Here is a 55,191-nt window from a genome sequence, read left to right as displayed (position 1 = left end):
GGGCAAGGTGCATGTGAGGCTGCCGCACCTGCGCGAGGAGCTGCTCAACCAGCTGCCGGCCGCGCATGGCGGTGTGGTCATGACCTTGCTGGATTCGGTCATGTCGCGCGCCGCCGGCGAGCTGCCGGGCGCACCTTCGCAGACTGCCGTGACGGTGGAGATGTCCAGCCGCTTTCACCGCCCGGCCCGCGGCCCGCTGCTGGCCGAAGGGTGGGTGGTGCATGCCACGCGCAGCCTGTGCAGCTGCGCGGGCCAGCTGATCGACGAACAGGGCCAGGTGGTGGCCACGGCCAGCGGCACCTTCAAGTACTGGCTGGCGCCGGTGACCTGGAAGTCCATCGAGTGAGTTTCGAGTAAAAGTGGCGCTGGCGCTGGCGCTGGCGCTTGTGCAGCAAGTGCCAGCAGCTATTTCTTCAATCGCATCATTTCAGTTCCAGCCGCCCCTGCGCGTCGGCCACCAGCAGCTCCACCAGCTCCTGGGCAAAGCTGGGCAGGGCCTCCAGGCTGCGCACGCAGATCTGCATCTCGCGCACCGACCAGGCGTCCGACAGCGGCACGATGGCGATGTCCATGCTGTGCGCGTGGCGGCTGGCGGCCGACTCGGGCAGCACGCCCACACCCACGCCGGCCTCGATCATGCGGCACGCTGTCTCGAAGTTGCTGACCTGGATGCGCAGCTTGATCGGGCGGTGCAGCTGGTCGCTGGCCTGGCGCAAGAAGGCGTGGATGGCACTGGATTCGTGCAGCCCCACATAGTCCATATCCAGCGTGTCGGCAAAGTCGATCTGCATCTCGCCGTCCAGCGCATGGCCCTTGGGCACCACCAGCACCAGCCGGTCGCAGCGGTAGGGCAGGGTTTCCAGGTTCTCGGTGCGCACCAGCCCGGCAACGATGCCGATGTCGGTCTGCCCCTCGGTCACTGCGCGCACGATGTCGTGCGACAGGCGCTCGCGCAGGTCGATGTTCACGTCCGGATTGCGGCGCAGGTAGTGGCGCAGCACGGGCGGCAGGAACTCGCCCAGCGAGGTGGTGTTGGCAAACACGCGCACATGGCCCTTGATGCCGCGCACGTACTCCTGCATGTCGCCGCGCAGGTGCTCGATCTGGCCCAGCACCATGCGCGCATGGGTCACGAAGGCCTGGCCCGGCGGGGTCAGCGTCACGCCCTGGCTGGTGCGGTACAGCAGCTTGGTGCCGATGCTTTCTTCCAGGTTCTTGATGCGCGTACTGGCCGCGGGCAGGGAGATGAAAGAGAGTTCCGCGCCGCGCGTCATGCTGTTGGCGTCGGCGATGTGCACCATCAGGCGCAGGTCTACAAGATCGAAATGCATGGCCATGCGCGCATTGTAGAGAGACGGGTGCCGCACCCCGGTACGTCGGCCCAGCCCTGCACAGACACAAACGCCGCCTTCAGCAAAAGCAAAGCCGCCGCGCGCGCCACCGCTCTAGGATGGCAACCTTGCCTGCCAGGTGCAGGCCACACTACAGGCACCACCGAAAGACGCCATGGCCACCACCCCCTCCGCCACCACCCCTGCCTCCCCTGCCCCGCACAGTGCGGCGGCGCAACGCGTGGGGGCCCTGGGCCACCTGCGCGTACTCGACCTCTCGCGCGTGCTTGCCGGTCCCTGGTGCACCCAGAACCTGGCCGACATGGGCGCCGACGTGATCAAGATCGAAAAGCCCGGCGAGGGCGACGACACGCGCCACTGGGGCCCGCCCTTTTTTGCCGACGCGGCCGGAGCCCCCACCGACAACGCCTGCTACTTCGCCGCCTGCAACCGCAACAAGCGCTCGGTCACCGTGGACATGGCCACCCCCGAGGGCCAGGAGCTCATCCGCGAACTGGCCTGCCAGAGCGACGTGCTGGTGGAAAACTTCAAGACCGGCGGCCTGGCGCGCTACGGCCTGGACTACGCCAGCCTGTCGGCGCTGAACCCGCGCCTGATCTACTGCTCGGTCACGGGCTTTGGCCAGACCGGTCCCTATGCATCGCGCGCGGGCTACGACATGCTGGTGCAGGCCATGAGCGGGCTCATGAGCATCACCGGCCACGCCGACGCCGAGCCCGGCGGTGGCCCGCTGCGCGTGGGGGTGGCCGTGATCGACCTGTTCACCGGCATGTACGCCACCAGCGCCATCCTCAGCGCCCTGGAAGCGCGCCACCACACGGGCCGCGGCCAGCACATCGACATGGCCCTGCTGGACGTGGCCATGGCCATCCTGGCCAACCAGGGCACGGGCTACCTCAACTCCGGCAGCGTGCCCCAGCGCCAGGGCAACACCCACCCCAGCGTCGTGCCCTACCAGGATTTCCCCACGCAGGACGGCAACGTGCTGCTGGCCATCGGCAACGACGGGCAGTTCGCACGCTTTTGCGCCGCCGCCGGCGTGGACTGGGCGCAGGATGCGCGCTTCACCACCAACGCCGGCCGCGTCAAGCACCGCGACACCCTCATCCCCATGATGAGCGCACTCACGCGCACGCGGCCCATGGCCGAATGGGTGCGCCTGCTGGAAGACAAGGCCGTGCCCTGCGGCCCCATCAACCACATCGGCCAGGCCTTTGACGACCCCCAGGTGCAATTCCGGGGCCTGCGCGTGGAGCAGGAGCGCTACCCCGGCGCCCAGCCACCAGCGGGCGAGCACGTCAACCGCGTGGTGACCACAGCCAGCCCGATGCGCCTGTCCGACACACCGCCCACCCTGCGCCATGCACCACCGGCCCTGGGCCAGCACACCGAACAGGTATTGCGCGAACGCCTGGGCGTGGACGCCCAGCGCATGGCCGCCCTGCGCGCCAAGGGCGTGGTCTAAGAGCCACCCCAGCGGCAGGGCTGCGGCATCACTCGACCCGGTTCCACTCCAGCGCACGGCTGCGCCAGTGCTCTTCGATGGTCTGGGTGAAATCGGCGCGCACCAGCTTGGCGCGCTGCTCCAGCCAGTCGGCGTTTTCGCGCCGGATCACGATGCCTTCGAGGTTGCCCTGGCGGAACTGGCTGTGCGTTGCGTGCACCCGTTCGCGCAGCTGGTCGAGGTCCACCGGCCCGGCGTACAGACGCGGTACCGTCATGAAACCCATGCGGGCCGCCCATTCGTTGCGCCGCGTGGTGCTCCAGAACCGGCCGGTGCTGCGGTCGTACACGTCGAACAGCAGCCACCAGTCAGGCAGCGTGGCGTAGTCGAGCGAGTGGCGGGCGGCGCACCATTCGCCAAACGCCACCAGGTCGGTGCCCAGCGCGTCGAACAGCTTGTCTTCGTGCGCAGCCAGCCAGGGGCCCAGCCGGGCAAATTGCCCATGGAAGGGCTGCGGCAGATACTGGCCACGGTTCTGCGCGCGCAGCACGCCGTCGGGCGACACCGAAAAGCCCAGGTTGGCACCGTCGAGCTTTTCTTCCAGCACCACCTCGCCGGCCAGCAGCTCGTGCGCCTCGTCGGGCGAAAGCACCTTGTCATCGCGCGGCGCGCCGGTGGCCAGCCACGCGATGTGCGGGGTGTGGGGAAATCGGAAGAAATCAGTCATATCGTGCCTTTTCTCCATGCTTGGTGTGCCAACGCGCCACCAGCCAGTCGTGCAACAAATTCTCGACCTCCAGGCCCACCGTCCGCAGTGCCTTCTGGCAGTCGAGCCAGTCGGTATCGCTGGCATTGGTGAGCTGGCAGGCGCTGCCCAGCGCGAGCGCGGCCAGTGCCGCGGCCACCATCTTGCGGTCGGCCAGGTCGGTCACGGCGCTGGCCAGCGCGGGGGGCAGCACGGCATTGCCATCGGCATCGGGCTGCAGATCCACCCACACCACCTCGTTGTGGTCGATCTTGTGCATCATCACCAGCCAGCCATAGTCCTGCTCGGAGAGCTTGTGCCCGTATTCGCCGCACACCTGCCAGCCGGCATCGAGCACGGCGTGGCGCGTGGGGTCGGCCTCGAAGGCCTCCAGCCAGTCGAACACGCGCTGGCGCAGCGCGGCGTCGTCCACCGGCGTCCCCTCGGCACGAAAAGGTGAACCCGCATCGGCCGCGCTGGCCACGATGAGCACATTGGTGTCCACCAGCCGCGAGGCGGGCAGGGTCTGCGGGCCGCAAGCCTCAGCCACCGGCCGCTTCCCGCATGCGCTGCGCCCGGGCACGCGCCTGCTCGCGCGCCTCGCCCATGGCGTCGCCAAAAAAACGTGGCGGCCAGTTGCGCACCGTGCCGAATTCATCCACTTCCAGCGGCACCAGCACGGCGTTGGCGCCCTGCCGCTCCACGAACAGCATCTGGCAGTGGACGGTGGTGGTCTGGCGGCGTGCCAGCAGCGTCTGCATGCGGCGAAACAGGTGCTCGGAATGCGTTTCCACCAGAAACTGCACCTGGCGCTGCTGGCTGACTTCAGCAAACAGCTCGGCCAGTACCGCCTGGGCCAGCGGGTGCACGTGGATCTCGGGCTCTTCGAGCAGCACCGTGCTGCCCGGCGGCACGCAATAGGCCACCGTCAGCACGGGCAGCACCTGGGCCACGCCCACACCGACATCGCGCAGGTTGGCGGCCACGCCGTCCTTGTGCACCAGCAGCTCGTAGCGGCTGGACCGCCCCAGCTGGCGCACCTCGATGCGGTCGGCCAGGCCCATGCGCTGCAGCCAGCCGGACACGCTGCGCAGCACCGTGCCCTGGCCTGCGCCGGGGTGCAGGGCATCGGCCAGCAGGGCATCGATGGCACGCTGGCCGTCTGCGCCCACGGAACCCACCGCCGCCTTGCTCCAGGCCTGATCGCGCGGCGGACGCTGGCGCAGCGGGCCCAGGTAGACGATGGCTTCCAGCTCGCGGCGCAGGGCCAGGCTCAGGTCCTGCAGATGGGCGCCATCGGGGCCCAGCAGGGCAATGGCTTCGGCCGAGAACGCCATCGAGCGCTCGGGCGCCAGCTGCGGTCCCTTGCCACGTGGCCGGGACTCGTCATCCACCCACACCGCATAGGCGCCGCGCTCGCGGCGCACGGCCCGGAACTGCCGCGCCACGGTGGACAGCGACAGCGCCTGCACCACCACGGCGCCGCTGGCCGTTTGGCCGTAGCTGCAGGCGAAGCGGCCGTGGCGCACCCGCTCGCCCTCGGGGCGCTCGAATTCCAGCACGATCTCGAACTGGCGCGGTGCAGCGCCATGCGCCAGCACGGCATCGAAGTCGCCCAGGCTGACCAGATCGTTGGCTTCGTCGCCGCCCAGGTTCAGGTGCAGCGTGCGATCGGGCGCGGCGGCGGTCTGCTTGAGCAGCAGCAGGCTTTGCAGCAGGGTGGACTTGCCCGACGAGTTGCTGCCCAGCAGCATGGTGACCGGCGCCAGCCGCACGCTGCCACTGTCGCGCCAGGCCTTGAGGTTCTTGAGCTGCAGGTGCTTGATCATGTGCGTCGTTCGCCGCCCCAGGCGCGGTCGGTGGCGGGCTGCGGGCGGGCCACCCACGCCCCGCCACTCAGGCGGGCTCTCGGTAGAAAAGTTGCCGCGTCTTCACCGGCGCCACCGCCTGGGCAATGGCACCAATGTGGTCGGGCGTGGTGCCGCAGCAGCCGCCCACGATATTCACCAGCCCTTCGGCTGCAAACTCGTGCACCAGCCGGCTGGTGATCTCGGGCGTCTCGTCAAAACCGGTGTCGCTCATGGGGTTGGGCAGGCCGGCGTTGGGGTAGCAGCTGATGAAGGTGTCCTCGGCCACGCGGTTCAGCTCCTGGATATAGGGGCGCATCAGCGTGGCGCCCAGGGCGCAGTTGAGGCCGATGGCCAGCGGGCGCGCATGGCGCACGCTGTGCCAGAAGGCCGTCACGGTCTGGCCCGACAGGATGCGGCCCGAGGCATCGGTGACGGTGCCGCTGATGATCAGGGGCAGGCGCTCGCCGCTCTTCTCGAAATACTCGTCGATGGCGAACAGTGCGGCCTTGGCATTGAGGGTGTCAAAAATCGTCTCGACCAGCAGCACGTCGGCGCCGCCCTCGACCAGGGCCTCGACCTGTTCGTAGTAGGCGGCACGCAGCTGCTCGAAATCGACGTTGCGCGCGCCGGGGTCGTTCACATCGGGGCTGATGCTGGCCGTCTTGGGCGTGGGGCCCAGGGCGCCGACCACGAAGCGCGGCTTGTCGGGTGTCGAATACTTGTCGCAGGCCGCGCGGGCCAGCTGGGCCGAGCGCAGGTTCATCTCGCGCGCCAGGTGGGCCATCTTGTAGTCCTCCTGCGCTATGGTGGTTGCACCAAAAGTGTTGGTCTCGATCAGGTCGGCCCCGGCGGCAAGATACCGCTCGTGGATGTCGCGGATCACGTCGGGCCGCGTGAGCGACAGCAGTTCGTTGTTGCCCTTCACGTCGCGCGGAAAGTCCTTGAAGCGCTCGCCCGCACCATCGGGGCCCGTGTAGCCCTCGCCCCGATACTGCGCCTCGCCCAGCCTGAAACGCTGGATCATGGTGCCCATGGCACCGTCGAGGATGACGATGCGTTGGGCGAGGATGTCGGGGAGCTCAGCGGCGCGGGTGTAGTGAAGGGCTTGCATGGGGCCATTGTAGGAAAGACGCCCTGCACGCTCGCCCGGCCGGGTAGTGGCCCGGTCTCACGCCGCCTTGCGCGCAAATCCCAGCACCGCCTCCAGCATGCGCCGCAGGTGCGGCTGCACCTGCTCGGCCAGCGCGGGCAGGTAGTCAAACGGCAACGCCTCCTGCATGTAGCTGCATTGGGTCATTTCCAGCTGGACGGCATGCACCCCCTGCCCCGGCTGGCCGTAGTGGCGCGTGATGTATCCGCCCTGGAATCGGCCATTGAGCACGGCGGTGTACCCCGTGGCGGCCTTGGCGATGGCCAGGAGCTCCTGCGCCAGTGCGGTGTCGCAGCTTGCGCCGTTGGCGGTGCCCAGGTTCAGGTCCGGCAACTTGCCCTCGAAGAAGCGCGGCAGCACCGAGCGGATCGAGTGCGCATCCCACAGCATGGCCACACCGTGCCGGGCACGGATGCGGTCGAGTTCGGCGCGCAACTGCGCGTGGTAGGGTGCCCAGACGGCATCGCGGCGCGCCGCGATCTCCGCCGGCCCCGGCACATCCCCCTGGGCATAGATGGGGGTGTCGTCGAAGGTGTCGATGGGGCACAGCCCCGTCACGCTCTGGCCCGGGTACAGGCTTGCCCCGTCGGGCGGGCGGTTCAGGTCCACCACGTAGCGCGAATGGGTGGCCACCAGGATCGATGCCCCCATGTCGCGGGCAAACGCATACAGGCGGTCCATGTGCCAGTCGGTGTCGGGCACCTGGCGGGCCTCGTCGGTGAAGCGGGCGGCCAGGGCGGGCGGCACATAGGTGCCGGCATGGGGCATGGAGATGAGCAGCGGCTGTGTGCCCTGGTGAAAGACGAATGGCGGGTGGGTGGTGTCGGTCATGGCGGATTCCGTCAAGGGGTGGAAGTGGGTTGGGCTGCCTGCATCAATCCGGCGCAATGGTGGCAGAGCGCGCAGCCACAAAGGCCTGCGCGGCCGTCTCGTGCAGCGCATGGCGGCCTTGGGATACGCGGCACACGCCCGCCACCCACAGGCTGTCGATGGCCGAGGTGCGGTGGCTGCCAAACACATGGGCCGAGAGCATGCTGTGCGGCGGCAGGTCGCACAGCGCCACATGGCGCGCATCGAGCACCACCATGTCGGCCTGCTGGCCCACCGCCAGGCCGGCGATGGCGCGCCCGGCGGCCTGCGCCCCTCCCTGCACGGCCTGCAAGGTCATGGCGGCAGCCACCTCGGCCTGTGCGGTGCTGGCCAGCACGTTGCGCTGGTGGCGTTGCAGGCGCTGGCTGTATTCGAGCATCAGCAATTCTTCGGCCGCATTCACGCAGGCGTGGCTGTCCGAGCCCACACCCCAGCGGCCACCGTGCTGCAGCCACAGCGGCATGTCGAAGATGCCGTCACCCAGGTTGGCCTCGGTGGTGGGGCAGATGCCGGCCACGGCGCCGCTGCGGGCAGCGTCCGCGTATTCGGCAGGCGTCATGTGCGTGGCATGCACCAGGCACCAGCGCGCATCCACGGGGGCGTGCTGAAGCAGCCATTGCACGGGGCGCTGGCCACTCCAGGCGATGCAATCCTCCACCTCCTGCGTCTGCTCCGCTATGTGAATGTGGATGGGAGCCTGCGGATTCAGGGCGGTGAGGCCCCGCACGGCAGCCGCCAGGCTGTCGGGGGGCACGGCGCGCAGGGAATGCGGCGCCAGGCCCAGAGCGGCGTTTTGCGCCTGCGTGGCGGGCGCCAGACGCTCTAGCAATGAGAGCATATTGTCCGTGCTGCGAATGAACCGGGCCTGGTCCTGGCGGGGCGGCCTGCCGCCAAACCCGCTGGTCTGGTAGAGCACCGGCAGCAAGGTGATGCCCATGCCCGCATTGCGCGCGGCGCGCAGCAGCGCCAGTGACAGCGTGGCGTCGTCGGCGTAGGGCATGCCACCCTGGTCGTGGTGCACATAGTGGAACTCGCACACTGCCGTGTAGCCCGCCTCCAGCATCTCCACATACAGCCAGGTGGCGATGGCTTCCAGCGATTCCGGCGTGATGCGTGCGGCAAAGCGGTACATCAGGTTGCGCCAGCTCCAGAAGCTGTCCTGGCTTTCTGCACGGTATTCGGTCAAGCCCGCAAAAGCGCGCTGGAAGGCATGCGAATGCAGGTTGGGCATGCCGGGCAGCAGCGGCCCTTTCGCCACGGGCACCCCCGCTGGCGCCACCGCGTCGGCCGCCACGCCCATGATGCGCCCGTCCCCGTTCCATTGCACGAGCACGTTGCGCGCCCATCCGGTGGGCAGCAAGGCGTGGGCCGCGAAGAGGCTGCGGCCTGTCAATTCGTGATCAAGCGCCATGGCGGGCTCCTTGTGCGGCGCAGATTCCCATGCCATCGTTCGCCACGCGGCCCTGGCGCACGATGGTGGCCGCGGGCTTGTGACCAAACCAGTAGGCCAGTTCAGCCGCTTCAGCCACGGGCCACAGCACGAAATTGGCAGGCCGGCCTGCGGCGATGAGGCCGAGCGAGTCCTGCAGGCCCAGCGCACGCGCGGCGTGGGTGGTGATGCCCGCCAGCGCCTCGGGCACCGTCAGGCGGAACAGCGTGCAGGCCATGTTGGCCATGAGCAGCAGACTGAGCGCAGGCGATGTGCCGGGGTTGTGGTCGGTGGAGACAGCCATGGGCACGCCCGCTGCGCGAAGTCGCGCAATGGGCGGCAGCTGCGTGTCGCGCAGCGTGTAGTAGGCGCCAGGCAGCAGCACCGCCACGGTGCCAGCGGCCTGCATGGCGTCGATACCGGCCTGCGACAAATGCTCGATGTGGTCGCACGACAAGGCGCCATAGCGCGCGGCCAGCGCCGAGCCGCCCATGTTCGAGATCTGCTCGGCGTGCAGCTTGACGGGGAGACCGAGTTGCTGCGCCGCGCGAAAGACCTGCTCGGTCTCGGCCAGCGTGAAGGCGATGCGCTCGCAGAACACATCGACCGCATCGACCAAGCCTTCGGCTGCCAGCGCGGGCAGCATTTCCTGGCACACCAGATCGATGTAGTCCTGGCTGCGGCCCGCGTATTCGGGTGGCAGCGCATGCGCGCCCAGGAAGGTGGTGCGCACCGTCACGCCGAAGGTTTCGCCCAGGCGGCGGGCCACGCGCAACTGCTTGCGCTCGTGCTCCAGCGCCAGGCCGTAGCCGGACTTGATCTCGATGGCGCACACGCCTTCATCGAGCAGCGCCTGCAGGCGTGGGGCGGCCAGGGCATACAAGGTGTCTTCACTCGCCGTGCGCGTGGCGTTCACGCTGGAGACAATGCCGCCGCCCGCCTGGGCGATCTCTTCGTAGCTGGCGCCGGCCAGCCGCATGGCAAATTCATTCGCACGCTGGCCGCCATAGACCAGGTGCGTGTGGCAGTCCACCAGGCCCGGCGTGGCAAGCGCGCCGCCGCCATCGCGCTGCGGCAGCGCGGCATGGGCGGCGGGCACGGCGCCCGTGGGGCCAACCCAGCGCAGCATGCCGCCTTGCACCACGACGGCGGCAAGTTCCCCCGCCGGCAAAGCCACATCGGGCACGGCGAGCCCGGGCACCAGGCGCAGGTTGCGCCACACGCCATCGGCGGAAGAAGTGGGAGACATCATGCACACTCCGAAAAACTATGATTTTGATAGCTTCTAACGCTTTATGGATAAGCTATAGAAGCATTTTTATTGTATTGATCAGCGATTCAGACGGGCACCAGCAACACCTGCAACAGCACACTGTCGCCGGCGCTGGACTCGGGCTCGGCACTCCAGCCGCGGCCCTCGTCCGCCCACCACAGACCCGCATCCGGCGCCAGCACCACGGCCTGCCCGCTGCTTGCCGCCAGGGGCGCCATGGCCCAGCGGCCCTGCACCGCCAACAGCAGACCGGCAGGTCGGGCCGGCAGAACCGCAGGGCTTCTCAGCACCTGCACCGCGCCCTGCCAGCGGCCCCGGCGCGTCATCAGGTTGAAGTCCTGCGACGTGCCGCCCAGCAGATCGCAGTCCATGCCGCCCTCGCCCGCAAAGGCAAAGGGCTGCAGCGGCTGGTCCAGACGGTGGTCGATGCCGGCGTCTGGCTGGCGCAGGTGCACGCCATCGCCCGTCAGCAAGGTGATGACCCGGTCCACCCCGGGAAAGCGCGAGAACGGGCCGCTCTGCGCAATCGTGGCCACGCTGACCCGCCAGTCGAAATGCTCCATGTCGGCGCCGGGTGGCCAGCAGGCCAGTTCGCGTGTGGCGCCGCCGCCGTTCTTCCACGGTGTGCAGGGCGTGGTGGCCAGGTCAAAACGCTGCATGGCCTGCGTTGTCACTTGACCATCGGCAGCTTCAGCCCCTGCTTTCTGGCTGTCTGCACGGCCAGTTCGTAGCCCGCGTCGGCATGGCGCATGACGCCGCTGCCGCAGTCGTTGACCAGCACGCGCGCCAGCCGCTCCCTCGCAGCATCCGTGCCGTCGGCCACGATGACCATACCCGAGTGCTGCGAATAGCCCATGCCCACGCCGCCGCCGTGGTGCAGGCTGACCCAGGTGGCGCCCCCCGCCGTATTGAGCAGGGCGTTGAGCAGCGGCCAGTCGCTCACGGCGTCGGTGCCGTCCTTCATGGCTTCCGTCTCGCGGTTGGGGCTGGCGACCGAGCCGGTGTCGAGGTGGTCGCGGCCGATGACGATGGGGGCCTTCAGCTCCCCGTTTTTCACCATTTCGTTGAAGGCCAGGCCGGCCTTGTCGCGTTCGCCCAGGCCCAGCCAGCAGATGCGCGCTGGCAGGCCCTGGAAAGCGATGCGCTCACGCGCCATGTCGAGCCAGCGGTGCAGCGGCTTGTCGTTGGGGAACAGTTCCTTGAGCTTGGCGTCGGTCTTGTAGATATCTTCCGGATCGCCCGAGAGCGCCACCCAGCGGAACGGCCCCTTGCCTTCGCAGAACAGCGGGCGGATGTAGGCGGGCACGAAACCGGGAAAGTCGAAGGCATTCGCCACGCCCTGGTCAAAGGCCACCTGGCGGATGTTGTTGCCGTAGTCCACCGTCGGGATGCCCATGGCCTGGAAGTCCAGCATGGCCTGCACGTGCACGGCGCAGGATTTGGCCGCGGCCTCGGTCAGCGCGGCGTGCTGCGCGGGATCTTTTTGCGCGGCCTTCCACTGCGCCACGCTCCAGCCCGAGGGCAGGTAACCGTTGATGAGATCGTGCGCGGAGGTCTGGTCGGTCACCAGATCGGGGCGGATGGCGCCCGCCCTGGCGCGGCGCACCAGCTCGGGAACGATGTCGGCCGCATTGCCCAGCAGCGCGATGGAAATGGCCTCCTTGGCCGCCGTGTGCTGCGCGATGAGTTCGAGCGCGTGGTCGATGTCGCGGGCCTGCTTGTCCACATAGCGGGTGCGCAGGCGGAAGTCGATGCTGGACTGCTGGCACTCGATGTTGAGCGAGCAGGCGCCAGCCAGCGTGGCGGCCAGCGGCTGCGCCCCCCCCATGCCGCCCAGACCGGCGGTGAGAATCCACTTGCCTGCCAGGCTGTTGTTGTAGTGCTGGCGGCCGGCCTCGACAAAGGTCTCGAACGTGCCCTGCACGATGCCCTGGCTGCCGATGTAGATCCAGCTGCCGGCCGTCATCTGGCCGTACATGAACAGGCCCTTGCGGTCGAGTTCGTTGAAGTGTTCCCAGTTGGCCCACTTGGGCACCAGGTTGGAGTTGGCAATCAGCACGCGCGGCGCGTTTTCATGCGTCTTGAAAACGCCCACCGGCTTGCCCGACTGCACCAGCAGGGTTTCGTCGCTGTTCAGGTCCTTGAGCGAGGCCAGGATCTGGTCGAAGCATTCCCAGTTGCGGGCGGCGCGGCCAATGCCGCCGTAGACGACCAGGTTCTGGGGATCTTCCGCCACTTCGGCGTCCAGGTTGTTCTGGATCATGCGATAGGCCGCTTCGGTCAGCCAATTCTTGCAATGCAGCTGGGTGCCGCGCGGCGCGCGGATGACACGGCTGGCATCAAAGCGGGGGTCGGTGGACACAAATTTTTCGGGGGCGTTCATGGCGAGCTCCATAAAAGGTGGGGTGGATCGGGTGAAAATGTCAGTGGAAAAAAGATCGGCGATCAAGCGGTACGCGGTAGGCCCAGCAAGGTCGCATCAGCAGGTGTCGTGGATGTCTTGGTGCCTGGCGCTTCGGCGGCCTCGTCGGATGGGAGGATCATCCCGGCCGGAACTTTCATCGTCTTCTTCGCCAACGGGTAGTACACCAGCGCGGTAAGGAGCAAGCTCACGATCCAGGAAATATCGGCACCGCCCAGCATCTTGGTGAAAGGGCCGGTGTACATCTTCTGGGCCAGGAACGGAATCTGAACGACGATGCCGAACACGTAGCAGCCCAGGGCGATCCAGTTGTAGCTGCCGTAGCGGCCTTGGCTGTCGTACAGCGCCGGGATGTCCACCCGTTCCTTGGAGACCAGGTAGTAGTCCACCAGGTTGACCGCGCTCCATGGCACGAACACGGCCAGCAGCAGCAGCAGCACGAAGTTCTTGAAATTGTTCAGGAAGTCCGCACTGGCCGCCAGCGCGATGGCCATCGACACGGCGACGAAGCCGACGATGAACAGCACGCGCGCCAGCGGCGAAATCCGCGTCCTGCGGTTGAAGGCGCTGACGGTGGTCAGCATCGACATGAAGCCGCCATAGGCGTTCAGGCAGTTGACCGTCAGCTTGCCCATCACGATCACCAGGTAGATCACCACCGCGGCACCCGGGCCGGCCAAACCGCCCATGAAACCCACTTGATTCTTCAGGAACGCGGCGCCCGACACCGCAGCCACCAGCACGCCGAAAGTCATCGCGATCTGCGCGCCCAGGGCTGTGCCGAGGAAGGTCGTCCAGAACGTCGAGGCAGCGGGGGTGTGGGACGGCAGGTAGCGCGAATAGTCGGCGACATAGGGCGCAAATGTCAGCTGCCAGCCTGCCGACAGCGAGATCGCCAGCAAGAGCGTCGGCACGCTGAATGCCGTGTGTCCGAACGCAGCGCTCACGTCGTACTGGCGAAACAGCTGGTACGCCAGAAACAGCCAGCCGAAGATGCCCACGATGCTGGCGATCTTGCCCAACTGGTGGATCAGGCGATAGCCAGCCGTCGCGACGATGGCCGTCAGACTGCCGAAGGCAACGATGCCGAACGCCGGCGCAGTCACGCCGAACATGCTGTTGATCGCCTGGCCCGACAGCACCGTGCCGGTGGCGGCAAACCCGAGGTACATCACGATGACCAGGATCAGCGGCAGCGCCGCGCCCTTGACGCCGAACTGCACCCGGCTCGAAATCATCTGCGGCAACCCCATGCGCGGGCCCTGGGCCGAGTGCAGAGCCATGACTGCGCCACCAAGGAGGTTGCCGATCAGCAGGCCAATGATGGCCGTCATCGCGTCCACACCGAAGATGATGGCCAGCGCGCCATCCACGACGGCGGTGATCTGCAGGTTGGCGCCGAACCACAAGGTGAACTGGCTGCGCGGGGAACCGTGGCGCTCGCGCTCGGGAACCATGTCGATGGTCCGGGTTTCGACGCCACTCACCGGTGCGTGGGGCGGGACGCTCATGGCATTCATGACGAGCTCCTGAAAGTACGTAGTACGTAGGCTGGAAGATGAAGGGCTCAGGCGTGGCTGGGCAGGCAGCGCAGGAGCGGTGCGGGCCAGGCCGACTGCTGCGCCCATTCGCGCATGGACTCGATGTCAGGGGCCAGGTAGCGGTCCTGCTCCAGATAGGCCACGCGCTGGCGGATGGCGGCGAACTGGTCTTCGATGAGGGGTGAGGATTTCAGCCAGCCGCCGGGCCGCCCCAAGGCTGGCTGCACCCCCTCGGGGGGCAGCGAGGACACGCCAGTGCCGAGCGTGGGGGCCACAGGCCTCCGGTCGAACTCCATGCCCTGCGCAGCGGCCATGGCCTCGATGCCGACCATCACCGCCGCATTGCGCACCATGTCGGCCAGGCGGCGTGCGCCGTAGGTGGCCATGGAGACATGGTCTTCCTGGTTGGCCGATGTCGGCAGACTGGTCACGCTGCTGGGGTTGGCCAGGCACTGGTTTTCGGCGGCCAGGGCGGCGGCGGTGACCTGCGCAATCATGAAGCCCGAGTTCACGCCGCTGTCGCGGATCAGGAAGGCGGGCAGGCCCGAGAGGCCGGGGTCCAGCAGCAGCGACAGGCGGCGCTCGGAGATGGCGCCGATCTCTGCCACGGCCAGCGCGATGATGTCCGCCGCAAAGGCCACCGGCTCGGCATGGAAGTTGCCACCAGAGATCACATCGCCATTGCTGAACACCAGCGGGTTGTCCGACGCGGCATTCGCCTCGGTGGCGAGCACGCGCGCAGCGTGGTGCAGGTTGTCCAGGCACGCCCCCATCACCTGCGGCACGCAGCGGATGGAGTACGGGTCCTGCACCCGGCCGCAGTGCGGGTGCGAGGTGTCGATGGCGCTGCCGTCGAGCAGCGCGCGCACGGCAGCCGCCACGGCGATCTGCCCGGCCTGGCCGCGCGCCTCGTGGATGCGCGCATCGAAGGGCTTGACCGAGCCCTTGATGGCTTCGAGGGACAGGCAGCCCGCCACCAGCGCGGCGGCCAACACGCTCTCGGCGCCGAACAGCCCGGCCAGCGCGAGCGAGGTAGACACCTGCGTACCGTTGAGCAGCGCCAGTCCTTCCTTGGGGCCCAGCACGAACGGTTGCAAACCGATGGAGCGCATGGCATCTACCCCCGGCACCACGCTGCCGTTGACCTTGGCCTGCCCTTCCCCGATCAGCACGCAGGCCAGGTGCGCGAGCGGTGCCAGGTCGCCCGATGCGCCCACCGATCCCTTGGCCGGAATCACGGGCAACACGTTGGCATTGGCCATGGCCAGGAGCGCGTCCACGATCTCGGGCCGGATACCCGAGTGCCCGCGCGCCAGGCTGATGGCCTTGGTCGCGAGGATGAGGCGCACCACATCGTCCGGCAATGCATCGCCCGTGCCGACGCTGTGCGATAGCACCAGGTTGCGCTGCAGCTCGGCCAGGCGCTCGTGGGCGATCTTGGTGCTGGCCAGCTTGCCAAAACCGGTGTTGATGCCATAGACCACCTGGTCTTCATCGACGATGCGCTGCACCGTGGCTTGCGATGCCCGCATGCCTGCGCCTGCCGCCGGATCGAGGATCAACGGCAGGGGTGCGGCATGGATGCGGCGCAGCTCGGCCAGCGTGACATTGCCAGGACGCAGGGTCAGTGGGGACAGGGTGGTGGTAGACATGGAATGATCCTGTATAGACAAGTAACCGTGAGCGCAATGCGAAGAGGGTGGAGAGAGGGCTTCAGCCCTGGAGCGGGTTGCCGTCGGTACGGAACCGGCTGCCCAGCCGGTAACGCGAGGCGGGGTGCAGGCAACGAACCACGGTGATGGGCACGCCCCGCGACCAGGTGCGCCGCGTGAGCAGCAGACAGGGCTCGGCCACGTTCATCTCCAGCAGCGCCGCCTGCTCTGGCGTGGGCATGACGGCATCGACCACATGCTCGATCTGGTCGAAGGGGACATTGCGCACCAGGTATTCGGAGGGCTGCTGCTGCGAGAAATCCTGCCGGGTGAATTGCGGCACCTGGCCGGGATGGACATAACGGTCTTCCAGCTGTACCGGCAGGCCGTCCTCGCGGTGGATGCACAGCGAATGAAAGACCGACTCTCCCGTGCGCAGGTCCAGCGCAGCGGCCACCTCCAGGCTGGCCGAAATGCGCTCGACCGAAAGCAGGTCGCAACGGTAGTCGTGCCCGCGCTGGCGGATCTCGGTCGCCAGGTTGGCGATCTGCAGCAGCGTGGACTGGGGTTTGTCTTCGGCCACGAAGCTGCCCACCCCGGCCACCCGCACGATGCGGCCCTGCTCGACCAGTTCGCGCAGGGCGCGGTTCACCGTCATGCGGGAGACGCCGAACTGGGTCACCAGATCGTTTTCGGAAGGCAGCCGGTCACCGGCGCGCCAGACACCTTCCTGGATCTTGCGCGAGATGTGGTCTTTGATCTGCTCGTACAGCGCCATGGCCTGTGCGGGCGCGGGCGCAGGCGCGCTGCGGGCCGGATGCGCGGCATGGTGAGGACGGCGAACGGTAGGTTGGGTCATGGCGGGCAACGTTGCAGGCGGTTCAATGCAGATCGGCGGCCAGCGACTCGGCCCGGATCTCTTCGGTCAAACGGGCTTTGAGATCCATGAACTCGGGGCTGGTCTTGATCGTGTAATGGCGCGGGTGCGGCAGGTCTACCGCCAGCTCGGTCTTGATGCGGCCGGGCCGGGCACTGAACACCGCCACGCGGTTGGCCATGAAGATGGCTTCATCGATGTCGTGCGTGACGAACATCACCGTCTTGCGCTCGGCCTCCCAGATGCCCAGCAGCAACTCCTGCATGAGTACGCGGGTCTGGTTGTCGAGCGCGCCAAAGGGCTCGTCCATGAGCAGAATCTTGGGGTCGTTGGCCAGCGCGCGGGCAATCGCCGTGCGCTGCTGCATGCCACCCGAGAGCTGCTTGGGAAAATGCTGCTCGAAGCCGCGCAGGCCCACCTTGCTGATGAAGTAGTCGCTGCGCTCTTTTTGCTGCGCGGCACCCATGCCGCGCTCGCGCAGGCCGAAGCGGATGTTCTGCTCGATGGTGAGCCAGGGAAACAGCGTGTAGCTCTGGAACACCATGCCGCGGTCGGCGCCAGGGCCCTCGACCGGCCGTCCGTCGAGCACCACCTGTCCGGTGGTCGGAAAGTCCAGGCCGGCCACGATGCGCAGCATCGTCGATTTGCCGCAGCCCGAGGGGCCCAGAATGGTGACGAAGTCGTTTTCGCGCACCTCGAAATCCACGGGCAGCAAAGCCTGCGTGGCCTGGCCGCGGGTCGAAGTGAAGGTGCGCGAGACGCCGCGGATCGACAGTTGGTTCAGTGCGCTCATTACAGGTTGCTCCAGGCGAACAGGCGGCGGTTGAGCGTCTTGAACGCCAGATCCGAGATCAGGCCGATGATGCCGATGATGATGATGCCGAAGATGATCTGCCCGGTATTGAGCAGGGCCTGGCTGTCCATGATCATGTGGCCGATGCCCGAGGCAGAGCCGATCAGCTCGGCCACGATGACGTAGGTCCAGGCCCAGCCCAGCACCAGGCGCAGCGTTTCGGCAATGCCCGGCGCGGCGCCGGGAATGAGCACGCGGCGCACGATGCCGCTGCTGCCGGCCCCCAGGGTGTAGGCCGCCTCGACCAGGTCACGCCGGGCGCCCCCCACGGTGACTGCCACCATCAGCACGATCTGGAACACCGAGCCAATGAAGATGACCAGGAGTTTTTGCGTCTCGCCAATGCCGGCCCACAGGATCAGGAGCGGGATGAAGGCCGACGCAGGCAAGTAGCGGCAAAAGGAAATGAAGGGCTCGAAGAACGCCTCCACCGGCTTGTAGGCGCCCATGGCAATGCCCAGCGGTACCGCGATGGCCGTGGCCAGCAAGAAGCCCCCCATCACGCGCCACACCGTCATGCCGATGTCGTGCAGGAAGTTGTACTCGGTGAACAGCAACCAGCCTTCCTGCACCATGGTGACCGGGCTGGCGAGGAAGGTGGGCGAGACCCAACCGCCCAGCGTGAACCCGGCCCACACCAGCACGAACAGGACGAAGAAGCCCATGCCGAGCAGGGATTGCAGGCGCGGACTGATGGGGTCCAGCGGCTTGATGGAACGCTTGCGCCGGACGACCGGCACCGACGCCATACCGCGCACCGGCGTGGAAACAGAATGGGTTTGCATGGCGGAATAGCTCCGGCTTACTTGATGAAACTGGCGTCGAAGGTGGCGTTGAGGTCAGCCGGCGCCTTGCGGATCACCCCGGCCTCCAGCAGGATGGGCACCGAGTCCTTCATGAACTGCATGAGCTCTCCCGCAAAGAATTTCTGGTTGGCCGCCTTGTCCTGCCAGCGCAGGAAACCCGCCGACTTGGCAAACTGCTCGCCGCTTTGCTTGACGGCGGCGCCCATGATTTCATGCGCCTTGGCCGGGTCCGCCTTGATCAGTTCCACCGCCTCGAAATACGAGTTGGTCAGCGCCTGCGCGGCCTGCGGGTTGGCCTTGAGCCAGGTGGGCGCGCAGCCCACGGTGTCCATCACCATGGGGTAGCCCAGCGTGGTGGCCAGGATTTTGCCGGCCTGGGGGTTGGCACGCACGGTGGACAGGTAGGGCTCGTAGGTCATGGCGCCATCGTTCTGGCCCGCAATGAAGGCCTGCGCTGCGGGCTGCGGCTCCAGCGAGACCAGCTTCACGTCCTTGATGGTCATGCCGTTCTTGTTGAGCATCCAGGCCAGGCCGAAATAGGGCGCCGTGCCAGGGGCAGAGACGCCGATCGTCTTGCCCTTGAGTTCGGCAAAACCCTTGATGTCGTTGCGCACGGCCAGGCCATCGGCGCCGTAGGACTTGTCCATCTGGAAAATCTGCACGATGGGAACGCCATTGGCATTCCAGGCGACATGCGTTTCGACCGTGGTGGCGGCGCACTGGATGGCTTCGGACGCCAGGGCCAGGTGACGGTCTTTCTGCGGAATCATGCGCAGATCCACTTCCAGACCGTTTTTCTTGAAGATGCCGGCCTTGTCGGCCAGTGTCAGCGGCGCAAAACCGGTCCAGCCCGACATGCCCAGCGTGATCCGGGTCTGTGCGCTGGCCGGAACCGCCATGGCTGCGATGACGGCGCCGACTGCGAGCAGTGCGGCATTCTTGATGAGTGACTGGGCCATTGGTGACTCCTTTGCAGTGTGAAGCGTCAAAGTGGGATTGGCGGCATCCACCCAGCCGCCCTAAGCCATTGCATTGTGCAATCTTGCCCATACCTGTATATACAGGTGAAACCCTAATACGCCCACACCCCTGTGCAGGGTCAGTTCTGCACGCCGGCCCTGCGCGTCAGATCATCGGCCTGCGGGGCAAACACCGCCTGCACGGCCCGCGCAAAGGGTTGCGCCAGAGCCGCCGGTGACGCACCGCTGTCGGGATAGGCCAGCACCACCGACTGCACCGCCAGACGCCCCCGCAGCCTGCGGCAGGCGACGCGCTTGCCGTCATGGCTGCGGTCGCTCACCGGGCGCGTGGTCAGCAGGGACACGCCCAGCCCATTGGCGACCAGGCCGCGCACCGTCTCCAGCGAAGGGGACTCGCAGACGATGCGGGGCGTGACACCCGCACTGCGAAACAGCGACAAAAAATACTCCCGGCTGTGCGGCAGGTTGATCAGCACCAGGGGCTCGCGCGCCAACTCGCTCAGGCGCAGGCTGCTGGCTGCCGCCAGCGGGTGCCCCCAGGGCAGCAGGGCGTAGGGCACCAGGTCCACCACTGGCTCGAGTCGCACGCCGCTGCGGGCCAGGCCCAGGTCGTACAGCAGGGCGACATCCAGCGCCCCGCGCGCCAGCATGCGCATCAGGTTCTCGGTGTCGTCTTCGTGGAATTGCACCTCGATGGCCGGGTGCGCTGCCCGCAGGTGCGCCAGGATGACAGGCAGCCAGCGCGGGGCCAATGTGCTCAGGCACCCCACACGCAACAGCCCCGCGAGCGCACCCGAGCGCGGCCCGGCCAGGGCGCGCGCCTGCTCCAGCAGGGCCTGTGCTGCGCGGTGGCGCGCCACGCCGGCGGCCGTGAGCTCCATGCCCCGCGCATGCAGACGCACGAACAGCACTTCGCCCCAGAGCACCTCCAGATCGGCAATGGCCTTGGAGACGGAAGGCTGGGACACACCCAGTGCCTGTGCGGCCCGCGCCGCACCGCCGTGGTGGGCCGCGGCCGCAAAGTATTCCAGCTGGCGCAGATTTATTTGCATCATTTTTATTGATCCAATTTATCAAAAAACAATTCTTTCTTGTAATTCAATTGTGCGCCACCATGCAGTTTTGCACCGCGTTGGAGCCCACACATGACCCCCGCAACACTGCCGCTCGACGGCATCCGCATTCTTGATTTCACCCGTGTGCTCGCTGGCCCGCTTTCGACCGCCTTGCTCGCAGACCTGGGCGCCGAAGTCATCAAGATCGAGCCGCCCCAGGGCGACGACTACCGCGCCATTGGCCCCATGCAGAACGGCGAAAGCGCGCTGTTCACTGTCATGAACCGCAACAAGAAAAGCGTGGTGCTGGACCTCAAATCCCCCGAGGCGGTGGCGCTGGTGCATTCCATGGCGGCGCAGGCCGATGTGGTGGTGGAGAACTTTCGCCCCGGCGTGGCTGAGCGGCTGGGCATTGGCGCGGCCAGCCTGCAGGCACTGAACCCCAGGCTGGTGGTGGTCAGCGTCTCGGGCTTTGGCCAGACCGGGCCGCTGGCGCACCGGCCCGCCTACGACATCATCGTGCAGGCCATGAGCGGCCTGATGGAGGCCACGGGCGAGCCCGATGGCGCCCCCACGCTGGTAGGCGAGGCCGTGTCCGACGTGGTGGCCGGGCTGTTTGCCTCATGGGCCACGCTGGCGGCACTGCTGCAGGCACAGCGCACCGGCCAGGGCCAGCATGTGGATGTGGCCATGTTCGACACCACGCTGAGTTTTCTGGCCACCTCGATGGCGCGCTACCTGTTCACCGGCAAACCGGCGCGGCGCGTGGGCAACCGCCACCCGCTCTCGGCGCCCTTTGGCGTATACCGCGCGCAGGACGGCCACTTTGCCCTGGCCGTGCTCAACAAGAAGCTGTTCGACGCGCTGGCCTGCGCCATGGCGCAGCCCGCGCTGGCCAGCGATCCGCGCTTTGCCACCGACGAATCGCGCTCGGCCGCGGAGCCTGCGTTGCGGGAAGCGATTGAAGCCTGGGCGGGCACCCTGCCCGTGGCGCAGGTGGTGGCCCTGCTCGATAGCGCCGGTGTGCCTGCAGCCCCCATCTGGAACATTGCGCAGGCGCTGGAGTCGCCGCAGGCCGTGGCACGCGAACTGTTGCGCCCGGTGCACGACGAGCGTCTGCCCGGCCTGCGCCTGCCCACCCAACCGGTGCGCTTTGGCGCCGCCGCACCCAACCGGGCCGAGCGCGCGCCGGCACTGGGCGAACACACGGACGCGCTGCTCATGGCCCTGGCCGGCTGCAGCATGGAAAAACTGGCCGAACTGCGCGCTACAGGCGTGTTCGGCCCCACCCACTGAAAACCCTCCAGGAGACATCACATGACCGAACGCATGGGCATCACCACAGAAGACCGCGCACTGGCCGACGCCGTGGCCCGCTACGCCGCCGAAGCACTGGCGCCCCAGGCGCAGGCGCTGGACGAACAGGCGCTGTGCGCCACCTGCCATGTTCCGGGCCTGTCCGCGCTGGGCGTGATGGGAATGAACATTCCCGAGCAGTTCGGCGGCCCCGGGGTGACCCCCACGGCCATGCTGCTGTCGCTGGTCGAAATATCCCGCGCCTGCGCAGCAACGTCATCGATGATCGGCGCGCACTACCTGGGCACCGATGCGGTGCTGATCGGTGGCGACGACGCGCAGCGCGCGCGCTGGCTGCCGCGCTGCGCCAGCGGCGAATGGCTGGCTGGTTTTGCTTTGACCGAGCCGCGCGGCGGCTCCCACCCGGCCGAATTGAGCACGCGCGCCGTGCGCACCACCACCGCCCAGGGCGAGGTGTACCGCATCGATGGCGTCAAACACTTCATTTCCAACGCGGGCAAGGCGCAGTTTCTGGTGGTGTTTGCCAAGACCGACCCGGCAGCCGGGGCGCGTGGCGTGAGTGCCTTCATCGTGCCCACCAGCACGCCGGGCGTGCACGTCTCGTCGCCCGAAAAACTCATGGGTATCCGTGGCGGCCACGCCTTTGAGGTGTCGTTCGACGCGGTCGATGTGCCGCTGGACCACCGCCTGGGCGCCGAGGGCACCGGCTTCAAGACCGCCATGAAGGTGCTGGACAACAGCCGGCTCGACGTGGCGGCCACCTCCCTGGGCATTGCCGAGGCGGCGCTGGACGCGGCCGTGCAATGGGCCAAAACACGCCAGATCGGCGGCGAGCCGCTATCGGGCAAACAAGGCATCCAATGGATGCTGGCCGACATGAAGCTGCGCCTGGAAGCCGCCTGGGGCCTGACCTTGCAGGCCCTGGCGCTGCGCGAGGCGGGGCAGCCGTTCACGCTGCAATCGGCCATGTGCAAGCTCTACGCCTCGGAAATGGTGGCTTTCGTGACCGATGCAGCCCTGCAGATCCACGGCGGCTACGGCTTTACGCGGGACATGCCGCTGGAACGCTATGTGCGCGATGCACGCATCCTGCGCATCTACGAAGGCTCGTCGGAGATCCAGCGCAACATCATTGCGCGCACCGTGCTGGACTGACCCGGCTGCCGTGCTTCACTGGGCGCTCGGCAGCAGCCCGTTGTCGCCCTTCATGCGTGCAAACAAGGATTGCGCCGCCCGCAGAGTTTCCTGGCGCACGGATTCATCCACTGTCGGAAGCTCGACGCCATCCATCCCATCCACAAACATGGGGCCACCCACGTCGTCGTAGCTGGAGCCATCCCCGTGAATGGCCCGGTAGTCACCTTGGGTGAGGTCCTTACCCAGCAACCTGGCGTAGTGAAACCAGGTCCATACCTTGACAGGATCGCCTGCCTGCCACGACTCCATGAGCTCTCGCATGGCCCGCATGTCGCCACGCTCGGCCGCCAATGCCAACCAGGCGGGCGCCCATTCATAGCGGCCTACGCGTTGCGCGAGGTCGGCAATCCACAAAGGGTCGGCACGAACCTGCGGCGCCTGAAGGTCAAAGAAGCGATCATCGCCATACCGGTCTGCCAGCAGCAGCAACGCATCGTGCTGGCCCAATGCGGCGGCGGCGTTGAAGTGGTCGCGGGCGGTACTACTGCGCGTGGCCAGGTCACGCGATGCCGCAGCGCGCCGCTGGACGCGCTCTGCATAGTCCTCGGCCCATTCCAGTTCGACGCCCGTCAGCACCTCGCCCTTTTGCTGGCGCTCGTACCCATACAAGCCAGCCCGCGAATCGGGCAGATCGTCCATGTCTGCGTCTTCCTCAGCGTCGTCTCCGCCCTGGTGCCCAGCATCCACGCGGGCTCCACGCTCGACCAGAAGACCCAGCGCCAGGTGGGCGCGCCCCTCGCCCTGCCCGGCTGCCTTTTGCAAGGCTTGGCACACGAAGGGGCTGTCCAGGCGTAAGGATTCCGGATCTTCTGGCCAGGCGTCGGGATCGTCGTCCAGCGCTGCGTAAAGTGACTCGTAGTACGCATCGTCGCGCGGTGTTTCACGGTAAAGCTCTCGGCTGCCCGAAAGCAGGGCCCCGAGGATGTCTTCCCATGGCACCAGGCCCAGCGCCTTCGCTGCCATATCCGCGCACAAGGCCTGCGCCAGGGGCTCGCAGCGCTCACGGGCCACGCCGAGGGTCTCGGCCCGCGCAGCACAAGGCCCAGGATGCAAGGCACCGTAGTGCGCCAGTAGCGGCTGTGACGGCAGAGGGCACAGCAGGCCATGGGCCTTCAAGGTGGCATGGGAGCCAAGCCCCAGCGCAGCGGCCATCAGTTCGTAGACGTGAGACCGCTTGACGACGGCATTGTCGGCGCCCGCAATCGCTTGGAGGTGGGTTTGCGCCTGGCGCGCAAACGAAGTGATGTTGTTCATGTGAAACCTTTCTTCAGCGAGCGCGCAACGCCGGGAAAGTGCACACGTTTAAACACCGGCGGCGCACTCTATGAATAGAGGCCGCATGAAATGAATGGAGAGCAAGAAAACGGCCTTTTTTTGCTCATGTGCAAGCAGGGTGGGCACCGGGCGGGATTGTAAGCCGGTGATTGGCACTGCCTATGCGATTGACATGATCATGTTGCTCCAACATACTAGACAGACTAGTCTGATAAAAAAGGACCCATCATGCATGCTTGGCAGCTACAAGACGCCAAAAGCCGCTTCAGTGAACTGGTGGAATGCGCACTGAACCAAGGTCCCCAGTTGGTCACCCGGCGCGGCAGCGACGCCGTGGTGCTATTGGCAGCGCCCGAGTACCGACGGCTGGCAGGCGAAGATGCGCTGGTTTCCCTGCTGTTGAAGGCGCCACGCGGCGAGCCGCTGGACACGACGCGGTCAGCCGAACCCATCCGCACGTTGGCCCTGGAGTGACCTGGCGTGAAATACCTGCTGGACACTTGCCTGCTGTCAGAATTGGTGCGGCCCGCTCCCCATCCCGCAGTGCTGGACTGGATGGGCGCGCGCGCATCTGCCGACCTTTTTGTCTCGGCCCTGACCTTGGCCGAACTGGAGCGGGGCATCGTTCGCCTGCCGCCTTCTCGCCGGCAAAGCGAGCTGGCCCATTGGCTGACAGGGGTGCAGGCGGGGTTTGGTCAACGGGCTCTGGCTTTCACGCGCGACACAGCGGGGTACTGGGCGCGCCTTTGCGCGCAGACCGAGGCGGCGGGCAAGCCCATGGCAGCCTTTGATTCGCTGATCGCAGCGACAGCACTGGAACATGGCCTGGCCGTGGTCACGCGCAACGTGAGCGACTTCGTCAGCGCGCCCGTGGTGCTGGTCAATCCCTGGGAGACGGTGCTCGGCGCACAATAGCCGCTTTGCTTCCGCGCAGGTTCTACCCCGCAGTTTCAGGCAAAAATTGGCCTCCAGCGCTTGATGGAAAAGCGCTATCAGCTATCAAATTCAGAGCTCCCGTTGTCCCTCCGTCCGTCCCTTTCCGCCTCGCCCGCCCACACCGTCCTGCACGACGTCTTTGGCTACGAACAATTTCGCGGTCCCCAGCAGGCCATCGTCGAGCATGTGATCGCCGGCAGCGACGCGCTGGTGCTCATGCCCACGGGTGGCGGCAAGAGCCTGTGCTACCAGGTGCCAGCCATCGTGCGCCAGCAGCAGGGGCGTGGGGTGACCATCGTCGTCTCGCCACTGATCGCGCTGATGCACGACCAGGTGGGCGCGCTGCACGAGGCGGGGGTTTCTGCCGCATTTCTCAACTCCACACTGAGTTTTGACGAGGCGCAGGACGTGGAGCTGCGCCTGCAGACCGGCGACATCACGCTGCTGTATGCCGCGCCCGAGCGGCTGAACACGCCGCGTTTCCTCGGCCTGCTCGACAGCCTGTACCAGGGCGGCCACCTCAGCCTGTTTGCCATCGACGAAGCGCATTGCGTCAGCCAATGGGGCCACGACTTCCGCCCCGAATACCGCGCGCTCACCGTGCTGCACGAGCGCTATGCAGGCGTGCCGCGCATTGCGCTCACGGCCACGGCCGACGACCTGACGCGCGCCGACATCATCGAGCGGCTGCAGCTGGAAGACGCGCGGCTGTTCATCAGCAGCTTTGACCGGCCCAACATCCGCTACACCATCGTCGAGAAGAAGGACGCGACCACGCAGCTGCTGCGCTTCATCGAACGCGAACATGCGGGCGAGGCCGGCGTGGTGTACTGCCAGTCGCGCAAGCGCGTGGAAGAACTGGCCGCCACGCTGAGCGACGCGGGCCTCACCGCCCTGCCCTACCACGCGGGGCTGGACACCAAGGTGCGCCAGAAGAACCAGGACCGTTTCCTGCGCGAGGAAGGCATCGTGATGGTGGCCACCATTGCCTTTGGCATGGGCATCGACAAGCCGGATGTGCGCTTTGTGGCCCACGTGGACATGCCCAAGAACATCGAGGGCTACTACCAGGAGACCGGCCGCGCGGGCCGCGACGGCCTGAACGCCGATGCCTGGATGGCCTATGGCCTGCAGGACGTGGTGAACCAGCGCCGCATGATCGACGAGAGCCCGGCGGGCGAGGAGTTCAAGCAGGCGCTGCGCGGCAAGCTCGACGCCCTGCTGGCGCTGGCCGAGGCCACCGACTGCCGGCGCGTGCGGCTGCTGGCGTACTTTGGCGAAGCATCCACACCCTGTGGCAACTGCGACAACTGCATCAGCCCCCCTGCCGTGTGGGACGGCACGGACGCGGCACGCAAGCTGCTGTCCACCATCTACCGCGTGCAGCAGGCCAGCGGCCTGAGCTTCGGCACCGGCCACATCATGGACATCGTGCGTGGCAAGGACACGGAGAAGATCCAGCAGTTCGGCCACGACAAGCTCTCGACCTTTGGCGTGGGAAAGGACTATTCCGAAGCACAGCTGCGCGGTGTGCTGCGCCAACTGCTGGCCACCGGTGCCGTTGGCCTGCACAAAGTCATGCTGGAGAGCGGCCACAGCTTCGACACCCTGGGCCTTACCGAAGGCTCGCGCGCCGTGCTCAAGGGCGAGGTGCCGGTGCAGCTGCGCGAATCGGTGTCATCGACCCCTGCCAAACGCAGCCGCAAAGGCAGCGCCCCGCCCGCCGCGGCCGCCAACCTGGGGCCGGATGCGCAGGTGCGCTTCATCAACCTCAAGGCCTGGCGCGCCGAGGTGGCGCGCGAGCACAATCTGCCCGCGTATGTGATCTTTCATGATGCCACCCTGGCGGCCATTGCCGAGCGCAAGCCCGCGTCGCTGGACGACCTGCAGGGCATCAGCGGCATGGGTGCCAAGAAACTGCAGGCGTACGGGACCGAGGTGCTGCGGGTGTGTACCAGCGCATAGTCCCGGCTGAATGCGCAAGCCGGTGAGGGCATGCACGCCTTGCCGCGAAGACCGACAAAACGCCAGCGCAACACGCGCTGGTCGTGCTTGATACACCTCAAACATTGAGCGCAATATCAACACCAATGGCGCACCAGTGTGTCCCGCTTTTCCTGATTTATCAGCCAATCAGCGACCAATACACTGATTTCACCTTCTGTATGAACGGGGTTGCCAGGCAAAGGCCCAAAAGGTTTCGCCGCCTCGCACGTGGAAGGTGCACCGTTGTCGAGGTCATCATGTCATCGCTCCCACTCACTGCTTCTTCGAGCGCCTCCCGCGAGGCGAACGATCTCCCGATGCGCGTCCTGCGCATGCTCGTGGGCCTTTTCTACCTGCCCCATGTGCTGTCCAAGATCGTCGGCTTTGCAGGCACCGTCGTGTTCTTCGGCAAGGCGGGGTTCCAGCCGCCGGAGGTGTTTGTGGTGTTCTCCGGCATCCTGGAACTGGCGGTGGGAGTGGCGCTGCTGCTGGGCGTGTTCACCAAGTATGCGGCGCTGCTGTCCGCCGGCTTGATGGTGGTGGCGGCGGGCGCGATCATGATCGTCAACGGCGTGGGCTGGTACTGGAACAAGGCCGGGGTGGAATACCTGGTGTTCTGGGCGGTGGCCTCCCTGGTGGTTTTTGCCGACGCATGGCGCAAGGAACCGGGCCTGCTCGGCTGGGTGCCCGGCCGCGGCTGAAGCCAGTGCGCATTCCCACGTGACCAGGGCGGCCTACGACACAACGTGGCCGCCCTGGTCGCTCTCCTGTGGGTGCGCCACCGTGTGGTTGACCGGAACATTGCAGGGCTGCACCTTCCATAGCGCGACCCCCGCGCTGGTCAATGTGTTGCCCAGTGCCTGCAGTTCGTCGGGCGGGAACAGGCCTGCATGCCAGGTGGTGCGGCACTCATGCGCCACGCCGCTGGCCACCAGAAGGCCCAGCGACTCCCAGGCACGCGCCCCGCTGCCCGACACACCCGTGATGGCATCGAACCGATGGGGGGGACCCTTGATGTCCAGCCCCACCCAATCGAGCAGGGGCAGCACGGCCGCGAGGCGTTCAGGGTACATGCCGCCGGTGTGCAGGCCCGTGGCAAAACCCATGGCGCGGACTTCCGCCAGGGCGGCGGGCAGCGCTGCCTGCAAGGTGGGTTCGCCGCCCGAGAACACCACGCCGTCGAGCAGGCCCCGGCGGCTTTGCAGAAAAGCCAGCGCGTGGGCCCAGGGCAGCTGGGGCGGCGCCGTGGCGTCCAACAGCTCGGGGTTGTGGCAATAGCCACAGCGCCAGGGGCAGCCCTGGCAATAGAAAACGGCCGCCAGGCGGCCCGGGAAGTCGATGGTGGTGAGCGGCGTGAGGCCGCCCACGCGCAGCGCTTCAGCAGGCGTTGCTGCCGCCACGCGCCTGCTCCGCAAAGAAACGGCGCTCGTGGTGTTCGCCCTGCTTGCCGGTGTTGAAACTGGCCACCGGGCGGTGGTAGCCCATCACGCGGGTCCAGACCTCGCAGGGCTGGCGTTCGTCGTCAGTGAGCTGAACGGCGGCCAGGGCGGTGTGTTCTGCGGGCGAAAAGTGACTCATGAAGTGCTCCTTGGTTGAAATGCTGTGGTGTGGATCGCCATAAAGGCCTGATGGAAATCTGCCGGGGTTTCTAGCGCTCTGCTCTGCTCCATTCACGCAGCCAGGCGCGCACGCTTGGCCGCCAGTCGCTCTTCATCGCAGCGCGGGCAGAACGGGTGCTCGCCCGCCAGGTAGCCATGCGTGGGGCAGATGGAGAACGTGGGCGTGACGGTGATGTAGGGCAGGCGGAAGTTCGTCAGCGCCCGTTTCACCAGCTCGCGGCAGGCCGCGCCGCTGGAGACGCGCTCGCCCATGTACAGGTGCAGCACGGTGCCGCCCGTGTACTTGCCCTGCAGGGCCTCCTGCCGCTGCAGCGCCTCGAAAGGGTCGTCGGTGAAGCCCACGGGCAGCTGCGACGAGTTGGTGTAGTACGGCTGCTCCACGGTGCCCGCCTGCAGGATGGCAGGCCAGCGCTTCTTGTCTTCCTTGGCGAAGCGGTAGGTCGTGCCTTCGGCGGGCGTGGCCTCCAGGTTGTAGAGGTGGCCGGTTTCTTCCTGGAAGGCGGTCATGCGCTCGCGCACATGGTCGAGCAGGCGCACCGCCAGCGCGTGGCCGCGCTCGCTGGTGATGTCGTGCGCGTCACCCGTGAAGTTGCGCACCATCTCGTTGATGCCATTCACGCCCAGTGTGCTGAAGTGGTTGCGCAGCGTGCCCAGGTAGCGTTTGGTGTAGGGGAACAGGCCCTGGTCCATGAGGCGCTGGATGAGCTTGCGCTTGGTCTCCAGGCTTTGCTTGCCCAGCTCCATGAGGTGGTCGAGCGCGGTGAACAATGCCGTCTCATCGCCTGCGTGCAGATAGCCGAGACGCGCGCAGTTGATGGTGACCACGCCCAGGCTACCCGTCTGCTCGGCGCTGCCGAACAGGCCGTTGCCGCGCTTGAGCAATTCGCGCAGGTCGAGCTGCAGGCGGCAGCACATGGAGCGCACCATGTTCGGTTCCAGCTCGGAATTGATGAAGTTCTGGAAGTACGGCAGGCCGTACTTGGCCGTCATCTCGAACAGCAGCCGCGCGTTCTCGCTCTCCCACGGAAAGTCCTTGGTGATGTTGTACGTGGGGATGGGGAAGGTGAACACGCGGCCCTTGGCATCGCCCGTGGTCATGACGTCGATGTAGGCGCGGTTGATGAGGTCCATCTCGGCCTGCAGCTCGCCGTAGCTGAACGGCATCTCCTTGCCCGCAATCACCGGCACCTGCTCGCGCAGATCGTCGGGGCAGATCCAGTCGAAGGTGAGGTTGGTGAACGGCGTCTGCGTGCCCCAGCGCGATGGCACGTTGAGGTTGTAGACCAGCTCCTGGATGCACTGGCGCACAGCGGCGTAGTCCATGGCATCGACGCGCACATAGGGCGCCATGTAGGTGTCGAACGACGAGAAGGCCTGCGCACCCGCCCATTCGTTCTGCAGCGTGCCCAGAAAGTTGACGATCTGCCCCACGGCGGACGACATGTGCCTGGGCGGCCCGGCCTCCACCTTGCCCGGCACGCCGTTGAGCCCTTCATGGAGCAGCGTGCGCAGCGACCAGCCCGCGCAGTAGCCGCTGAGCATGTCGAGGTCGTGGATGTGGATGTCGCCGTTGCGGTGCGCCGCGCCGATCTCGGGCGTGTAGACATGCGAGAGCCAGTAGTTGGCCGTAACCTTGCCCGCCACGTTGAGGATCAGGCCACCCAGAGAATAGCCCTGGTTGGCGTTGGCGTTCACGCGCCAGTCGGCCCGCGTGAGGTATTCGTTGATGGAGCTTTCGACATCCACCAGCGTCTGCCTGTCGGCGCGCAAGGTGGCGTGCTGCTCGCGGTAGACGATGTAGGCGCGCGCCGTGGCCAGGTGGTTGGCGGCGATGAGCGTCTGCTCGGCCACGTCCTGGATCTGCTCCACCGTGGGCGCTTCGCCATGGAAGCGGTGGATCAGCACCTTGGTGACCTGTGCGGTGAGCAGTGCAGCCTCTTCGGCGCCATATTCGCCCGCAGCCTGCCCGGCGCTGGCGAGTGCGGCACGGATGCGTTCGGCGTCAAAAGGAACGCGCTGCCCGCTGCGCAAAACGACTTCACCGGGCAAGGTGACAAGGGTGGACGCCATGGGTTCTCACAATCCGTCAAGGGGGTTAAAACACTACCTATGGTGTGTACGATACCCATCAAACACTACCTGTAGTTTGATAAAGCACAAACTGCGGACAGGGCCAGATCGCTGGAATGCGCGTTCTGCCGCTGCAGCGCCTTCGCGTGATGCACCTTGAACAACCCCTTCTGCAAGCTTGGCCAGGGGCGCATGGCGGAGTGACGCCGACACGGGCACTGGTACATACTGCCGCCTTGACACCCCCTGCGGATGCCCTCGCCTCCACGCACCCTGACCTTCACCTACGACATGACCCCCATGCACCGCCCCCGCACCACGGCCGCCATCGCCGCCGTGATGGGCCGTGGCCCACGGCAGGAAGGAGGCAGGCGCGCCCTGCCAGCGCTGCCGCAACGACTGTGCGTTGGCCTGTTGGCCCTGGTGCTCGCAGGTTGCGCCGCACACAGCCCCGACCTGCCCGCGCAGCGGGCGCCCGACGACAGTGCCAGCGCCCGCTACGGCGCCGACCTGGACTATTGCAGGCAGCACGCCGCCCAGGTGGGCGTAGTGGCTGAAACGCTGGACGGCCTGGTACAGGGCGCGCTGGTGACGGCTGCGCTGGTGTGGGGCCTGGGCTACGGGCACGACACGGTGCGCGACTGGGCGGCCGTGGGCGGCGTGCTGGGTGCAACGCAGGGGCTGCAGGCGCTGGAGCGGCGCCGGCAAACCGAGGCCGCCTGCATGGCGACCCGGGGGCATGGCCCGGTGGCGGCCGCGCCCCAACCGGCGCCACCGCGCCCCGCGCCCGCGCTTGCACTGCCCCGCCAGATTGGCACCGACGCCTTCAGCGCCGAGCGCCTGGCGCGCAGCCAGTCGTGCAGCGAACAGCCGCTGGCATCGCTGGCGGCCAAGGGCCCGGGGTTCGAGACCTACAGTGTGGCCTGCACCAACGGCGATGCGCTGGCGATCCGCTGCGAGTTCGGCAATTGCAGGGTGTTGCGCTGAAGTGCGTGGTGCGCGGCCCACGAGTTCTCACAATATTTCGCACACCCCCCGCACACCCCCGTGCACCTTGCCTGGCCATTTTTTCCCGGACATCATGGTGGCCGCCCGAAGGTAGACGAAAGAGGCCCACACCATGACCGCCTGGCGCACGCACGAGGTTTTCAATCAGTTCGACGAACTGGCCGATTTCAACCTGCTCGGCACCGATGCCGCCCTGGGCGAAGCCCTGGAGCGTGCGGGCGCGCTCTGGGCGCGGCCGCAGCTATCGGCCTACGGCCAGCAGCTGGGCGCGCAGGAAACTTGGCGCCTGGCCGAGGAGGCGAACCGCCACACGCCCACGCTGCACGGTTTTGACCCACGCGGGCGGCGCATCGACAGCGTGGAGTTCCACCCAAGCTGGCACGCGCTCATGGCCTTGTACCGCGGGCAGGGCCTGGTCGCACAGCCGTTTCGCGACGCACAGCCCGGCCGCTGGGCCGCCTGGGCGGCGGGTTTTTATCTGCATGGCCAGGTGGAGCAGGGCACGCTGTGCCCGGCCACCATGACCACGGCGAGCATTCCGGTGCTGCAGAAAGAGCCCGCGCTGTGGGCGCAGCTGCAGGCCCCGCTGTTCAGCAACGACTACGACGCGCGCGATGTGCCGCTGGCGCAGAAACACGCGATCTGGCTGGGCATGGGCATGACCGAAAGGCAGGGCGGCTCGGATGTGCGCGCCAACACCACGCTGGCCACGCCCTTGCGTTCGGGTCCCGGTGCAGGCGGGCGCGGTGGCGAATACCTGCTGCGTGGCCACAAATGGTTTTTCTCGGCGCCCATGTGCGACGCGCACCTGGTGGTGGCGCGCACGGCCGAGGGCGGCCACGCCTGCTTCTTCGTGCCGCGCTGGCGGCCCGACGGCAGCAAGAACGCGGTGATCGTGCAGCGCCTCAAGGACAAGGTGGGCAACCGCAGCAATGCGAGCAGCGAGGTCGAGTTCGAGGATGCCTGGGGCATCCTGATGGGCGAGGAAGGACGCGGCATCCCCACCATCATCGAGATGGCCACCACCACCCGGCTGAACTGCGTGCTGGGCAGCGCCGCCATCCTGCGCCAGGCCACCGTGCAGGCGCTGGCCTATGCCCGCCAGCGCCAGGCCTTTGGCAGGCCCTTGGCCGAGCAGCCACTGATGCGCGCGGTGCTGGTCGACCTGGCGCTGGAAAGCGAGGCCGCGCTGGTGTTGGCCATGCGGCTGGCCGAGGCCTTCGAGCGTGACGACAGCCCCGTGCAGCGCGCCTGGAAGCGCGTGATGACGCCCGCCGCCAAGTTCTGGGTCTGCAAGCGCGCGGTGGAGCTGACCGGCGAGGCCATGGAAGTGTTTGGCGGCAACGGCTATGTGGACAGCAGCGTGATGGCCCGCCTGTTCCGCGAGGCGCCGGTCAACTCCATCTGGGAGGGCTCGGGCAACGTGATGTGCCTGGATGTGCTGCGCGCCATCGGCCGCGCGCCCGATGCCGCCATGGCCTTGCTGGCCGAACTGGCGGAAGCCGCTGCGGGCGAGCCGCTTTTGCAGGCCGAGCTGCAGGCGCTGCGCAGCCTGCTGGCCACGCCGCCCGAACAGCGCGAAGCCCTGGGCCGCGTGCTGGTGCAGCGCCTGGTGCTGGTGGCCCAGGCCTGCCTGCTGCGCCGCCATGCGCCGGCAGCGGTGGCCGATGGTTTCATGGCCACACGGCTGGGCAGCGCGGGCGCGGGCCGGGTGGTGGGGGCCATCGACACCCGGGCGGTAGACGTGGCCGCGGTACTGGCGCGCGCTTTTCCGGCCTGATGCCCCATGCACCGCTGGCGCTTGCAGCGGCGCCAGCACAAGTGCTCCGGGATGATCGTGGGAAAAATCGGCAGCAGACGTTTTGTGCACCAGCGCTGGCAGCCATGGATGAAATTTCGTCACTGCACCGCATGCAGCTCTTTCCCGGCGCGTGCTGCTGCCCCCACAATGGCGGCCATGCTTTCCATTCAAGACATTCGCGATGCAGCCACCCGGCTGCAAGGCCAGGTGCTCGACACGCCGTGCGTTGAGTCGCGCACGCTGTCGGACATCGTCGGCGCCCAGGTTTTCCTGAAGTTCGAGAACCTGCAGTTCACCGCCTCCTTCAAGGAGCGCGGCGCCTGCAACAAGCTCACGCTGCTCACACCGGCCGAGCGCGCGCGCGGCGTGGTGGCCATGAGCGCGGGCAACCATGCGCAGGGCGTGGCCTACCACGCGCAGCGCATGGGCCTGCGCGCCGTGATCGTCATGCCGCGCTTCACGCCCGGCGTGAAGGTGGAGCGCACGCGCGGCTTTGGCGCCGAGGTGGTGCTGCACGGCGACACGCTGGAAGAGGCGCGCGCCCATGCCTACCATCTTGCCGACGCCGAGGGGCTGGTGTTCGTCCACCCCTACGATGACGAAGCGGTGGCTGCGGGCCAGGGCACGCTCGCGCTGGAGATGCTGCAGGCCGTGCCCGATCTCGACACCCTGGTCATCGCCGTGGGCGGCGGCGGGCTGATCGCCGGCGTGGCCACCGCCGCCAAGGCGCTGCGCCCGGACATCGAGATCATCGGCGTGCAGACCGCGCGCTTTCCGGCCATGGTCAATGCCATCAAGGGCACGCACCACCCGCAGGGCACCTCCACCATCGCCGAGGGCATTGCCGTGGGCACGCCCGGCACCCTCACCCAGGAAGTGGTCAAACGCCTGGTGGACGACCTGGTGCTGGTGGATGAGGGCGACATCGAGCAGGCCGTGCTGATGCTGCTGGAAATCGAGAAAACCCTGGTGGAAGGTGCGGGCGCCGCCGGCCTGGCCGCGCTGCTGCGCCACCCCGAGCGCTTTGCCGGCAAGAAGGTGGGGCTGGTGCTGTGCGGCGGCAACATCGACCCGCTGCTGCTGGCCGCCATCATCGAGCGTGGCATGGTGCGCTCTGGAAGGCTGGCGCGCATCAAGGTCAGTGCGCGCGACATTCCAGGCGTGCTGGCACGCATCACCGCCACCGTGGCGGACGCGGGCGCCAACATCGAGGAGGTGCACCACCAGCGGGCCTTCACCATGCTGGCTGCGCAGAACGTGGAGATCGAGCTGGTGCTGCAGACCCGCGGCCAGCCCCATGTGGCCCAGGTGCTGGAGGCGTTGCGCGCGGCCGGCATGGAAGCCGCGCTGATGTAATGACGCCGTGGGCGTCGCGATCTTCGGTGCTGCAGCTAGAATTGCAGCAGTTCTACGCCCTTTGGAGTTCTTGCCATGTCTGACCACAACACCTCGCACGCCCCCGAAGCGCACTCGGCCGATGCCGTGGAAAACGTTGTCCCGCTGATTCCCGTGGTGTTGCCCGTCGTGGGCGCCATCATGATTTTCCTGCTGGCCTTCATTGCCGTGAACATGGCCTGAGGCGCACGCCGCGTTCGCCACGAACCCCGCAGCGCGGGGTTTTTTTACGCCCACCCTTGCCGAAAGATGCCGCCCATGCGATCCGGACACGCCCTCGTACTTTTCTCTGGCGGACAGGACTCCACCACCTGCCTGGCCTGGGCACTGGAGCATTTCGCCCATGTCGAAACCATCGGCTTCGACTACGGCCAGCGCCACCAGGTGGAGCTGCAGGCGCGCCACGCGGTGCTGGCCGCCCTGCGCGCAGGTTTTCCGCAGTGGCGCGAACGGCTGGGCGAAGACCACATGATCGATCTGTCCGTGCTGGGCCAGATCAGCGACACGGCCCTGACGCGCGAGACGGAAATCGTGATGGACGCCGCTGGCCTGCCCAATACCTTCGTGCCGGGGCGCAACCTGCTGTTCTTCCAGCTCGCCGCCGCCGTGGGCTACCGGCGCGGGCTGCACACGCTGGTGGGCGGCATGTGCGAGACCGATTTCTCGGGCTACCCGGATTGCCGCGATGACACACTGAAGGCCCTGCAGGTGGCCGTGTCGCTGGGCATGGGACAGCGCTTCACCTTCGAGACGCCGCTGATGTGGCTGGACAAGGCCGAGACCTGGCAACTGGCCCGCACCCTGGGCGGGCGGGCGCTGGTGGATATCGTCCTGGAGCAATCCCACACCTGCTACCACGGTGTGCGCGACACGCGCCACGCCTGGGGCTACGGCTGCGGCACCTGCCCGGCCTGCGCCCTGCGCAAGGCCGGGTATGAGCGCTGGCAGGCCTCGCAGGCCTGAACTCGCGGCCATCCTAGCCATATTCATGCATAACCCTATGCTTTTTTTGCATAATTTTGGCCCGAGTCTGACAGACAAACTGGCGGCAGGTTCATAAAATCGTCATCCCAGCCGACCCGCGGATTCCGTGGCATAGCCTCCACTCCGTGGGGATTCGCCATGCACCCGCCCGCCGACTGAGCACCTCAGCCGTTTTTTCAAAGGCAGCGCTCAGCATCCGCAACTGCGCCAGGCCTCGCCGCGATCCACCAGGTCCGCTTCCTTTGAAAAAACTGTTTTTCAACTTAGGAAGCTCCCCGATGAACGCACCCACGATGCAGGGCCTGAATCTCAACGCCCCCGCTTACGTCAAGAACGCCCGCCTGCTGGCCTGGGTGGCCGACATGGCCGCCCTGTGCAAGCCCGAGTCCATCTACTGGTGCGACGGCTCCAAGGAAGAGTACGACCGCCTGTGCCAGCAGCTGGTCGATGCCGGCACCTTCAAGAAGCTCAACCCGGCCAAGCGCCCCGGCAGCTTCCTGGCCTGCTCCGACCCGTCGGACGTGGCCCGCGTGGAAGACCGCACCTACATCTGCTCCGAGAAGAAGGAAGACGCCGGCCCGACCAACAACTGGATGGCCCCGGCCGAGATGCGCACCACGCTGCAGCCGCTGTTCGACGGCTGCATGAAGGGCCGCACCATGTACGTGGTGCCGTTCAGCATGGGCCCGCTGGGCAGCCACATCGCCCACATCGGCGTGGAACTGACCGACAGCGCCTACGTGGCCGTGAACCAGCGCCTGATGACCCGCATGGGCAAGGCCGTCCATGACGTGCTGGGTACCGACGGCGAGTTCGTGCCCTGCATGCACACCGTGGGCGCACCGCTGGCGGCTGGCGAGAAGGACACCACCTCCTGGCCCTGCAACCCCAAGGTCAAGTACATCGTCCACTACCCCGAAACGCGCGAGATCTGGTCCTATGGCTCGGGCTACGGCGGCAACGCGCTGCTGGGCAAGAAATGCCTGGCGCTGCGCATCGCCTCCACCATGGGCCGCGACCAGGGCTGGCTGGCCGAGCACATGCTGATCCTGGGCGTGACCAACCCCCAGGGCAAGAAGTACCACGTGGCCGCCGCCTTCCCCAGTGCCTGTGGCAAGACCAACTTCTCCATGCTGGTCCCCCCAGAGGCCGGTTTTGCGGGCTGGAAGGTCACCACCATCGGTGACGACATCGCCTGGATCAAGCCCCATGCCGATGGCAAGATGTACGCCATCAATCCCGAAGCCGGCTACTTCGGTGTGGCCCCCGGCACCAACATGCACACCAACCCGAACTGCATGCGCTCGCTGGACAAGGACGTGATCTTCACCAACGTGGCCCTGACCGACGACGGCGACGTGTGGTGGGAAGGCATGGAAAAGGACGGTGGCGGCATCCCCGCCCACCTGATCGACTGGCAGGGCAAGGACTGGACACCCGAAATCGCCAAACAGACCGGCGCCAAGGCCGCCCACCCCAATTCGCGCTTCACCGTGGCCGCCACCAACAACCCGGCGCTCGACCCCCAGTGGGACGACGCCAATGGCGTGGCCATCGATGCCTTCATCTTCGGTGGCCGCCGCTCGACCACCGTGCCGCTGGTGACCGAGGCCCGCACCTGGATGGAAGGCGTGTACATGGCCGCCACCATGGGCTCCGAGACCACCGCCGCCGCCTTCGGTGCCCAGGGCGTGGTGCGCCGCGATCCGTTCGCCATGCTGCCCTTCTGCGGCTACAACATGAGCGACTACTTCCAGCACTGGCTCGACATGGAACACAAGCTGGAGGAATCGGGCCACACCCTGCCCAAGATCTTCTGCGTGAACTGGTTCCGCAAGGGTGAAGATGGCAAATTCGTCTGGCCCGGCTACGGCGAGAACATGCGCGTGCTCAAGTGGATGATCGACCGCATCGAAGGCCAGGCCGAGGGCCAGGACACGATGTTCGGCATTGCGCCGCAGTACACCGAGATCAACTGGACCGGCCTGGACTTCAACGCCCAGCAGTTCCAGACCGTGACCCACATCGACAAGGCCGCCTGGGTGGACGAACTCCAGCTGCACGATGCGCATTTCGAGCAACTGGCCTACCACCTGCCCAAGGAACTGCTGGAAACCCGCGCTGCCATCGCAAAGCGCCTCGCGGAAGTCTGACGCAAGCGCCGCACTGCGAAGGGAGCATCGCTCCCCCTGTGGCGCGAATGCCATGCACTCAAGCCGCCCGCCCCTTCCCAGGGCGAGGCGGCTTTTTCATGCGTGGGCTGCCGGGCCGGCTGCGAGCGCCCAACAAAAAAGCCGTGGACTGTGCCACGGCTTGGGATGTTGCGCCCAGCGGCCATGCCGGGGGCGCAGGGAGTCTGGGCAGTGCTCAGCAGTGCTTGCGCAAGTGCTGCTGGCTGGTGGCGGCGGCGCTCATGGCGCGGCTCAGGTCCGCCATCATGCGGGCATCCCGCAGGGCGGCATTCCAGGTGCGCTGGTCTTCGGCAGACTGGCGGCGGCTTTCCATCCAGGCCTTGTAGCCGGTGCGCAGCACTACCGAAGCGCGGCGGGCCGGCGTGGCAAGCAGGGCAATGGCAGCAAATGCCACCACCCACAGCACGATCCAGGCGGCCAGCAGATGGCCGTCGCCCCAGGTGTCGATCACCTGATTGGCCACCACGAGCAGCGCTGCCACCACCGCAGCCAGCAGCATGGAGGCGGCGCCGCGCGCGCCGTCAAAGCCTGCAACAACATTTTTCAACGCCACGATGGCATTCTCTGCCCGGGCCACGCCGAGGTGCTGTGTGGAGTAATCCACGTGTGCAAAACTGGTCATTTCAAGATCCCTTTCAAACGCTTTTGGCGAGATTGCCGGGCGATGGAAGGATATTAGGGTTTACCCTTTATTTATTCAAGTTTATATTGTGAATCCAATTCATTCATATTGTTAATATATGAATCACCTCTCGCCCGTCAACTTTCGTTCCCTCGATCTGAACCTGCTGCGCGTTTTCGACGAGGTGATGGCCGAGCGCAGCCTGACCCGGGCCGCGCACAAGCTGTCGCTCACGCAACCGGCCGTCAGCAATGCCATGCGCCGCCTGCGCGATGTGCTTGGCGACGATCTGGTGGTGCGCAGCGGCCACGGGGTGGAGCCCACACCCCGCGCGCTGGCGCTGTGGCCCACGGTGCGCGAGGCCCTGGCGCAGTTGCAGGAATCCCTGGCGCCCGGCCTGTTCGAGCCCGCCACGGCCACCTCCACCTTTGTGCTGGCCCTGTCCGACGCCACCGCCGCCACGCTGGTGCCCGGCCTGGTGGAGATCATGGAGCGCGAGGCACCCGGTATTTCGGTGCGGGTGGTGCCGCTCACCACGCGCGACCCCCGCCGCCTCCTCGAAGAAAAATCCGCCGACATGGCGGTGGGCTACTTTCCCGCCGTGCTGGCCGGCCTGACGGCGCGGGCACAGTCGGGGGGGGTGGTGGCCTTTGACAGCCGCCGCATCTACGACGGCGAATATGTGTGCGTGATGCGCCAGGGCCATCCGCTGGCCGTTGCGCCGCTGACGCTGGACCACTTTTGCGCCGCGCGCCACATGCTGGTGAGCTTTTCCGGTCGCCCGTTTGGTTTCATCGATGAAGCCCTGGCGTCGCTGGGGCGCGAGCGGCGCGTGGTGCTCACCGTCAACCAGTTCTTCACTGCGGGGCGGGTGGTGGCCAGTTCCGACCTGCTCACCGTGCTGCCCCGCCACTTTGTGCCAGTGACCGGCATCGCCGAAGCACTGGTGCTGCGCCCCCTGCCGCTGGATGTGCCGGCGGTGCATGTGGATGCGCTGTGGCACCGGCGCGGTCCGCAGCAAACGGCCATCAACTGGTTGCTGCAGGCACTGGCACGCGCCGCCCGGCGCACCTTTCCCCAACCGGCGGGCCGCCCCGCCATCGACTGACGGTCCATGAAGATACAGCTGTTGTCCGACCTGCACCTGGAGGCGCATCCCCATTTCGAACCCGAGCCCGCCGCGGCGGCGGATGTGCTGGTGTTGGCCGGCGACATTGGCTCGTACCAGCAGGGCGGACAGCTCACCGACCAGGCCTTCGGTCTGGAGCGTTTTTCTCCGTTGCCGCAATTCGCCGGCTGGCCCACACCCGTGCTGTTTGTGCCCGGAAACCATGAGTACGACGCGCAGGACTTCGACGCGGCCCATGCCCGGCTGCGCGCGGTCTGCGACCGGCTGGGCATCGCCTGGCTGGAACGCGAGACCCTGGTGCTCCATGGCGTGCGCTTTGTCGGCACCACGCTCTGGAGCGACTTCGATGCCCTGGCCGACCACGAAGGCAGCACCGACCTCGCGCGGCGCCTGAAGCAGCGCGACAAGGCCTTTCGCGCCGCCAACTTTTATCTGCGCAAGACCGGCGGGACACGCCACGGCGAGCCCTTTCTGGCAGAGCCCGTGCGTGCCCAGGCGCTGCAATGCCAGCAGTGGTTGCGCGCAGCACTGGCACAACCGCACACCGGGCCCACGGTGGCCGTCACCCATTTCGCGCCCAGCCTGCGCAGCGCTGACCCGCGCTATGGGCTGGTGCCCGGCACCGCCGGTTTCTGCAATGCCCTGGACGATCTGCTGCCGCTGGCCCGGCTGTGGCTGCACGGGCATCTGCATGCCCCCAGCGACTACACGGTGACGGGCACCAACGCACAGGGAGAGGCCTGGCAATGCCGCGTGGTGGCCAACCCGCTGGGTTATGCGCGCAAGGGGGAACAGGCCATGTTCCAGGCGCAGTGCTGTATTTCCGTATGATGGGCACAGGCTGACAAACTTTCGATGCGCACGAGGAAACCTGACACAGCTCAAGACAAGAACAACGCGCGCCGATTAGCCTGAACCACCCATTCCGGAGAACACACCATGAACATCCTGCTTGCTGTCGACGGCAGCGCCTACACCAAGAAAATGCTCGCCTACCTGGCCACCCATGAAGAGTTGCTGGGCGGCAACCACACCTACACCGTGCTGACCGTGCAGGCCCCGCTGCCGGCACGCGCACGCGCGGCCCTGGGCAAGGAAGTCGTTGACACGTACCACGCCGAAGAAGCCGAAAAGATCCTCGCTCCCGTGTGCAAGTTTCTGGGCCGCCATGGTGTGGATGCCAAGCGCAACGTCAAGGTGGGCGCCGTGGGTGAGACCATCGCCAAGGTGGCTGACACCGGCAAGTTCGATCTGCTGGTCATGGGCTCGCATGGCCACGGCGCCATCGCCACGCTGGTGATGGGCTCGGTCACCACCCAGGTGCTGGCCCACAGCAAGGTGCCCTTGCTCATCGTGCGCTGAGGCAGCGCTGCCACCAACCAAGCCCTGCCTCGGCAGGGTTTTTTTCGTCCCCGTCAGCCGCCAGGCCCCATAAGGGCCCACCGAATTGCGTGGGCATCCATGGGCTGCATGGTGGCCTTGCGCACGGAGGTTGCGCGTTTTCGCACGGCCAATTTCACCGCGCAGCACGGCACCGCCCCTTCGGGGGCAGAACACTAGCGTGCCGCCAGCCCGTCAAAACAGGTGCGCACCACCAGGTCGACGATTTCCGCGTCCGAATACTGGCCGCCTTCCTTGAGAAACCCCACCACGGGGTCGCATGCGCGGGCAAACAGGGTGTACAGCACCACCAGCGGCGGCAACGCAGGGTTGATGAGGCCTTGCGCCTGCGCCTCGGTGATCCATTGGCCAATCTGGTCGCTCACCGCCACCAGTCCGTCCAGATACTGCCTGCTCGCCATGAGCACCGCCCGCAGGCTGGAATTGCGGCTGGGCAGCAGCGGCATTTCGTTGGTGATCAGCCGCTCCAGCGACCAGCGCACCAGATCCTGCAGCTTGTCCTGGGGCGGCATTTCCGCGGGCAGGGTGTCCAGGTAGGCACGCACACGCCCCAGTATCTGGACCATGGCGGCGCAGCACAGGTCTTCCTTGCTGGCGAAGTGTTTGTAAAGGCTGGCCTTGGCGATGCCCACGGCATTGGCGACATCGTCCATCGTCATCACGTCGAAAGACTTTTCACCCAGCAGGCGGCAGGTGGCCTGCAGGATGGCGTCTTCACGCGCCTGGTGCATCTGTTCCTTGAAGGAAACCTTGGTTTTCGGCGTTGGCATGCCGACATCTTATACACACCGGTACAAAAAAATACTTTGGCAGTTGCATTGCAACCACATCGTTCATTTCTGCAACGAAACCCGACGCGCGCACCGCGTGCCAGCGCTTCGCTGGAGCAAACCCGCGCGGTCTCAGGGCACCAGTGCCTCGGTCGCAGCGTGGGTCAGGGCCGCCGTCAGGGCGTCAAGCAATTCCGATTCCAGGTTCCAGCAATGCCAGTACAGCTGGATGGGCAAGGCGCACCCCGGGGCCAGCTCCACCATCGAGCCGTCCGCCAAGGCGTCCCGTGCCAGCAACTCTGGCACCACGCCCACCGCCCAGCCTGCGGCCACAGCCCGCATCTGGCCCTCCGCGCTGGGCACGAAAAGGTGGTTGAGCGCCACCCGCTTGAGCCCGAATGCGCGCGCCACGAACTCCGAGGCCATGTCGTCCTTGCGGTTGAACGACAGAAACGACACATCGCGAAAATTGTGCGGCGTCAGTCCTTGCGGCAGGTACTTCCGGGCAAACGAAGCCGAAGCCACCGCCACATAGGGCATGGCCCCGAGCGGCACCATCTTGCAGCCGCGCAGCGCCTGCTTGAGCGTGGTGACACAGCCCAGCACCTGGCCGGAGCGCAGCCACTCCTGGGTGAAATCCTGGTCATCCACGATGATTTCCAGCGGCAGGCGCTGGCGCACCAGATCGTGCAGCGCGCCCATCGCCCAGGTGGCAATGCTGTCGGCGTTGATGGCAATCGAAATGCGCTCATCCTCGCGCGTGCCACCGGGCGTGCTGGGGGCGAGCTCCTGCAGATCGCGCTCCAGATCGGCGCGCAGCAGCCGCATCTGCTTGGTGTGCTTGAGCAGCAACTGCCCCGCCGAGGTCGGCCGCAGCGGCCGGCTGCGCACGATGAGCACCGAGCCCACCTGCGCCTCCAGCGCGCGCAGGCGCTGCGAAACCGCCGACTGCGTGACGTTCAGCCGCTGGGCGGCACGCTCGAAACCGCCCTCTTCCACGATGGCGGCAAGGCATTCCAGGGCGGCGGGATCGTAGGTACTCATGGTCTTCAACTCGCGCAAAAATGGGCCACTGTGCAGCGCAATTTATTAGATGCACTGATGTTTTTGGAGTAAGTTTAATTTTGCTTTTAGAGTAACGCAATGTCGCGCACACTGCGCCCATGAAAACCATCGTTCTTGGCGCCGGCATCATCGGCATCAGCACCGCCTGGCATCTGCTGGAGCGTGGACATGAAGTGACCGTGGTCGATCGCCAGCCCGACGCCGCGCTGGAAACCAGCTTCGCCAATGCAGCACAGATCTCGGTGAGTTACTGCGAGCCCTGGGCCAACCGCGCAGCACCGTGGAAGGCGCTCAAGTGGATGTTCGACAAGGAGGCCCCTCTGCTGTTTCGACCCCAGCTCGACTGGGAGCAATGGCGCTGGTGCCTGAAGTTCCTCGCCCAGTGCAACGACCACGCCTTTGAACGCAATGTGCAGCAGATCGTGGCCCTGGGCGCCTACAGCCATGCGGCGCTGAAGGACGTGGTACGCAGCACCGGCATCGAATACCACCGGCTCGAACGCGGCATCGCGCATTTCTATTCCGACCAGAAATCCTTGGACGAAGCAGGCCACGCCGTCGAGGTGATGCGCCAGTTCGGGGTGCAGCGCCGCCTGGTCAGCAAGGGCGAACTGCTGCAGATCGAACCGGCCTTCAAGGCCTACGGCGACCGCATCACCGGTGGCACCTACACCAGCACCGACGAAAGCGGCGACGCGCGCGTGTTCACGCAGCAACTGGCCCGCCGCTGTGCCGAGCGTGGCGCCAAGTTCTTGTATGGCCACGATGTGCTGCGACTGAACAAGATTGGCAATGCCATTGATTCAGTAGCTGTCATCGATCGCCAATCGGGCGCTGGCGGCAAGAAAGATTATCTGTTGAAGGGCGACGCCATCGTGGTGGCCTGCGGCTCCTACAGTGCGCCGCTGCTGCGCACCGTGGGTGTGGATCTGCCCATCTACCCCGGCAAGGGCTACAGCGCCACCTTCCCGCTGCTCAAGCCCGAGGGCGCGCCCATGGTCTCGACCATCGACGACGGCAAGAAGCTCGCCATGAGCCGCCTGGGCGATGTGCTGCGCGTGGCCGGCACCATCGAGCTGGGCGGGTTCGATCTGTCGCTCGACAGCCCCGTGGCCCGGGCGCGCTGCCACATGCTGTCGCGCCGCATCGAGGAGATCCTGCCCGGCGTGTGCGACACCCGCACACCCGAGCAGGGCGGCAATCCGCAGTACTGGACCGGCCTGCGCCCAGCCACCCCCACCAACATCCCCTTCATCGGCCGCACGCGCCTGGGCAAGCTGTGGGTGAATGCCGGCCATGGCACCCTGGGCTGGACACATGGCGCGGGCTCGGGCAAGGCCCTGGCAGAGCTAATCAGCGGCACTCAGCCCGCCATGGACTTCGGCTTTCTGGGTGCCGAGGCCGTGCCGCCACGGCGCGCCGCCTTCGCCGCCTGAAAGCCCTCAGTTCAGTGCAGCCGGCGCTGCTCGGCCAGAAAGTCGAGCAACGCCGCATCAAATCCGTCCGGGTCTTCGAGCTGCGGCCAGTGGCCGACATGCGCCAGGCTCTGGTGGCGCGCATCGGGCAGCACATGGGCCAGGGCCTGCAGGGCGGCGGGCGGCGTGCAGGGGTCCATGGCGCCACCCAGCAGCAAGGTGGGCATGGCCAGGCGTATGAAGGCCGTGGCATCGCGGTCAAACAAGGCCAGCAGCTGCAGCGCCCGCCGATAAGTCGCCGGGTACACCTGCGACAGCGCATGGCCCGCCAGCCGCACGCCCTCGGGCAAGGCCCCGCTGCCGATGAACCGGGGCACGAGGGCCTGGGCCAGCCGCTCCATCGACTGGCCGCCGTCCACCGCCTCCAGGGCCTGCAAACGTGGGCTCACCCAACGCTGCACCGCCTCGGCATCCAGGCCGGGGCCGCCCGAACACAGCACCAGCCGCCGCACCAGCGCGGGCTGGCGCAAGGCCACCTCGGCCGCCACCATGGCACCGAGCCCATGGCCCACCAGCGTGACCGGCCCGCACTGCAGCGCCGCCACCAGCGCCAGGCAGCTTTGCGCCAGGCCCTTGAAGGTGTACGGCTCAATGGGTGCGCTGTGGCCATAACCCGGCATGTCCCACGCCACGGCCCGATAGCCGGCAGTGGCCAGCCGCTCCACCTGGGGCGCAAACGTGAGGTGGCCGCCATCGGCATCGTGCAGCATGAGCACGGTGGGGCCTGCGCCCAGGGTGATGTAAGTGGGTAAACGTGCCATGCAATGTTCCGGAAAAGAGCCCCACGCCTGCGTGGCCGGGGGCGCCACACCATAATAGCCCTCCCCATCTCCACGGCCCCGTGCCCCCGTTTTTGTGAACAGTTCCCAGCAACCACCCGCCCTGGCCCGCCCGCCGAGTTTTTCTGCGCGCGAGTTTCGCGATGCGCTGGGCATGTTCGCCACCGGGGTGACCATCGTGACGGCCCGCAATGCAGCGGGCGAGTTCATCGGCCTGACCGCCAACTCGTTCAATTCGGTGTCGCTGGAGCCGCCCCTGGTGCTGTGGAGCCTGTCGCGCGCGGCGGCCTCGATGCCGGCCTTTGCCCACGGCTCCCACTACGCCATCAACGTGCTGGCAGCCGACCAGAAGGCCCTGGCCGAGCGCTTTGCCGCCCGCGGGATCGACCGCTTTGCCGGCGTGGAGCACCACCCCGGCATCAGCGGCGCGCCTTTGCTGGCGGGCGCCGTGGCCACGTTCGAGTGCTTCAACCGCAGCCGCTACGACGAAGGCGACCATGTGATTTTTGTCGGCGAGGTCGAGCGCTGCCAGCACCAGGAAGGCCTGTCGCCCCTGCTCTACCACGGCGGGCGCTTCTACACCGAGCATCCCCTCTAGCGGCACAGCCCATGGACAGCACACTGCAGCTGCACAGCGTGAACGTGGGTACGGCCCAGCCCGTGCGCATCGGCGAACGCCGCATTCTCACCGCCATCGGCAAATCCGCCACACCCGGCCCTGTTGCCGTGGGCCCGCTGGGCCTGGCCGGTGACGAGCAGGCCGACCTGAGCGTGCACGGTGGCCTGGCCAAGGCGGTGTATGCCTACCCGGCGGTGCACTACGCCTTCTGGCAGGTCCAGCGGCGCGAGCGGGGCATCAGCCCACTGGATGAAACATTGCCACCGGGCTTCCTGGGTGAGAACCTCACGGTGAGCAGCCTGCTGGAGCACGAGGTGTTCGTGGGCGACCGCCTGCACTTCCCGGATTGCGTGCTGCGCGTGACGGCGCCGCGCGAGCCTTGCTACAAGTTCGCCGCGGTGATGGGGTTTGCCCAGGCGGGCCGTGCCATGGCGTTGGCGGGCTGCTGCGGCTACTACCTGGCGGTGGAGCAGCCGGGCAGCCTGGCCGCAGGCCAGACCGCCACGCTGGTGCCGGGCCAGCGTGGCCTGAGCATCGCCCAGGCCTTTGCCGGGAAGTGGGCGAAGCACCGGCACTGAACCGTGCCTTCCGCCGCCAGCGCCAGCGCCAGCGCGGGTTTCCTGTTATTTTGAGAGCCCCAGCGCATGCGCATATTGCGCTGTAGGCCTATCACACCCAATCAGCGTACCGCCTCGGGCAGCTCGATCTTCACTTCGAGAACTTCCAGATTGTCCTGGCGTTCCAGGTGCACCCTGAGGTCCTCGGGGCTGATCTTCACGTATTTCGAGATCACCGCCACCAGTTCGCGCTGCAGCGCGGGCAGGTAGTCGGGCTCGGCAGCATTGCGGCCGCTGCGCTCGTGCGCCAGGATGATCTGCAGGCGCTCTTTGGCGACGCTGGCGGTCTTCTTCTTTTCGCCGAGCAGGAAGGAGAGGAAAGAAGCCATGGCTTATTTGCTCCCGAACAGGCGTTTGAAGAAGCCGGGCTTTTCCGCCTCGATGAAACGCAGCGGCTTGTCGGTGACACCCAGAAAACGGTCGATCACGTCCTTGTAGGCCTCGGACACATCGGTGCCCTGCGCATGGATGGCGGGCGTGCCCTGGTTGGACGACTGCAGCACCACTTCGGACTCGGGGATCACGCCGATGAGCTTGATGCGCAGGATGTCCTGGATGTCCTCCAGGCTCAGCATCTGGCCGTCTTCGACCCGGCTGGGGTTGTAACGCGTGATGAGCAGGTGCTCCTTGATGGGCTCGCCGCCTTCGATGGCACGCTTGGTCTTGCTGCCCAGCATGCCGAGGATGCGGTCGGAATCGCGCACCGAAGACACCTCGGGGTTGGTCACCAGCAGCGCCTCGTCGGCAAAGTGCATGGCCATCAGCGCGCCGCTTTCGATACCGGCGGGCGAGTCGCAGATGATGTATTCAAAGCCCATGCCGGCCAGGTCGGTCAGGATCTTGCCGACGCCCTCTTGCGTGAGCGCATCCTTGTCGCGCGTCTGGCTGGCAGCCAGCACGAACAGGTTGTCGCACTGCTTGTCCTTGATGAGGGCCTGGTGGAGATTGGCCTCGCCCTGGATCACGTTGATCAGGTCATACACCACACGCCGCTCGCAACCCATGATGAGGTCCAGGTTGCGCAGGCCGACGTCAAAGTCGATCACGGCGGTCTTGTGGCCGCGCAGGGCGAGGCCGGTGGCAAAGCTGGCACTGGTGGTGGTCTTGCCCACGCCACCCTTGCCGGAGGTCACGACGACGATTTTGGCCATGTGTGCTGATTCTCTGTGGGAGTTGATATGAATGAAAAAGACTCTCAGGCTCTCAGGCCAGCGGCTCGATGAGGAGCTTCTCGCCGTCGAGCCGCACCTGGGCCGGCTTGCCCGCCACATTGGCGGGCAGCGCGGTCTCGGTGGTGCGGTAGATGCCCGCGATGGAGACGAGCTGCGGCTCCAGGCAGGTCGAGAAAATGCGGGCCTCGGTGTTGCCGCGCGCACCGGCAATGGCACGGCCGCGCAGCGGGGCATAGACATGGATGTTGCCGTCGGCAATGACTTCGGCGCCAAAGCTCACCACGGCCATCACCACCAGGTCGGCACCGCGCGCATAGACCTGCTGGCCCGAACGCAGTGGCTTGTCGACCACCACGGTGCCGGGGCCGGCCATGGGCACCTCACGCACGACTTCGACCTCATGCACCACCTCGCGGATGACCTCGCGCACTTCGGGCGCTGGCGCTTCGGCGCGGGCCTGCGGGGCATCGGGTGCAGCGGCCAGGCCCACAGCGCGCGCAGCCTCCATCTGGGCCACGCTGCCGCCGCGCACGGCCACCGGCAAGGTGCTATGGCGGCGCAACTGGGCCGTGATGGCGGCAAAGTCGATGGGTTCGGGCGCCTCGCGCACGGGGCCCAGGTCGATCAGCACCGGATCGTTGTCGAAAAAACCGGGGGCATCGGCCACGCGCTCGGCCAGGTCGGCGGCAAACTGTGCGGCGTCGGTGGTCTTGAGCACCACGGCCACTACGGGCAGCGAGGCGCTTTTGAGGTCAAAGCTGGTGCGGGCTTGCGCCGCCATTTCAAGGGCCATGGAGGGATTGCAGGATGAAAGGCTTGCCACCTGGCGCCGGGCAGGCGCGCCACAGGGGGGCCAAAAAGGCAAAGTGTACTGTGCAGCACCCCGCGAAAGCGTAACGTCCCGTGCATACCGCCTCCATGGTGGAGCTCACGCGGCCATGGCGGCAGGCGGGCGCTGCAGTGCCGGCAGCGCAGCGCCCGGGCAGGAGATCAGAGTTTCGGAATGCGGATGCGGCTGATCATCAGCGAACCCGACAGCGCAAACAGCAGCACCAGCGGGTGCAGCGTGAAGCCGCCAATCAGCACCTGGCCGAACCACAGATGTTCGCGCACCGCCCCCATGTAGGCGGCCAGGGCCAGCAGGCCCACCAGCACGATGGAGGTGGGGATGGGCGTGCCCTCGAAGTATTTCACCTTGCCATCGTCGCCCGACAGCGTTTCGGCCGTGACGTTGTAGCGCGCCAGGCGCGACACCCCGCAGGCCACGAAGTAGGCCAGCACGATGCGGTCGTACAGCCCCTGCATGCCGCAGCCATAGGCAATGATGGCGGGCGCCACGCCGAACGAGATCACGTCGGCCAGCGAATCGAGCTCGCGGCCCATGGCCGAGCTTTTCTGGCGCCAGCGCGCGATGCGGCCGTCCAGCACATCAAAGATCAGCGCGGCCAGCACCAGGGCGCAGGCAAAGTAGATGTGCACCACCTCGCCGGTCTCCAGGTACGACATCACCGAGAACAGGGCGCCCACGCCGCAGACTGCGTTGCCCAGCGTGAACCAGTCCGCCAGATGGAACTCGCGGATCATGGAGAAGCGTTTGGGCGCTGGCGGGGTCGGCATGGGCGGGGCTCCAGGGTGCGGCACGGCGCGGAAAGTCCATTATGCAGGCGCCCTGCGGGTGCCGTCGCCCCCATGCTCAGGCGGCGGTCGCCTCGCGCTGGCGCTGCGACTGCCCATCGCCTTCCTGCGCCATGCGCACGGCGGCGGCAAACGCCGGCAGCGTCCAGCCGGCACCCAGCAGCAGCATGCGCACCGGCAGGGCCTCGCGCCGGGACGCGCTCACAGCGCGGCCCAGGTACACCAGCCGCTTGTTGCGCAGATCCACGTAGCCCCAGGCGTGGCGGTGCATGAGCGAGCGCCACAGTGCATGCGCCCCGCTGGACTGGCGCGCGCCCGACACCAGGCAGGTGCCGGCACCCAGCGCCCAGCCGTACACCGCCGTGGCCAGGCCCCGGCGCTGGTAGGCCGGGGCGTACTTGGAGTGGGGGGCGCGCACATGCGGGTCGGTGTGGCGGTCCACCTCGATCAGGCGGTTGAACACGGTGTAGCCCGCCAGACGGCGCTCCAGCCGGTCTTCCACATAGACATACCACTCGCCGTCGGCCTCGCGGCGGTGCATGGCGAAGCGCGGGTCCGGCAGCGGCTCCATGGCCAGGCCGCAGAGCCGGTCGCCCGGCGTGTACAGGCGCCGGTGCAGGGTGTCGAGTTCCTGCTCCAGGGCGCCTGCGGCGGGCGGGTCGACATCGATACGCAGCTCCATGGCGCGGCGCCACCAGGCGCGCAGATCGGGCCAAGGTCCGGACAGAACAGAGGGGAAATTGGGCAGCACGAGGTCCATCGTCAAGAACTCCAGCGGTGTGGCCGCCATGGCCATGGCACCGCTGCGCCAGGCGGCGCACCGGTGCCCTACAGACAAAGGGGAGGGTTGGGATGTGCCGGGGCCCGTGGGGCGGTGTGCGCGCGGCGCCGCGCCAGGGGCTTGCGCCAGCCCCTTGCACGCGGGGCCGGCGCGGTATCAGCTGCGGGCCTGGAACCCGTAGAGCGCGCGCAGGGTGGGCGACTGGTCCACGGGCGCACACGCCCGCGCCGCTGTGGACAGCAGAGGTGCGGGGACGAAGTGGCCAAGCATGGAGGTGCGTTCAGGAAAAAACGCGCCCATGGTAGCCCCGAACCCATATCGCACGGGCGCGGTGCGGAATGCCCTGCGCAACGGAGGGCAGGGCAAAGCCGCTTCATACGGTCTTGCATTCAAGCGGATAACCAGGCGGGAAGCCGCAGACAGTGCTCTAGCACGGCAAGGCGAACCAACCATCGTTTACGCTTGAAGGCAAAACCGTCTCAGTCGAGCGTGATGCCCGTGGACTTCACCACGCCGGCCCAGCGCTGCAGTTCCTTGCCGATGTAGCTGCGGTACTCCTCCGGAGTCGAGCCCAGCGGCTCTGCGCCCTGCACCGCCAGCTTGGTGCGCACCTCGTCGCTTTGCAGCGCCTTGTTGATCTCGGTGTTCAGGCGCTGCACCACGGCGTCTGGCGTCTTGGCGGGCACCATCACGCCCTGCCAGGCCCCCGCCTCAAAGCCGGGCATGACGGTTTCCGCCAGCGTGGGCACGGCGGGGTACAGGGACATGCGCTTGGCGGTGGTGACCGCCAGCAATTTCAGGCGCTTGTCGTTCACGAAGGGCATCACCGAGTTGATGGTGTCGGTCATGAACTGGATCTGGCCCGCCACCAGGTCCACGTCGGCCGGCGCGCTGCCGCGGTACGAGACATGCGTGGCCTTGATGCCCTGGTGCTGGGTGAACTGGTAGGCCGCCAGATGGGTCACGTTGCCATTGCCGGCCGAGCCATAGGAGAGCTTGTCGGGATTGGCCTTGGCGTACTCGACGAATTCGCGCACGGTGTTGGCGGGAATGCTGGGGTGCACCACCAGGGCCAAAGGCACCACGGCCGTAAGGGCCACGGGTGCCAGGTCTTTCTGCACGTCGTAGCTCAGGTTCTTGTACAGGGCCGGGCTCAGGGTGATGGACGAGGTGTTGTAGAGCACGGTGTAGCCGTCGGCGGCCGCCTTGCTGACCAGGGCGCCACCAATGTTGCCGTTGGCCCCGGGCTTGTTGTCCACCACCACCGACTGCCCCATCTGCTCGCCCAGCTTCTGCGCCAGCACCCGCGCCACCTGGTCGGTGGGGCCACCCGGCGGGAAGGGCACCACCAGGGTGATGGGCTTGCTGGGGTAGCTTTGCGCCTGGGCGAGGCCCATGGGGGCCAGGGCCGCCACGCCGGCCGCGCAGCCGAGCAAAGCCAGACTCCAACGGCGCCTCTTGTGCGGCTGCAGGGTGGTGGTCGAATCGATTCTTGTCATGGTGCTTGTCTCCTGGGTTGTTATGGGGGGAAATCGGCTCAAACACGCCCGGCCAGCAGGCGGGTGGCGGTGTAGGTCATGACCATCACGCCCTGGTGATTGAAAACATCGATGCGCGAGGTCACCACGGCGCGGCCGCTCCTGGACGTGGGGCGGATCTCCGCCACCTCCACTACCGCCTCGATGGTGTCGCCCACCAATACGGGCGCCAGGATCTTCTGGTGCAGCTCCAGCATGGCCAGGCCCGTGCCCTGGATCATGGTCTGCAGGATGAAGCCCTCGATGAGCGCATAGGTCAGCGCCCCCGGCACGGGCCGCCCGGCCATGGCGCCGCCCTCGTAGCCGTCTTCGATGAAGATCGCCTCCAGCATGCCGGTGACGCCGATGAAGCTGACCAGGTCGGTCTCGGTGACTGTGCGCCGGAAGGTTCGAAAGCGCTGTCCCACCTGCAGGTCCTGCCACACAAAGCCCTGGCCGAGGCGGGGCAAGCTGCGGTCCACGCCTGCGGGCGCCGCTGGGGTGTTTTGAGGGACGGGCGTGTTTTGAGCTTGCATGTCGGTGGTCCTTTTCAAGCAGCGGGGGCGATGGCAGCGCGCGCGCCCAGCAGGGCCTCGATCTGCGCGGCGCCGAGCCCGGCCTGCGCCAGCAGCTCCCGGGTGTGTTCGCCCAGCCGCGGCGGCATGGTGATGGCGGGGCGCTGCCCGTCAAAGCGCACCGGCACGCCCGGAAAGCGCAATTCCCCCAGGGCCGGGTCGGCCACCGTTTCAAAGAATGCGGTGGCCACCAGGTGCGGGTCCTGCGGCAAGTCCTGCAGCCGGGCCACGGGCGCGGCCGGGATTTCCAGCCGTTCGCAGGTGGCGACCCAGTGGGCCGTGGTGTGGCGCTCGGTGAAGCCCGAGGCAATTTCCAGCAGCTCGGCGATGTGGCGCGTGCGGCTGGCGATGTCGACAAAGCGCGCATCGCGCGCGAGCTCCGGCGCCCCCACTTCGGTGAAGAAGCGCTGCCAGTGCAGATTGGTGTACGGCATCATGGCCACGGCCCCGTCGGCCGTGCGGTAGGGCCGGCGCCAGGGCGCCAGCACGCGCGGGTAACCGGGGGCCGACAGCGGCGGCTCGAAATGCTGGCCGTAGTAGTGCTCGACCAGGTTGAAGCCCACCATGGACTCGAACATGGGGATTTCCACCAACGCGCCCTCGCCCGTGCGCTCGCGCTGCCACAGCGCCGCCAGGATGGCATGCGCCGCCACATGGGCGCAGGTCTTGTCGGCGGCAATCGTGGGCAGGTAGCGCATCTCGCCGCCCTGCCGCTCCATCAGATCGGCCAGCCCCGACATGCCCTGGATCACATCGTCATACGCCGGTTTTCCGGCGTAGGGCCCGGGCAGGAAGCCCACCAGGCTGGCGTACACCAGGCGCGGAAAACGCTGGCGCAGCGCTTCGGGCGCCAGGCCCAGGGCGGCCAGTTTTTGCGGCCGCATGCTGTGCATCAGCACATCGGCGGTGGCAATCAGGGCGGTCAGCGCTTCCTGGGCGCCGGCCTGCTTGAGGTCCAGCGCCACGCTTTTCTTGCTGCGGTTGGAGCCGAGGAACATGGCCGCCATGCCCGGCTCTTTCGTGGGGCCGGTGTGGCGGGTCGAGTCGCCCTCGGGGGACTCGACCTTGATCACCTCGGCACCGTAGTCGGCCAGGATCTGGCTGGCCAGGGGACCAAAAATCACACTGGACAGATCCAGGATGCGCAGGCCCTGCAGCGGCTTCATCGTGCGATCTCCGTGGCGCTTTACTGAAACTTCGGCGCGCGTTTTTCGATGAAGGCGGTCACCGCCTCGCGGTGGTCGGCCGTCTTGTGGGCAATGGCCTGGTAGCCCGCCGAGATTTCCAGCAGCGAAGCCAGCGAGGCGCTCTGCCCTTCGCGCAGCAGGCGCTTGGTCATGCGCATCACGGCACCGGGGTTGGCCGCGATCTTGGCGGCCAGCGCGCGGGCGGTGGGCAACAGCTGGTCGGCCGGCACCACGCGGCTCACCAGGCCGCAGGCCAGCGCCTCCTGCGCGCTAATGGCCTCGCCGGTGAAGGCCATTTCAGAGGCCTTGGCCATGCCCACCGCGCGCGGCAGCAGCCAGGCGCCGCCGTCGCCGGGCACGATGCCCACGCGCACGAAGCTCTCGGCAAAGGTGGCGGTTTCGCTGGCGATGCGGATGTCGCACATGCAGGTCAGGTCCAGCCCCGCGCCGATGGCCGGGCCGTTGACGGCGCAGATCACCGGCACATCGAGCTGGACCAGCGCATTGGGAATCTGCTGGATGCCCTGGCGGTACTCCTCACGGATCAGATCGGGCGTGAGGGCGTCGCCAAAAAAGCGCTGCATGTCCTTGACGTTGCCGCCCGAGCTGAAGATGGGCCCGGCGCCGGTGAGGATGAGCACCTTCACGCTGGCGTCCTTGCGCACGGTGTCGCACAGCTGCACGAACTCCTGCACCGCCGTGTTGCCGGTGAGCGCATTGCGCGTCTCGGGCTGGTTCATCGTGGCGGTGAGGATGCCGCCGTCGCGTTCGATGGTCAGAAAGGTCATGGTATCTCCGTTGTCAAAATAGGCGCTGCCAGCGCTGGTCATTGCTTGACTTCAATGCAAAAGACCTGGAATCCATTGGTGATCGAACGCTGGCAGCTATTGTTTTCGAAGCGCCTTCAAGGCGCCGTTTCCACGTCGGTGATGCGCCGCACGATGTCCAGGGTCAGGCCGTGGTGCGCCAGCAGGGCCTCGCCCGCCACGCCGTGCCAGTAGGCCTCGCTGCCCGCCGTCTGGCGCCAGGCATGCAGGCGGCGGGTGAACAGCTGCAGGTCGTATTCGGCGGTGAAGCCGATCGCGCCATGGATGGCGTGCGCCAGCTCCGACACCACCAGCGCCGCCTCGCTGCAGCGCGCCTTGGCCGTGGCGACGCGCAGGCGGTCGGGTATCACGCCGGCGCCGCTGCAGCCCAGCTGCGCCGCCATGCGCGCGGCAAACACGTGCTCGCTCATCACCGCCAGCTGGTGCTGGATGGCCTGGAACTTGCCGATGGGGCGGCCAAACTGCTGGCGCTCGTTGGCGTACTGCAGCGTGCGGTCGAACACGGCCTTCAGTGCGCCGGCCATCTGCGCGGCCACCACGGCGGCCTGCAGGGTGCGCACGTCGAGTGCGGCATCCACCGCCACCACGGGTGCGGCCTGTACCTGGCCTGCAGACCAAGCCAGCGCGGCATCCAGCGCCAGCGCCTGGGGCGTGACGTGCGCGCCGGTCACGGGCAGCAGATGCCAGGCACCACCGGCCTGCACCAGCACCGATGCCGCCACCGCACCGCAGCGCACCAGCGCGCAGCGCAGGCCCCCGTCCTGCAGCCGCTCGCCGCGCGCCAGCGTGATGCTGCCAGCGGGACGCGCCACGCCGGCCTGGGCCAGCAGCGCGCGCGCCACCAGGGTGTCGCCCAGCGGCAGCGGCAGCGCATGCGTGCCGCATTGCTCCAGCACGCCAAACACCTGGGTCAGACCCAGGCCGGCGCCGCCGTCGGCCTC

The 55,191-nt window shown here is 67.0% G+C and carries 55 protein-coding genes (2 of these 55 running past the window's edge); 20 read left to right on the top strand and 35 right to left on the bottom strand.

The window, feature by feature from the left end:
• Positions 1 to 346: the 3' portion of a PaaI family thioesterase gene (locus AC1RDS_RS07675; protein WP_431603983.1), read on the top strand. Its footprint begins 125 nt before the window's first position; only the last 346 of its 471 coding nucleotides appear in the window; the start codon falls outside the window, past its left edge; its stop codon occupies positions 344 to 346.
• Between the two features lie 76 nt (positions 347 to 422).
• On the opposite strand, the gene AC1RDS_RS07670 is transcribed toward AC1RDS_RS07675, so the two are convergent.
• A complete protein-coding gene (locus AC1RDS_RS07670) occupies positions 423 to 1,337 on the bottom strand; it encodes a LysR substrate-binding domain-containing protein (protein WP_287876681.1) in 915 nt (304 codons plus the stop codon).
• A gap of 169 nt (positions 1,338 to 1,506) precedes the next feature.
• Between AC1RDS_RS07670 and AC1RDS_RS07665 the strand changes: the two genes are divergently transcribed.
• Complete coding sequence (locus AC1RDS_RS07665; protein WP_348682818.1) at positions 1,507 to 2,817, top strand: CaiB/BaiF CoA transferase family protein; 1,311 nt, start codon at positions 1,507 to 1,509, stop codon at positions 2,815 to 2,817.
• Between the two features lie 28 nt (positions 2,818 to 2,845).
• Here the strand turns inward: AC1RDS_RS07665 and AC1RDS_RS07660 are convergent, their stop codons facing one another.
• From AC1RDS_RS07660 to AC1RDS_RS07585, 16 genes are all read right to left on the bottom strand, one after another.
• Entirely contained in the window at positions 2,846 to 3,523 is a 678-nt protein-coding gene (locus tag AC1RDS_RS07660) for an RNA ligase family protein (RefSeq protein ID WP_026434856.1), read from the bottom strand.
• Positions 3,516 to 4,091: a hypothetical protein gene (locus AC1RDS_RS07655; protein ID WP_348682817.1), complete on the bottom strand. Its 576-nt coding sequence runs from the start codon at positions 4,089 to 4,091 to the stop codon at positions 3,516 to 3,518. The genes AC1RDS_RS07660 and AC1RDS_RS07655 overlap by 8 nt, the downstream gene beginning before the upstream one ends.
• A complete protein-coding gene (locus AC1RDS_RS07650) occupies positions 4,084 to 5,370 on the bottom strand; it encodes an AAA family ATPase (protein ID WP_348682816.1) in 1,287 nt (428 codons plus the stop codon). The genes AC1RDS_RS07655 and AC1RDS_RS07650 overlap by 8 nt, the downstream gene beginning before the upstream one ends.
• 67 nt (positions 5,371 to 5,437) lie before the next feature.
• Positions 5,438 to 6,502 carry a homocysteine S-methyltransferase family protein gene (locus tag AC1RDS_RS07645; RefSeq protein WP_348682815.1) on the bottom strand — a complete coding sequence of 355 codons (1,065 nt, stop codon included), beginning with the start codon at positions 6,500 to 6,502 and terminating at the stop codon, positions 5,438 to 5,440.
• A gap of 57 nt (positions 6,503 to 6,559) precedes the next feature.
• The gene (hutG, locus tag AC1RDS_RS07640) at positions 6,560 to 7,372 is read right to left on the bottom strand and encodes an N-formylglutamate deformylase (protein WP_348682814.1); all 813 of its coding nucleotides are present in this window, start codon (positions 7,370 to 7,372) and stop codon (positions 6,560 to 6,562) included.
• Positions 7,373 to 7,415: 43 nt separating this feature from the next.
• Entirely contained in the window at positions 7,416 to 8,822 is a 1,407-nt protein-coding gene (locus tag AC1RDS_RS07635; RefSeq protein ID WP_287876687.1) for a formimidoylglutamate deiminase, read from the bottom strand.
• Complete coding sequence (gene hutI / locus AC1RDS_RS07630) at positions 8,812 to 10,089, bottom strand: imidazolonepropionase (protein WP_431603986.1); 1,278 nt, start codon at positions 10,087 to 10,089, stop codon at positions 8,812 to 8,814. The genes AC1RDS_RS07635 and hutI overlap by 11 nt, the downstream gene beginning before the upstream one ends.
• Positions 10,090 to 10,178: 89 nt before the next feature.
• Positions 10,179 to 10,772, bottom strand: a complete 594-nt coding sequence (locus tag AC1RDS_RS07625) for a HutD/Ves family protein (protein WP_348682813.1) — start codon at positions 10,770 to 10,772, stop codon at positions 10,179 to 10,181.
• Between the two features lie 11 nt (positions 10,773 to 10,783).
• Positions 10,784 to 12,496, bottom strand: coding sequence for a urocanate hydratase (gene hutU, locus AC1RDS_RS07620; protein WP_348682812.1), 1,713 nt, complete (start codon positions 12,494 to 12,496; stop codon positions 10,784 to 10,786).
• A gap of 62 nt (positions 12,497 to 12,558) precedes the next feature.
• Positions 12,559 to 14,046 (bottom strand): purine-cytosine permease family protein, encoded by a 1,488-nt coding sequence (locus tag AC1RDS_RS07615; RefSeq protein WP_348682834.1) that lies wholly within the window; start codon positions 14,044 to 14,046, stop codon positions 12,559 to 12,561.
• Positions 14,047 to 14,102: 56 nt separating this feature from the next.
• Entirely contained in the window at positions 14,103 to 15,728 is a 1,626-nt protein-coding gene (gene hutH, locus AC1RDS_RS07610; RefSeq protein ID WP_348682811.1) for a histidine ammonia-lyase, read from the bottom strand.
• A gap of 61 nt (positions 15,729 to 15,789) precedes the next feature.
• Positions 15,790 to 16,587 carry a histidine utilization transcriptional repressor HutC gene (gene hutC, locus AC1RDS_RS07605; RefSeq protein ID WP_431603982.1) on the bottom strand — a complete coding sequence of 266 codons (798 nt, stop codon included), beginning with the start codon at positions 16,585 to 16,587 and terminating at the stop codon, positions 15,790 to 15,792.
• Between the two features lie 22 nt (positions 16,588 to 16,609).
• Positions 16,610 to 17,389 (bottom strand): ABC transporter ATP-binding protein, encoded by a 780-nt coding sequence (locus AC1RDS_RS07600; protein ID WP_348682832.1) that lies wholly within the window; start codon positions 17,387 to 17,389, stop codon positions 16,610 to 16,612.
• Positions 17,390 to 17,397: 8 nt separating this feature from the next.
• Positions 17,398 to 18,207 carry an ABC transporter permease gene (locus AC1RDS_RS07595; protein ID WP_431603985.1) on the bottom strand — a complete coding sequence of 270 codons (810 nt, stop codon included), beginning with the start codon at positions 18,205 to 18,207 and terminating at the stop codon, positions 17,398 to 17,400.
• Between the two features lie 53 nt (positions 18,208 to 18,260).
• The gene (locus AC1RDS_RS07590; protein ID WP_348682810.1) at positions 18,261 to 19,223 is read right to left on the bottom strand and encodes an ABC transporter substrate-binding protein; all 963 of its coding nucleotides are present in this window, start codon (positions 19,221 to 19,223) and stop codon (positions 18,261 to 18,263) included.
• A gap of 140 nt (positions 19,224 to 19,363) precedes the next feature.
• Positions 19,364 to 20,299 (bottom strand): LysR family transcriptional regulator, encoded by a 936-nt coding sequence (locus AC1RDS_RS07585; RefSeq protein WP_348682809.1) that lies wholly within the window; start codon positions 20,297 to 20,299, stop codon positions 19,364 to 19,366.
• Positions 20,300 to 20,389: 90 nt separating this feature from the next.
• On the opposite strand from AC1RDS_RS07585, the gene AC1RDS_RS07580 reads away from it, so the two are divergent.
• Complete coding sequence (locus AC1RDS_RS07580) at positions 20,390 to 21,595, top strand: CaiB/BaiF CoA transferase family protein (RefSeq protein WP_348682808.1); 1,206 nt, start codon at positions 20,390 to 20,392, stop codon at positions 21,593 to 21,595.
• A 21-nt stretch (positions 21,596 to 21,616) separates the two neighbouring features.
• The gene (locus AC1RDS_RS07575) at positions 21,617 to 22,771 is read left to right on the top strand and encodes an acyl-CoA dehydrogenase family protein (protein WP_348682807.1); all 1,155 of its coding nucleotides are present in this window, start codon (positions 21,617 to 21,619) and stop codon (positions 22,769 to 22,771) included.
• 15 nt (positions 22,772 to 22,786) lie between these two features.
• On the opposite strand, the gene AC1RDS_RS07570 is transcribed toward AC1RDS_RS07575, so the two are convergent.
• Positions 22,787 to 24,067, bottom strand: coding sequence for a hypothetical protein (locus AC1RDS_RS07570; protein WP_348682806.1), 1,281 nt, complete (start codon positions 24,065 to 24,067; stop codon positions 22,787 to 22,789).
• A gap of 249 nt (positions 24,068 to 24,316) precedes the next feature.
• Here AC1RDS_RS07570 and AC1RDS_RS07565 point away from each other — a divergent pair, with 249 nt between their 5' ends.
• The 4 genes from AC1RDS_RS07565 (at position 24,317) to AC1RDS_RS07550 (ending at position 27,711) form a co-directional block, all read left to right on the top strand.
• A complete protein-coding gene (locus AC1RDS_RS07565) occupies positions 24,317 to 24,562 on the top strand; it encodes a type II toxin-antitoxin system Phd/YefM family antitoxin (RefSeq protein ID WP_287876699.1) in 246 nt (81 codons plus the stop codon).
• Between the two features lie 6 nt (positions 24,563 to 24,568).
• A complete protein-coding gene (locus AC1RDS_RS07560) occupies positions 24,569 to 25,003 on the top strand; it encodes a type II toxin-antitoxin system VapC family toxin (protein ID WP_348682805.1) in 435 nt (144 codons plus the stop codon).
• Between the two features lie 102 nt (positions 25,004 to 25,105).
• Positions 25,106 to 26,989 (top strand): DNA helicase RecQ, encoded by a 1,884-nt coding sequence (gene recQ / locus AC1RDS_RS07555; protein ID WP_348682804.1) that lies wholly within the window; start codon positions 25,106 to 25,108, stop codon positions 26,987 to 26,989.
• 278 nt (positions 26,990 to 27,267) lie between these two features.
• A complete protein-coding gene (locus tag AC1RDS_RS07550) occupies positions 27,268 to 27,711 on the top strand; it encodes a DoxX family protein (protein WP_348682803.1) in 444 nt (147 codons plus the stop codon).
• A 33-nt stretch (positions 27,712 to 27,744) separates the two neighbouring features.
• Here the strand turns inward: AC1RDS_RS07550 and AC1RDS_RS07545 are convergent, their stop codons facing one another.
• From AC1RDS_RS07545 to AC1RDS_RS07535, 3 genes are all read right to left on the bottom strand, one after another.
• The gene (locus tag AC1RDS_RS07545) at positions 27,745 to 28,410 is read right to left on the bottom strand and encodes an anaerobic ribonucleoside-triphosphate reductase activating protein (RefSeq protein ID WP_348682802.1); all 666 of its coding nucleotides are present in this window, start codon (positions 28,408 to 28,410) and stop codon (positions 27,745 to 27,747) included.
• Positions 28,388 to 28,588: an anaerobic ribonucleoside-triphosphate reductase gene (gene nrdD / locus AC1RDS_RS07540; protein ID WP_287876703.1), complete on the bottom strand. Its 201-nt coding sequence runs from the start codon at positions 28,586 to 28,588 to the stop codon at positions 28,388 to 28,390. The genes AC1RDS_RS07545 and nrdD overlap by 23 nt, the downstream gene beginning before the upstream one ends.
• Positions 28,589 to 28,680: 92 nt before the next feature.
• Positions 28,681 to 30,699 carry a ribonucleoside triphosphate reductase gene (locus tag AC1RDS_RS07535; protein ID WP_348682801.1) on the bottom strand — a complete coding sequence of 673 codons (2,019 nt, stop codon included), beginning with the start codon at positions 30,697 to 30,699 and terminating at the stop codon, positions 28,681 to 28,683.
• Between the two features lie 252 nt (positions 30,700 to 30,951).
• Here AC1RDS_RS07535 and AC1RDS_RS07530 point away from each other — a divergent pair, with 252 nt between their 5' ends.
• The 6 genes from AC1RDS_RS07530 (at position 30,952) to AC1RDS_RS07505 (ending at position 38,040) form a co-directional block, all read left to right on the top strand.
• Positions 30,952 to 31,686, top strand: coding sequence for a glycine zipper family protein (locus AC1RDS_RS07530; protein WP_139285330.1), 735 nt, complete (start codon positions 30,952 to 30,954; stop codon positions 31,684 to 31,686).
• Positions 31,687 to 31,819: 133 nt separating this feature from the next.
• On the top strand, positions 31,820 to 33,487 hold the full coding sequence (locus tag AC1RDS_RS07525) for an acyl-CoA dehydrogenase family protein (protein WP_348682800.1): 1,668 nt from the start codon (positions 31,820 to 31,822) through the stop codon (positions 33,485 to 33,487).
• Positions 33,488 to 33,664: 177 nt separating this feature from the next.
• A complete protein-coding gene (locus AC1RDS_RS07520) occupies positions 33,665 to 34,864 on the top strand; it encodes a threonine ammonia-lyase (RefSeq protein WP_092697410.1) in 1,200 nt (399 codons plus the stop codon).
• A 75-nt stretch (positions 34,865 to 34,939) separates the two neighbouring features.
• On the top strand, positions 34,940 to 35,086 hold the full coding sequence (locus tag AC1RDS_RS07515) for a hypothetical protein (RefSeq protein WP_167544060.1): 147 nt from the start codon (positions 34,940 to 34,942) through the stop codon (positions 35,084 to 35,086).
• A 75-nt stretch (positions 35,087 to 35,161) separates the two neighbouring features.
• Positions 35,162 to 35,866 (top strand): 7-cyano-7-deazaguanine synthase QueC, encoded by a 705-nt coding sequence (gene queC / locus AC1RDS_RS07510; protein ID WP_092697409.1) that lies wholly within the window; start codon positions 35,162 to 35,164, stop codon positions 35,864 to 35,866.
• A 299-nt stretch (positions 35,867 to 36,165) separates the two neighbouring features.
• A complete protein-coding gene (locus tag AC1RDS_RS07505; protein ID WP_092697335.1) occupies positions 36,166 to 38,040 on the top strand; it encodes a phosphoenolpyruvate carboxykinase (GTP) in 1,875 nt (624 codons plus the stop codon).
• A gap of 214 nt (positions 38,041 to 38,254) precedes the next feature.
• Here the strand turns inward: AC1RDS_RS07505 and AC1RDS_RS07500 are convergent, their stop codons facing one another.
• Complete coding sequence (locus AC1RDS_RS07500) at positions 38,255 to 38,701, bottom strand: hypothetical protein (RefSeq protein ID WP_092697334.1); 447 nt, start codon at positions 38,699 to 38,701, stop codon at positions 38,255 to 38,257.
• Positions 38,702 to 38,819: 118 nt separating this feature from the next.
• Between AC1RDS_RS07500 and AC1RDS_RS07495 the strand changes: the two genes are divergently transcribed.
• From AC1RDS_RS07495 to AC1RDS_RS07485, 3 genes are all read left to right on the top strand, one after another.
• On the top strand, positions 38,820 to 39,809 hold the full coding sequence (locus AC1RDS_RS07495; RefSeq protein WP_287878214.1) for a LysR family transcriptional regulator: 990 nt from the start codon (positions 38,820 to 38,822) through the stop codon (positions 39,807 to 39,809).
• A 6-nt stretch (positions 39,810 to 39,815) separates the two neighbouring features.
• Positions 39,816 to 40,661: a metallophosphoesterase gene (locus AC1RDS_RS07490; RefSeq protein WP_348682798.1), complete on the top strand. Its 846-nt coding sequence runs from the start codon at positions 39,816 to 39,818 to the stop codon at positions 40,659 to 40,661.
• 108 nt (positions 40,662 to 40,769) lie between these two features.
• Positions 40,770 to 41,192, top strand: coding sequence for a universal stress protein (locus AC1RDS_RS07485; RefSeq protein WP_287878219.1), 423 nt, complete (start codon positions 40,770 to 40,772; stop codon positions 41,190 to 41,192).
• 194 nt (positions 41,193 to 41,386) lie between these two features.
• On the opposite strand, the gene AC1RDS_RS07480 is transcribed toward AC1RDS_RS07485, so the two are convergent.
• Together AC1RDS_RS07480 and AC1RDS_RS07475 are read right to left on the bottom strand one after the other, a co-directional pair.
• Positions 41,387 to 42,001: a TetR/AcrR family transcriptional regulator gene (locus tag AC1RDS_RS07480; protein ID WP_092697330.1), complete on the bottom strand. Its 615-nt coding sequence runs from the start codon at positions 41,999 to 42,001 to the stop codon at positions 41,387 to 41,389.
• Between the two features lie 132 nt (positions 42,002 to 42,133).
• Positions 42,134 to 43,045: a LysR family transcriptional regulator ArgP gene (locus AC1RDS_RS07475; protein WP_092697329.1), complete on the bottom strand. Its 912-nt coding sequence runs from the start codon at positions 43,043 to 43,045 to the stop codon at positions 42,134 to 42,136.
• Positions 43,046 to 43,164: 119 nt separating this feature from the next.
• On the opposite strand from AC1RDS_RS07475, the gene AC1RDS_RS07470 reads away from it, so the two are divergent.
• Complete coding sequence (locus AC1RDS_RS07470; protein WP_287878227.1) at positions 43,165 to 44,502, top strand: D-amino acid dehydrogenase; 1,338 nt, start codon at positions 43,165 to 43,167, stop codon at positions 44,500 to 44,502.
• Positions 44,503 to 44,513: 11 nt separating this feature from the next.
• Here AC1RDS_RS07470 and AC1RDS_RS07465 read toward each other — a convergent pair whose 3' ends face one another.
• Positions 44,514 to 45,302, bottom strand: a complete 789-nt coding sequence (locus AC1RDS_RS07465) for an alpha/beta fold hydrolase (RefSeq protein ID WP_287878229.1) — start codon at positions 45,300 to 45,302, stop codon at positions 44,514 to 44,516.
• A gap of 172 nt (positions 45,303 to 45,474) precedes the next feature.
• Between AC1RDS_RS07465 and AC1RDS_RS07460 the strand changes: the two genes are divergently transcribed.
• Together AC1RDS_RS07460 and AC1RDS_RS07455 are read left to right on the top strand one after the other, a co-directional pair.
• Positions 45,475 to 45,918 carry a flavin reductase family protein gene (locus tag AC1RDS_RS07460; protein ID WP_287878323.1) on the top strand — a complete coding sequence of 148 codons (444 nt, stop codon included), beginning with the start codon at positions 45,475 to 45,477 and terminating at the stop codon, positions 45,916 to 45,918.
• 11 nt (positions 45,919 to 45,929) lie between these two features.
• Positions 45,930 to 46,517, top strand: coding sequence for an MOSC domain-containing protein (locus tag AC1RDS_RS07455; protein WP_287878232.1), 588 nt, complete (start codon positions 45,930 to 45,932; stop codon positions 46,515 to 46,517).
• 101 nt (positions 46,518 to 46,618) lie between these two features.
• Here AC1RDS_RS07455 and minE read toward each other — a convergent pair whose 3' ends face one another.
• The 10 genes from minE to AC1RDS_RS07405 all read right to left on the bottom strand — a co-directional run.
• Complete coding sequence (gene minE, locus AC1RDS_RS07450; protein ID WP_092697325.1) at positions 46,619 to 46,885, bottom strand: cell division topological specificity factor MinE; 267 nt, start codon at positions 46,883 to 46,885, stop codon at positions 46,619 to 46,621.
• A gap of 3 nt (positions 46,886 to 46,888) precedes the next feature.
• A complete protein-coding gene (minD, locus tag AC1RDS_RS07445) occupies positions 46,889 to 47,707 on the bottom strand; it encodes a septum site-determining protein MinD (protein ID WP_092697324.1) in 819 nt (272 codons plus the stop codon).
• 52 nt (positions 47,708 to 47,759) lie between these two features.
• The gene (minC, locus tag AC1RDS_RS07440) at positions 47,760 to 48,521 is read right to left on the bottom strand and encodes a septum site-determining protein MinC (protein ID WP_092697323.1); all 762 of its coding nucleotides are present in this window, start codon (positions 48,519 to 48,521) and stop codon (positions 47,760 to 47,762) included.
• A gap of 197 nt (positions 48,522 to 48,718) precedes the next feature.
• Positions 48,719 to 49,345, bottom strand: a complete 627-nt coding sequence (pssA, locus tag AC1RDS_RS07435) for a CDP-diacylglycerol--serine O-phosphatidyltransferase (RefSeq protein ID WP_092697322.1) — start codon at positions 49,343 to 49,345, stop codon at positions 48,719 to 48,721.
• Between the two features lie 76 nt (positions 49,346 to 49,421).
• Complete coding sequence (locus tag AC1RDS_RS07430; RefSeq protein ID WP_348682797.1) at positions 49,422 to 50,159, bottom strand: N-acetyltransferase; 738 nt, start codon at positions 50,157 to 50,159, stop codon at positions 49,422 to 49,424.
• A gap of 464 nt (positions 50,160 to 50,623) precedes the next feature.
• Positions 50,624 to 51,643 (bottom strand): Bug family tripartite tricarboxylate transporter substrate binding protein, encoded by a 1,020-nt coding sequence (locus AC1RDS_RS07425; RefSeq protein WP_431603981.1) that lies wholly within the window; start codon positions 51,641 to 51,643, stop codon positions 50,624 to 50,626.
• Between the two features lie 38 nt (positions 51,644 to 51,681).
• Positions 51,682 to 52,197, bottom strand: coding sequence for a MaoC family dehydratase (locus AC1RDS_RS07420; protein ID WP_244273619.1), 516 nt, complete (start codon positions 52,195 to 52,197; stop codon positions 51,682 to 51,684).
• Positions 52,198 to 52,211: 14 nt separating this feature from the next.
• The gene (locus tag AC1RDS_RS07415; protein ID WP_348682796.1) at positions 52,212 to 53,402 is read right to left on the bottom strand and encodes a CaiB/BaiF CoA transferase family protein; all 1,191 of its coding nucleotides are present in this window, start codon (positions 53,400 to 53,402) and stop codon (positions 52,212 to 52,214) included.
• 20 nt (positions 53,403 to 53,422) lie between these two features.
• Entirely contained in the window at positions 53,423 to 54,211 is a 789-nt protein-coding gene (locus AC1RDS_RS07410) for a crotonase/enoyl-CoA hydratase family protein (RefSeq protein ID WP_348682795.1), read from the bottom strand.
• A 116-nt stretch (positions 54,212 to 54,327) separates the two neighbouring features.
• Positions 54,328 to 55,191: the 3' portion of an acyl-CoA dehydrogenase family protein gene (locus AC1RDS_RS07405; RefSeq protein ID WP_092697318.1), read on the bottom strand. It continues 171 nt past the right edge of the window; the window shows 864 of its 1,035 coding nt (coding positions 172-1,035); its start codon lies off the right edge, out of view; it ends in the stop codon at positions 54,328 to 54,330.

This window comes from Acidovorax sp. GW823-FHT02H02 (assembly GCF_058797075.1).
Note: the sequence above shows the minus strand (reverse complement) of the source record. Positions and strands in the feature narration are given on the sequence as shown.

What these genes read in the sequence shown, in the direction of transcription:
- AC1RDS_RS07570 (WP_348682806.1), bottom strand. Translation starts at nt 24,067, where the DNA reads ATGAACAACATCACTTCGTTTGCGCGCCAGGCGCAAACCCACCTCCAA.
- AC1RDS_RS07410 (WP_348682795.1), bottom strand. Translation starts at nt 54,211, where the DNA reads ATGACCTTTCTGACCATCGAACGCGACGGCGGCATCCTCACCGCCACG.
- hutH (WP_348682811.1), bottom strand. Translation starts at nt 15,728, where the DNA reads ATGTCTACCACCACCCTGTCCCCACTGACCCTGCGTCCTGGCAATGTC.
- AC1RDS_RS07500 (WP_092697334.1), bottom strand. Translation starts at nt 38,701, where the DNA reads ATGACCAGTTTTGCACACGTGGATTACTCCACACAGCACCTCGGCGTG.
- AC1RDS_RS07575 (WP_348682807.1), top strand. Translation starts at nt 21,617, where the DNA reads ATGACCGAACGCATGGGCATCACCACAGAAGACCGCGCACTGGCCGAC.
- AC1RDS_RS07645 (WP_348682815.1), bottom strand. Translation starts at nt 6,502, where the DNA reads ATGCAAGCCCTTCACTACACCCGCGCCGCTGAGCTCCCCGACATCCTC.
- AC1RDS_RS07625 (WP_348682813.1), bottom strand. Translation starts at nt 10,772, where the DNA reads ATGCAGCGTTTTGACCTGGCCACCACGCCCTGCACACCGTGGAAGAAC.
- AC1RDS_RS07670 (WP_287876681.1), bottom strand. Translation starts at nt 1,337, where the DNA reads ATGGCCATGCATTTCGATCTTGTAGACCTGCGCCTGATGGTGCACATC.
- AC1RDS_RS07580 (WP_348682808.1), top strand. Translation starts at nt 20,390, where the DNA reads ATGACCCCCGCAACACTGCCGCTCGACGGCATCCGCATTCTTGATTTC.
- AC1RDS_RS07565 (WP_287876699.1), top strand. Translation starts at nt 24,317, where the DNA reads ATGCATGCTTGGCAGCTACAAGACGCCAAAAGCCGCTTCAGTGAACTG.
- AC1RDS_RS07585 (WP_348682809.1), bottom strand. Translation starts at nt 20,299, where the DNA reads ATGATGCAAATAAATCTGCGCCAGCTGGAATACTTTGCGGCCGCGGCC.
- hutU (WP_348682812.1), bottom strand. Translation starts at nt 12,496, where the DNA reads ATGAACGCCCCCGAAAAATTTGTGTCCACCGACCCCCGCTTTGATGCC.
- AC1RDS_RS07430 (WP_348682797.1), bottom strand. Translation starts at nt 50,159, where the DNA reads ATGGCCATGGCGGCCACACCGCTGGAGTTCTTGACGATGGACCTCGTG.
- AC1RDS_RS07465 (WP_287878229.1), bottom strand. Translation starts at nt 45,302, where the DNA reads ATGGCACGTTTACCCACTTACATCACCCTGGGCGCAGGCCCCACCGTG.
- AC1RDS_RS07550 (WP_348682803.1), top strand. Translation starts at nt 27,268, where the DNA reads ATGTCATCGCTCCCACTCACTGCTTCTTCGAGCGCCTCCCGCGAGGCG.
- pssA (WP_092697322.1), bottom strand. Translation starts at nt 49,345, where the DNA reads ATGCCGACCCCGCCAGCGCCCAAACGCTTCTCCATGATCCGCGAGTTC.
- AC1RDS_RS07425 (WP_431603981.1), bottom strand. Translation starts at nt 51,643, where the DNA reads ATGACAAGAATCGATTCGACCACCACCCTGCAGCCGCACAAGAGGCGC.
- hutI (WP_431603986.1), bottom strand. Translation starts at nt 10,089, where the DNA reads ATGTCTCCCACTTCTTCCGCCGATGGCGTGTGGCGCAACCTGCGCCTG.
- AC1RDS_RS07480 (WP_092697330.1), bottom strand. Translation starts at nt 42,001, where the DNA reads ATGCCAACGCCGAAAACCAAGGTTTCCTTCAAGGAACAGATGCACCAG.
- minE (WP_092697325.1), bottom strand. Translation starts at nt 46,885, where the DNA reads ATGGCTTCTTTCCTCTCCTTCCTGCTCGGCGAAAAGAAGAAGACCGCC.
- AC1RDS_RS07420 (WP_244273619.1), bottom strand. Translation starts at nt 52,197, where the DNA reads ATGCAAGCTCAAAACACGCCCGTCCCTCAAAACACCCCAGCGGCGCCC.
- AC1RDS_RS07460 (WP_287878323.1), top strand. Translation starts at nt 45,475, where the DNA reads ATGTTCGCCACCGGGGTGACCATCGTGACGGCCCGCAATGCAGCGGGC.
- AC1RDS_RS07495 (WP_287878214.1), top strand. Translation starts at nt 38,820, where the DNA reads ATGAATCACCTCTCGCCCGTCAACTTTCGTTCCCTCGATCTGAACCTG.
- AC1RDS_RS07470 (WP_287878227.1), top strand. Translation starts at nt 43,165, where the DNA reads ATGAAAACCATCGTTCTTGGCGCCGGCATCATCGGCATCAGCACCGCC.
- AC1RDS_RS07665 (WP_348682818.1), top strand. Translation starts at nt 1,507, where the DNA reads ATGGCCACCACCCCCTCCGCCACCACCCCTGCCTCCCCTGCCCCGCAC.
- AC1RDS_RS07635 (WP_287876687.1), bottom strand. Translation starts at nt 8,822, where the DNA reads ATGGCGCTTGATCACGAATTGACAGGCCGCAGCCTCTTCGCGGCCCAC.
- AC1RDS_RS07455 (WP_287878232.1), top strand. Translation starts at nt 45,930, where the DNA reads ATGGACAGCACACTGCAGCTGCACAGCGTGAACGTGGGTACGGCCCAG.
- AC1RDS_RS07520 (WP_092697410.1), top strand. Translation starts at nt 33,665, where the DNA reads ATGCTTTCCATTCAAGACATTCGCGATGCAGCCACCCGGCTGCAAGGC.
- queC (WP_092697409.1), top strand. Translation starts at nt 35,162, where the DNA reads ATGCGATCCGGACACGCCCTCGTACTTTTCTCTGGCGGACAGGACTCC.
- AC1RDS_RS07505 (WP_092697335.1), top strand. Translation starts at nt 36,166, where the DNA reads ATGAACGCACCCACGATGCAGGGCCTGAATCTCAACGCCCCCGCTTAC.
- AC1RDS_RS07615 (WP_348682834.1), bottom strand. Translation starts at nt 14,046, where the DNA reads ATGAGCGTCCCGCCCCACGCACCGGTGAGTGGCGTCGAAACCCGGACC.
- AC1RDS_RS07475 (WP_092697329.1), bottom strand. Translation starts at nt 43,045, where the DNA reads ATGAGTACCTACGATCCCGCCGCCCTGGAATGCCTTGCCGCCATCGTG.
- AC1RDS_RS07595 (WP_431603985.1), bottom strand. Translation starts at nt 18,207, where the DNA reads ATGGCGTCGGTGCCGGTCGTCCGGCGCAAGCGTTCCATCAAGCCGCTG.
- AC1RDS_RS07490 (WP_348682798.1), top strand. Translation starts at nt 39,816, where the DNA reads ATGAAGATACAGCTGTTGTCCGACCTGCACCTGGAGGCGCATCCCCAT.
- minD (WP_092697324.1), bottom strand. Translation starts at nt 47,707, where the DNA reads ATGGCCAAAATCGTCGTCGTGACCTCCGGCAAGGGTGGCGTGGGCAAG.
- AC1RDS_RS07525 (WP_348682800.1), top strand. Translation starts at nt 31,820, where the DNA reads ATGACCGCCTGGCGCACGCACGAGGTTTTCAATCAGTTCGACGAACTG.
- AC1RDS_RS07535 (WP_348682801.1), bottom strand. Translation starts at nt 30,699, where the DNA reads ATGGCGTCCACCCTTGTCACCTTGCCCGGTGAAGTCGTTTTGCGCAGC.
- hutC (WP_431603982.1), bottom strand. Translation starts at nt 16,587, where the DNA reads ATGACCCAACCTACCGTTCGCCGTCCTCACCATGCCGCGCATCCGGCC.
- AC1RDS_RS07590 (WP_348682810.1), bottom strand. Translation starts at nt 19,223, where the DNA reads ATGGCCCAGTCACTCATCAAGAATGCCGCACTGCTCGCAGTCGGCGCC.
- AC1RDS_RS07485 (WP_287878219.1), top strand. Translation starts at nt 40,770, where the DNA reads ATGAACATCCTGCTTGCTGTCGACGGCAGCGCCTACACCAAGAAAATG.
- AC1RDS_RS07660 (WP_026434856.1), bottom strand. Translation starts at nt 3,523, where the DNA reads ATGACTGATTTCTTCCGATTTCCCCACACCCCGCACATCGCGTGGCTG.
- minC (WP_092697323.1), bottom strand. Translation starts at nt 48,521, where the DNA reads ATGGCCCTTGAAATGGCGGCGCAAGCCCGCACCAGCTTTGACCTCAAA.
- hutG (WP_348682814.1), bottom strand. Translation starts at nt 7,372, where the DNA reads ATGACCGACACCACCCACCCGCCATTCGTCTTTCACCAGGGCACACAG.
- AC1RDS_RS07415 (WP_348682796.1), bottom strand. Translation starts at nt 53,402, where the DNA reads ATGAAGCCGCTGCAGGGCCTGCGCATCCTGGATCTGTCCAGTGTGATT.
- AC1RDS_RS07650 (WP_348682816.1), bottom strand. Translation starts at nt 5,370, where the DNA reads ATGATCAAGCACCTGCAGCTCAAGAACCTCAAGGCCTGGCGCGACAGT.
- AC1RDS_RS07515 (WP_167544060.1), top strand. Translation starts at nt 34,940, where the DNA reads ATGTCTGACCACAACACCTCGCACGCCCCCGAAGCGCACTCGGCCGAT.
- nrdD (WP_287876703.1), bottom strand. Translation starts at nt 28,588, where the DNA reads ATGAGTCACTTTTCGCCCGCAGAACACACCGCCCTGGCCGCCGTTCAG.
- AC1RDS_RS07530 (WP_139285330.1), top strand. Translation starts at nt 30,952, where the DNA reads ATGCCCTCGCCTCCACGCACCCTGACCTTCACCTACGACATGACCCCC.